This window comes from Candidatus Pelagibacter communis, from assembly GCF_001179985.1.
Classification (GTDB): Bacteria; Pseudomonadota; Alphaproteobacteria; order Pelagibacterales; family Pelagibacteraceae; genus Pelagibacter; species Pelagibacter ubique_J.
Genome location: NZ_CVSI01000073.1, coordinates 1 through 57,671, shown reverse-complemented (window position 1 = coordinate 57,671; position 57,671 = coordinate 1). Strand labels below are relative to the sequence as shown.

Here is a 57,671-nt window from a genome sequence, read left to right as displayed (position 1 = left end):
ATCAGAAGAAGAATACAAAAATACAATTCTTGGAACTGGATTTGAAGTTGTTAAAGTAATGACAGTTGATGAAATTATAACAGACGCAGAAAAAGCAAGAAAATTAATAGATCAATAAAATTTTATGACTGTAGCTGATCTTCAGATTTTAATAGATAAGCTGCAGTCAAAAATAAGCCAATTAGAACTCACAAATAAAGGTGCCCTTAAAGCTACAGAATTTCGACTTGAAGCAATTCTTCAAGCAAATTTAGATACATTTTGGTTATTGATTTGCGCAATTTTGGTTTTCTTAATGCAAGCTGGCTTTATGTGTCTTGAGTCTGGCCTTTCAAGAAATAAAAATAGTATTAATGTTGCATTAAAAAATATTACTGATTTTGGAATAGCTGTTGTTACATTTTGGGCTTTTGGTTTCGCGCTAATGTACGGGACCAGTGTTATGGGTTTGTTTGGTGATAAGTTTTATTTTTTCACAACAAAAGTTGCTGGTTATCAAACATATTTTGTCTTTCAAGCTATGTTTGTGGCAACTGCAGCAACAATTATTTCTGGAGCTGTTGCAGAAAGGCTAAGGTTTTTTTCTTATGTGATTATTACATTTGTCACATCAGGATTTTTATATCCAATTGTAGGGCACTGGGCTTGGGCATTTAATTTTGACGAACCCTCTGAAAAATTTGGATGGTTAGGCAAAATGGGATATTTGGATTTTGCAGGCTCATCTGTGGTTCATTCTGTAGGAGGATGGGTTGCTCTTGCAATCTTATTAATTATCGGGAGTAGAACAGGTAGATTTAGGAAAAACCAAGATAAAAAATTATTTCAAGGTAGCAATACTCCTATAGCAGCACTTGGGGCATTGATTTTGTGGTTTGGCTGGTTTGGATTTAATGGTGGAGCTAATGGAGCTATGGATTTAAAAATTCCATTAATTTTAATAAATACATTTTTGTCTGCCTCTTTTGGCTTAATTTTTTCAAGCATATTAGGAATTTTTGTTATGAAAAAACCTGAGCCATTATTTATGATTACAGGACCTTTAGCTGGATTAGTCTCAATCACAGCAAGTTGTGCTTATGTAAATCCAAGTGAAGCTATTTTTATTGGAAGTATTGGAGGACTACTTTCAGGCTTTGGTATAGTTTTTTTAGAAAAATTAAAAATTGACGATGTTGTGAGCGCGATACCGGTTCATCTTATTGCTGGAGTTTGGGGATCTTTGTCTGTTGCTATATTTGGAGATTTTGAAATGATGGGTTTAGAAATTTCAAGAATGGAACAATTATATATTCAATTAATCGGAGTAACTAGTATAGGAGGCTTTTGTTTTATTTCCGCATTTGTAATATTTAAATCCATAAATTATGTTTTCCCTTTAAGAGTTGGAAAAATTCAGGAAGAATTAGGATTAAATATTTCTGAACATAATGCATCAACAGATACTCATGAATTATTAGAGGTATTAACTAATCAAGCTAAAACTGAAGATTATTCACTAAGAGCACCACAAGATCCTTTTACAGATAGTGGAATAATTGGAACACAATATAATATTTTAATGGATCGATTAGAACAAAGTGAAAAACAAAAAAACAAATGGAAGAAAAGAGTATCTTCAGAAATTAAACTTGCAATGAATGTTCAAAAAAAACTAATGCCAAATAGGGATCTTACAAATTATCCTATTTATGGATTAAATATTCCTGCTAGAGAAATTTCTGGTGATTTTTATGATTTTTATCTTCACGATGACCAGGTTTATTTTACATTGTCTGATGTATCTGGAAAAGGTGTCAATGCTGGCATGGTAATGGCTAAATCAATTACATTATTTAAAATATTTTCAAAGTTAAAATTTAAACCAAATGAAATCTTACTAGAAATGAATAATGACTTAAAAGATACAAATCCAACTGGGACTTTTGTGACTTCAATTGTGGGGTGTTATAATTTAAAAACAGATATTGTAGAAATAGCAAACGCGGGACATCAGCCAGCCTTGTACAGAAAAGAAAAGGATTTTAGAGAATTTCCATCTGAAACACCACCATTAGCTATTGTTAAACAGACTAACTCAAATGTTTATAAATTAGAAAGCTTTAAATTGAATAATGGAAGAATTTATTGTTTCACAGACGGTTTTTCAGAATGTTTAGATGAAAATAATGAAGAATTAGGTATTAATGGAGTTAAAAAATTAATCCTTAAACATGAGAACCAAGTTTTAAAAAAGGAACTAGACAACGCTACGGAGGAAATAAAGCAAAAAAGTCTTAAAAAAGATTATTTAGAGAAAGGCATAAAAGATAATAATGATATACTTGATGATGATTTGACTATAATTGGAATCGGAAAATGATTTTAAAATTTACTAGTTTTTTGATAGGAATAATCTGGTCTTATTCATTAATAAAAACACAATCTGTATTTAGTAAAAAAGCTGGGCTTATATTTAAAATATTTATAACAAAAGTATCTTGGTTCACGTTGATTGCAGCTATTTATTTTGGATATAAAAACTTTTCAATCAAACTTATGTTTATTGGTTTAGTTATTGGAATTTTAACTGTTAATTTAATTTTTTTTCTATTTAAAAAATTTTTGATACAAAAATTTAGTGAAAAGCAATTGATACTTTTTAAAAGTTTTTTTGAGTATACGCTTATATTCTGGATGATTTATTATATTTTCTTTTAAAATTTAAATTATCTATAAATACTCATTGGATCGTAAATACAACCTTTGTTGTCTTGTGTTTCAAAAAATATAGAGCGTAATTCTGAACTATGTAACTCTTGACAAATTCTTTGTGGATTAGTTTCATCTTTGTAACTTTGTTTTGCATTTGAAAACAAGTTAGAGCTACCATAAGAGCTTGTAGCTCGTAACACATTTCCTGATTCAAAAAGTGTATAACTTGGACCAATCATTGAGGTATATTGACCACAGTTTGTTAAAAATATTAAACAAAAAAATATTAAATAAGCCCTTGTATTCTTTACAAATGTTATCAAGTATTTAAATATTCTTCTTACAAACATAATTATTTAATATAAATTTATTTTAAAAATTCAATTAGTTTATTGTTTTTTTCCAATTCCCTAATTTCAACATAGCCACCTATATGTTCATTGTCAAAAAAAATTTGAGGTATAGTTCTTTTGCCATTTGTTTTATTAATCATTTCATTTAAAACCTCTGGACCAGATGAAATATCGATTTCATTAAATTCTAAACTATTTCTTCTAAGCAATCTTTTTGCCGCATCACAATAATTACAAACAGGTCCCGTATAAATTGTAATTTTTTTCATATTTTATATATAATCATTTTTATTAATTTTTCTTCTAATTTCTTTTCTAGTCTCCTCAAATTTTTTTCTGTGTTTTATACTTTGTCCTTTTGCTCTTTTTCTCCAAAGTTTAAAAGAAGATGATTTTAAGGATTTTCTCATTATTCTTATTACATCTCCTTCAGACAATCCTGTTTTTAATTTTATATCTTCAAACGTTATACGGTCTGCCCATGCTGCCCATATAACCCAATCTTGAGTACCCACTTTGGGCTCTGGATTTTTAACCTTTGTCATCGGTCTGCGACTTTTTTTCATAAATTATTAATAAATAAGAAAAAATTGATTAATGCAATTTTTAATACCTATGATATATTATATTTAGATAGTCCTATCTAGCCATCTTTAGCTCCCGGTTTTTTAGGGCTATCCTCTCAATGCTTCCCTTAGATTATTTTCTATTTTTACAGATTATATTTTTTTTATTTATAACACCTGGCACTCCAAGAATTGTTATCATTTCTTATGCAATGAATTATGGTACTAAAAATTGCATTTGGATTGCCTTAGGTGATGTAACCGCAAATTTAATACAAGCTACTCTCGTAATTTTTTTTATAGATTCTTTTATTGCTGATAATGCTGAAACTTTAAATATTTTAAAGTGGTTTGGTGTATTTTATTTATTCTATCTTTCTTATGATATTTATAAATCAAGGCCAAAAAACTTTAGTAACACTTCAATTAAATCAAAAACTTTAATATCGTTTTTTAAAGATGGATTTATTGTAGCAGGTACTAGTCCTAAAGCATGGATATTTTTTCCATTAATTTTTCCGCAGTTTATAAACTTTAATGAAAATTATATTTCTCAATTTATAATTTTAATTAGCACTTATATGATTTTAGATTTTATCTCACTTATTGGTTACGCAATATTAGCTAAAAAACTTTTACACTGGATAAACGCAAATCCAAGAATAATAAGCTCAATTTCGGCGTGTGTATTGATTTTAATTGCTATTTTTATTGGATTTACACAAAATTATTAACAACTATATTAATTTATTATGAAATTAGGTTTTATAGGAACGGGACAAATAACAAAATCAGTTGTAACAGGTGTAATTAAATCTAAATTAAAAATTTCAAAAATATTTGTATCTGAAAGAAATAAAAAAATTTCAAGAATTTTAAAATATAAAAGCAAAAAAATTAAAATAATTAGAAATAATCAAGATATTATTAATAAATCTGACTGGGTCTTTCTTGCGGTAACACCAACCGTAGGAAATAAAATTTTAAATAGTTTAAAATTCAATAAAAATAAGATGATAATTAGTTTCATTTCAACAATTAATTTAACTCAATTAAAAAAAATTACAGGATTAAAATCAAATATTGTTAGAGCAATACCATTACCACCAATTGCGTTATGCAAAGGACCTGTACCGATTTATCCACCAAATAGTAAGGTTAAAAAGTTTTTTGACAAATTAGGATCTACAGTTGAAATCAGCAATGAGAAGTTGTCACTAAATTTTTGGACCACTTCTGCTATGATGGCTCCTTTTTATGAAATCTTATACTCGTTATCAAATTGGTTAATTAAGAGAGGAATAAAAAAAGAAAATGCACAAAAATATATATCATCTCTATTCCTTGCTTTATCAGAGGATGCCTTTAATCATAAAAAAAATCTTAAAAAATTAGTTAGAGAATCACAAACCCCAGGCGGTTTAAATGAGCAAGCTGTTAAAGATTTGCGAAAAGCTGGTTTTTATAGATTACTTGAAAAAACATCCAATAGAATAATAAAAAGGTTAAATAAGTCACAATCTAATTAATATAATTTAGTTTATAATTTAAAAAATGACTAAAAAAAAACAATTAAATAGAAAAATAAAAGTTTCTTTAAAAAGAAAAAGCAAAATATTTAAACGTTCAATTACAAAAAAAAAGGATCTTATATCTAAAAAATTTAACTCTTCCATTAAAGATAAAAAAATTGATATTGGAAAATCAGTAAAAAATTTCTTCGACTGGGTAAAAGGTGCCGAAATTATAGAGTTGCCAAACTGTAATACTACTGAGGATCCGGTACGACCAGAACTAGATAATGAATTTAGAACAAGTTTTGGCCGAAAAATATACGGAGTAAAGTATCAAGATGAGATACACGCAGTAATGTGTTTTGCATTTACAAATAGTATTCCAAAAACTGTAGAAGAATTAGATATGATGAGCAAAGATGCTTATTTACAGAGTATAAATAGAGATTTTAAAGTAGGCCAAATTGCCATTGCATACACTGTTTGGTCAAAAAAAAGAGGTGGTGGAAGATTAATTGTAAAAGAAGTTTTCAAAAAAATAAAAAAAACAAATCATTTAAACAGACTAGTAACACTCTCACCACTTACTGATATGGCTAGGAAATTTCATTTGAGCAATGGAGCTATTGAGATTGGAGTTAATGAAACTTCACAAAATTTTGAGTATAAAATGTGATTATTGGTATTTATTATTTAAATAGTAATCAAAGTAATTTGATAAAAGATTATCTATTTTATAAAAATTTGGTACTAGAAACGGTCTTCTAGCATGCACTCTATCATTTACCCAGTGATTTGACCATTCAGTAGTTGTTTCTACACACTGTTTTGGAAATTCGTTAATGTTATATCTCTCCTTAATCTGAAAACAACCACCTATAAATAAATCGACATATGATTGAACAATTGGATGAGTGTTACTTGGTTTTTTTATTTTTCCAGGATTAGCTGCATAAACCCAAAAGTTTTTATTTTTTGTTTTTATTTTTTTCCCATAGAAACTTAAGTCTTTACCTTCAACTTTTACTCTACAATAACCACTCTCTCTCCTATCTGTCTTATTCAAGTCCTTTATCGAAACCGGGTAATAAACTGCATTAACAGCTGAGTTTTCTTTTTTAATAATTGTTAAAAAAGTAATTTTGTACATCCTCCCTTGAAGGCCCCAAGTTCTTTCAAAGCCTTTAATTAAAATAGGTTTCACTACAAATGCTGATTTATTTGTTCTAATTCTAGACTCTTTATCCATTAAGGATCCATAGCCAATAATATAATTTTTACTCCCTCGTTCTGGATTTAAATTACATTCTTGACCTTGTACTAATTGTGTTGAAAAAATTAATACTATAATGATTAACAACTTTTTCATATTTTATTACTTACGATTATAGGATGTTTGAGAGATTATTTGAATACTTAAAAATATTTCTTAAATTCATCAGTTACTCTTAAAATTTCTAAGTCTACAAGACCGCCAATAATAAGTTGAATTGCAACAATTAAAATAAAAGCTAAACCTACATAAGCAATCCATAAGTGTTTTTGAATATAGTTTGCAAGATATGTTGCTAAAGCACCAGTTAAAATTACTGATAAAACCAAACCAAAAATCATAAAACCAAAATATCCCTTTGATGCACCAACTACACCAATTACATTATCAAAACTAATTGTTATGTCAGCAAACAAAACTTTGTAAACACTCTGTATGTAAGAGGGTTCTTTTGAAATTTTTGTTGGCGATTTCACTTTCTTGATTTCAAACAAATCTTTTCGTAAATCATATACTATCCAAATTAAAAGCAACCCACCTAAAATTTTTATAAAATAAAACTTAAATAAATAAGTTGCAAAAATTGCAAAAATAACTTTAAAAATTAATGCACCTGCTACGCCCCAAAGTATAATTTGCTTTCTATGTTTTGGAACAAAATTAGCAGCAATTAATCCAATTATTATTGCATTATCAGCAGCCAAAATAATATCGATAAATATTATTTGTAAAAGTATTAAAGATTGTTCAATAAATAGTGATTGTTCCATTTAAATTTTTAGATAATAATTTAATATTTAGATTTTTCAATTAATTGATTAAAAGTATTAACTAATATTTTGACTGTTTAGTACCCTCAATTACTTGTTTAAGTTCGTTATACTCTTTACAATTACACTTTTCTAAAACTGCCAATCTTTTTTTTGCTTCATCCATTCTATTCGTTGCAACAAATAATTCTCCCATATATTCATTTATACCTACATGCTTAGGATCAATTTCCAATCCCATTGAGTAGTATATTTCAGCATTTTCATAATCTCCAATTTTTCTATGAGAAAAACCTAAAAGATTTAAAATGTCGGGATCACTTGGATTTTTTGAATTAGCTTCAAGAAGACTTTTTATAGCTTTTTCATAAGCATTTTTTGCTTTAGCTTGTTTTTTTTTCTTCTCAAATTTTTTTCCTTTAGAAATCCATTTTTTTCCAATATCAAATTTGGTAGCAGGCTCGACACCTGTACTGGCGGTGTCTTTAGCATCTTTACTACCCACGCCCGCAGAATATGCCAACGAAGTTTGCAATATTAATATGAATATTAATAAAATTTTTTTCATTTTATTTACTAAATTTTTTTAAATTATTTAAAGGTTTAAGACATATATTATTATCTTCAAGAACTTTTTTAACTTCCCTCGCAGTTTCTAAAGATCCTATATTATCACCATGGATACAAACAGAGTCTATTTCACATCTAATTTTTTTTCCAGACATGCAAATTAGGGATTGGTTTTCAATCATATTAAGAACATGTTTTTTACATCTTTCAGGATTAGTTATAATAGCATCTGCCTTATTTCTGGAGACCAAATTCCCATCATCTTCATAATTTCTGTCTGCAAATATTTCACAAGCTATTTTCATATCAAAATTTCTAGCTGCTTCTTCCATCTTTGATCCGGTTGGTACTAAATAAATTAAATTTTTATCAATATCAAAAATTGTTTTTGCTAATATTTTAGATAAATCTAGATCCTCGCATGCCATATTATTTAAAGCTCCGTGGGGCTTGATATGTGTAACTTTTGTACCAAGTTTTTCAGCAATGCATTCTAATATCTCATATTGGTCTATTATAAGTTTTTTTATTTTATCCTCAGGTAAATAATGTCTTTTTCTCCCAAAGTTTTTACGATCATTAAATGAGGGATGTGCGCCGATACTAACATTATTTTTTTTTGAAATTTCAATTGTATTCTTCATTGATTGCTCATCACCCGCATGAAAACCACAAGCAATATTTGCTGAATTAATAATTTTTAATAAATCTGGATCATGCTTTGTAGAGTGAAGCTCAGATTTTTCACCTAAATCACAATTAATATTAATTTCCATAAAATATTTCATGAAGTATAACATTGTATGATTAAAAATATAGCCAATCTTGGTGACGCAGCGATTTATTGTGATTTTGGAACCGAGGTTAATAAGGAGATAAATTCAAAAGTCATCAAATATTTTATGACCTTAAGAAAAAAAAATTTTAAAGGAATAACAAATTTATCTCCATCATATAACAAACTAGTTATTACTTTTGACATTAATGAAACTTCTTATCATAATTTAAAACAAGAAATATTAGATTTAGATGTTGAAGATAAAATAGAAAGTGAGTTTAAAAAAATCAGAATTCCCACGTGTTTTCATAACGATTTTTCATTAGATATAGATAGGCTTGAAAAAAGATTAAAAAAATCAAAAAGGGAAATAATTGATTTGTTTTTAAAGAGAAAATATTTTTGTTATATGACAGGGTTTGTTGCAGGTATGCCGTTTCTAGGAGATACCGATGATAAGATTCAACTAGAGAGATTAGAAACTCCAAGAGTAAAAGTTCCAAGAGGTTCAGTTGGTTTAACAGAACAATTCTGTAATATATATACCTTTGAAAGTCCGGGAGGTTGGAACATAATTGGAAATACTCCAATAACTATTTTTAATACAACGACACAGAAGACACCAAATTTAATTAGTCCTGGCGATGAGGTTATTTTTTATGAAATTACAAAAAAAGAATATCTAAAAATTTATGAAAAATGATTATTTTCACGTGGCAAGAGGAGGTTTAAATTCAACTTTTCAAGATCTAGGAAGAAAAAACTTATATCATATAGGTTTACCTTTTAGTGGAGCTATGGACAAGAGAAATTATTTAATTGCAAATAAACTAATTGATAATAATAAAAATAATCCAGTTCTTGAATTTGCTTATCAAGGTCCTTCATTAAAATATTTTGGTAAAAAAAGAAATATTGTGGTTACTGGAGATGTTAATTTCAGAATTATAAAAAACAATAATTCTCAAAATAAAGGTGAATGTTACAGAACTATTGAGCTAGATGAAGGGGATACAATAGATATTTGTTCAACAAACAAGTCTGTTTATGGTTATTTTTCTGTAAGCGGAGGTTTTAAGTTGGACAAAGTTTGGGATAGTTTCTCTACTACTATTAGAGCACAGATTGGACCAAACAACGGTAATAAATTAATTGACGGTCAGGATATAAAACTTAACGAGCCAAATCAATTATCAAATAAAAGATTAGATTTTATAAATTCCAAGATAGAATTTATAAGAGTAATTAAAGGAACGAATTTTGATTATTTTTCAGAACAGTCAATTAAGGATTTTTTTTCTAAAGACTTTGAGGTAACAAAATTTACAGATAGAATGGGCATGAGATTAGAAGGTACTAAATTAAAAAATATCAAAAAAACAAATATTAAATCCGAGGGTTTAGTTAAAGGAACTATTCAAATACCACCTGATGGAAAACCAATCATAATGCTATCAGATCACGGTACACTTGGTGGTTATCCTAAGCTAGGTGTGGTTATAAGCGCAGATTATGACAAACTTGTTCAAATAACTCCAGGTTCAAAAATAAAATTTAAAGAGATTAACTTAAAGGATGCTGAAAATTTATATAAATTATATAATATCGAGACTAACAATATTCTTAGTAAAATATTATGAACGCTAAAATTAAAAAAATTTTATTAAAAAAAAATAAAACAAAAATTATTTGTTTAACTTCTTATTCAAAAAATTTTGCTGAAATTTTAGATGAATATACAGACATAATTTTAGTGGGTGATTCATTGGGTTCAGTTTTATATTCTTTTGACACAACAAAGAAAGTAAATCTTGACATGATGATTGAGCACTCAAAAAGTGTAAGAAGAGGTGTTAAAAAAAGTTTGATGGTAGTAGATATGCCATACAACACTTACAGAAATAAAAAAGAGGCCTTAAAGAATGCAAAAAAAATAATTAAATATACAAAAGCAGATGCGGTCAAACTAGAGGGAGGAAAAAAAATAATTAATATTATTGAATATTTAAGGAAAAATAGAATAAATGTTATGGGTCATTTAGGAATTTTGCCCCAAACTCAGAAAGGAAAATTTAGATATAAAGGAAAAACAAGTTTTGAGAAAAAAAATCTATTAACAGATTCTCAATTACTTCAAAGAAGTGGTGTTTTTTCAATTGTATTAGAGTGTATTGAAACAAAATTAGCAAAAAAAATTACTCAAAACTTAAAAATCCCAACCATTGGAATTGGCTCCTCCGTTAATTGCGATGGACAAGTTTTAGTAACAGACGACTTAATTGGGTTAAATTTAACAACAATAAAATTTGTAAAAAGTTACCAAAATATTAGAAAACATATTAAGTTAGCCATTAAAAATTTTAGTAGAGATGTAAAAAAAAATAAATATCCTTCAAAAAAATATAGTTATTAAATTTATCTGAGTTTTTTGCTTTTTAATTTTCCTTTTTTTAAATCAACTTCTACAAATGAGCCAAAAGTATCACCAAACTTATCAAATTCTACATTTGTGGCTCCTTCATAATTAATTGATTTACCATCACGAAGTATCCTTATTGCTTTATTGATCTCACCCGGATAAATCTTAACACCTGGTTTGTTTGCTACAGAGTAAATAGCGTTGTTTATAGAATTATAATTTGAAAATAATTTTGCAAAATTTGATAATATTATAATTGCTGCAGCATCATAAGACTCACCTGTATATGGACTAGATGGATCAACCCCAGATTTTTGTGCTAAATTAATAAATTTTTCAGAACCCAAATTTGATAGTCCTTGAACATACCCAAAAGATTTTTTTAAATCTTTTTTTTTAAAATCATCAATCAAATTTTGTTCTATCATGCTCTCATTTAAGATAAATATCTCGAACATGCCCGTATCCAATATAGATTTTATAATTTGATCTCCTCCTAAATTTAAATCACTTATCACCGCTAATGCATCACCTCCAGCAGCACTTAAAGCAGAAATATGTTTTGAATAATCGTTAGTATTCTTATCATGTGGCAACATAATTGTGGTCTTTATATTATTTTTATCTAACGTATTTCTGTAAAACTCAGCAAAATTTTTATAATCCTTATCACCGCTATAAGAAATAGCTAACTTTCTAATTCCTCTATCTTTTGTAATATCAGCTAATATTTGACTTCCTCTAATTTTAGGAGGTGTCGTTCTAAAAATAAAACCATTGTCTTCTAATTGAATTAACTCATTTGATGTATCGGCTGGAGAAATCATCAATATTTTCTCTGGTATTGATAACTCTTTTGCAATATCAATTGTCATATTAGGACATGCTGCACCTATTATTGCACTAGCACCATCATCAATAATTTTTTTAGCAGCATTTTTTGCTAATTTTATATTGTTACAAGTTGTGTCTGCTCTTATTACTTTAAAAGTAATTTCATTGAACTTATCTTTATTATTGACTACTTCATTAAAAGCTAATTCTGCTGAGTCTGCCATAGAAGGTGTTAAACTTTCAACTGCACCAGTAAAACCTAGCAAGATACCTACTTTAATCTCTATATTTTTTTTACCAAATGAATTTGGTATCATAAAAAAAATATAAACTACCAAAAATAACAAAGTTTTATTGAGTGAGGTATTAGTTTTATCTATTAACATAACCGTAAACTTGATATCTATATGTCTATAATACAACTTATTAATATGGATTCAAAAAAAAATTAAACCCCAATTTATAAAAAAAAATAATCCAAGAGTGGGTCTCATTGTGCTAGCAACTGACGTAATGATAGAAAAAGATTTTTTAAAAGTTTTTAATGAGGTACCAGCTGATATTTTTGTTAATAGAATAACCAATTATAATCCGGTTACAGCTGACAATCTAAAAAAAATGACAGAGAATATTACATCTGTAACAGAAAATATTCTTCCTGGAGAAGAGGTTGATTGTGTTGTTTATGGATGTACATCAGGAACAATTGTTTCTGGCTATGACAATATTAAAAAAAAAATCAATTTGGCAAAACCAAATACCTTGGTAACCACTCCTAGTACAGCGGCTTTAAATGCATTAAAAAAAAAAAATATCAAGAAGATATCTATCGTAACACCATATATTAAAAGCGTGAATGATGATGTAGTAATTTTTTTTAAAGATAATAATTTTGAGATTACCTCAAATACATATTTTGATATTGAATCTGATATTGATATTGGAAGAGTAGATCAAGATAAACTATTTGAAATTTTATCTAAAATTGATCACAAAGATGCTGAAGCTTTATTTGTATCTTGCACGTCATTACCAGTATTAAATATAATAGAAAAGTTAGAAAAGAAATTGGGTATAACTGTTTTATCTAGTAATCAAGCTTTAATTTGGGAGACTTTAGAATATATAAATATAAATAACTCTATAAAAGGTTATGGAAGTTTATTTTCTTAATATTAAAATATGAGCTTTTCCAAAAATGAATATAAAGATCGACTTAAAAAAGTTCAATTATCAATGCAAAAAAAAGGTATTGAGCTTTTAATATCCCAAGACACTGCAAATATAAATTATTTAACTGGTTATGATGCATGGTCATTTTATTATGCTCAATGTGTAATTGTTCATATTAATTCCGATGAACCTATTTGTTTTATTAGAGCCCAAGATGCAGGTGGGGCGTTTATAAAAACATATCTTAAAAAAGAAAACATAGTAATTTACGATGAAAAGTATATTCATACTTGGCCTTCTCACCCATACGATGCATTAGTAGATTTATTAAAAAAAAATAAATGGGATAAACTACAAACTGGTGTAGAAATGGATGCGCATTATTTTACAGCATACTGTTATGAAAAGCTTAAACAGGGATTGCCCAACGCTACAATAAAAGACTCGGAAAGATTAGTAAATTGGGTAAGAGTAGTTAAATCGGAAGCTGAAATAGGCTTTATGAAAAAGGCTGCAATTATCTCAGAAAATGCAATGAAGACTGCGATGGATATAATTAACCCAGGTGTAAGACAATGTGATGCTGTTGCCGAAATTCAAAAAACATTATTTAAAGGAACAAATGATTTTGGAGGTGAATATGCAAGTATCGCGACTCTTTTGCCTACTGGCAAAGGCACGTCCGCATCTCATCTCACAGCAAGTGATGAAAAGTTTGTTACTGGAGAGGCCACTGTTGTAGAATTATCTGGCACTTATAAAAGATATCATGCTCCAATGGCAAGAACTGTTAATCTAGGAAAACCAGAACAAAAGAAAATTGATGCCATGAATGCTACAAATGAGGCTTTAGAAGCTGGAATTAATGCAAGCAAACCTGGAAACACTGCAAATGATGTTGCTGAAAAATTTTGGGCAATATTAGATAAATACAAAATTAAAAAAGAATCTAGAACCGGTTATTCAATTGGAATAGGATATCCACCAGACTGGGGAGAACATACTCTTAATATTTCTAAAGGTGATATGACAATTTTAAAACCGAATGTTTGTTATCATATGATAGCTGTAATGCAATTTGGTGATTGGGGAGTTGAAGCTTCCGAGTCTATAAGGATTACTGAAGGTGGAAATGAGTTATTATGCAACTTTTCAAGAGATTTACACGTAAAATAAAAACTTGAATTATTAGCCTACAAATGTTTTAAACCTTATCCAATGTCAAAGAACCAAGAATTTGTAAAATTTGATAAAGTAGACAAAAGTTATGACGGTAAGGTCCTTGTTGTAAAGGATTTAAATCTTGATATTGCTGAAGGAGAATTTATCACGATGCTTGGACCATCTGGTTCAGGTAAAACTACTTGTTTAATGATGTTAGCCGGTTTTGAAACACCGACAAACGGTGAAATTTTTTTAGATAAAAATCCTATATCAAACATACCACCCCATAAAAGAGGTATTGGAATGGTTTTTCAAAATTATGCATTGTTTCCACACATGACAGTTTATGAAAACTTGGCCTTTCCTCTTAAGGTAAGAAAAATAAATAAAGATGATATAGATAAGAAAGTTGATAAGGCATTATCAATGGTGTCATTATCTGGATTTGAAAACAGAATGCCGGGACAACTATCAGGCGGTCAACAACAACGTGTTGCTGTCGCAAGAGCTTTAGTGTTTGATCCTCAAGTAGTTTTAATGGACGAACCTCTAGGTGCTTTAGACAAAAATCTGAGAGAAAGTATGCAATATGAAATTAAACATATCCATGAAAGCATAGGTGTTACTGTTGTATATGTTACGCACGATCAAAGCGAAGCTCTTACAATGTCAAATAGGATTGCTGTATTTAATGACGGAAAAGTTCAACAACTGTCTTCTCCAGACAAATTGTACGAAGAGCCCGTTAATTCTTTTGTAGCAGAGTTTATTGGAGAAAATAATACTTTTGCGGGCGAGGTAACAAATTTTCAAAAGGATCAATGTAAAGTAAAATTATCTAATGGTTCAGAGATAATTGCAAATCCAATATCTGTAAGTTCAAATGGTGACAAAACTACTGTGTCGCTAAGACCTGAAAGAGCTCTTATAAACACAAAAAATAAGATGGATAATAATTTTAAAGGTAAAATTGAAGAAGTTATTTACCATGGAGATCACACTAGGGTAAGAATAGACTTGCTTGGAAACAAAGAATTCATTTTAAAAGTCCCAAATAGTTCTGCTAACATGGATATTAAAATGGGAAATGAAATTAATGTTAGTTGGAATAGTCATGATGCGAGAGCGTTAGACCCAAAATAAACCATAGGTTTAATAAAATTTATCTAATTAAATTAGGCATATTTTAATGAAATGCGCTGTTGACTCCTTACTCATATATTGCTGTAATTAGCTTTTAAAAAACGTTTAAACGGAGGAATAATGAAAAAACTAAGTAAATTGTTACTAGTTCTATCTTTTGCACTTTCTATAAGCTCATCAGCATATGCAGTTACTGTTGCATCTTGGGGTGGGGCATATACAGAGTCACAAAAGTTAGGATATGGTGACCCTACTGCTAAAAAACTTGGTGTACCGATCAATTGGGTCGACTACTCAGGTGGATTATCAGAGATTAAAGCACAAAAAGAGGCAGGGAAAATTACGTGGGATATTATCGACGTATTTGCTATGGACACTATCACTGGATGTGACGAGGGTTTATTTGTAGAATTTGATTTCGACAAAGACTTTCCACCAGCACCAGATGGTACTGTAGCGAGTAAAGATTTCTTTGCTCCGATGCCAAGTAAATGTGCTGTAGGAAACATTTTATATTCTTGGAACTATGCTTACAATACGAACAATGTTAAAGGCACTCCAAAGACTATAAAAGATTTCTTTAACACAAAAAAATTCCCTGGAAAAAGAGCTATCTACAAAAGCGCTCTAACTAACTTAGAGATCGCTTTAGCAGCAGATGGTATTAGGCCAGGAAAAGGTGGAGCAAAAATCTACAAAGCTCTTGAAACTGAAAAAGGTGTAAACAGAGCAATGAACAAGATCAAAGAACTTTGCACAGACCCTAACGGTGGATGTGTATTTTGGTCAGCAGGTGCTCAACCACCAGAACTATTAGTATCTGGTGAAGTTGTTATGGCAACTGGTTGGAATGGTAGATTCTTCAACGCAGAAATCGGTGAAGGCGCTCCAATCAAACAAGTTTGGGATGGTCAAGGACTTGACTACGAATATTTCGTACTAGTTAAGGGTGGACCAAACGAAGCCGATGCTAAAAAAGCACTAGCAATGATGACAAGTACAGAAGGTTTAGCAGGAAGTGCAAAATATATTGCATATGCACCTTGGAGAAAATCATCACTTAAAGTTATGGCAGCAGGTGAGCCATGGTATAAAGATGGTAAGACTAACATGGTACCACAAATGCCAACTGCACCAGCAAACACTAAAAATTACTTCTTAGTAGATCCAATATTCTGGGCTGATAACGGTACAGAGCTTGGTGAAAAATGGGAAGCAATGAAGTCTGGTCTATAATTTTAAGTTTTAAAGACTAAAATTATATATTATATTAAGGGCGGTTATTTATAGCCGCCCTTTTTTATTTTATGAGCAGCGAAACTGGAAAAATTTTAACAACAGACGGAATACCTCTCGAGGTAAGTTTAAAAAAAGCTGAAAGAAAAAATAAAATTAAAGCATTTCTTTTAGTTGCACCTTTATTATTATTTTTACTAATCACTTATATCTTTCCAATCGGCGACATGCTCATGAGAAGTGTCGATGATAAAATGGTTACTGAAATGTTACCAAAAACATTTAAATCGATGGAAAAGTGGGATGGAAATGAAATACCACCTGAGGAAGTATTCGAAGCTTTCTATATAGATTTCCAAAAATTAGTAGAAGAAAAACGTGATGGAAAACTTTCTACTCAATTAAATTACACCAAGAATGGTTTTAAAAGTATTTTAAAAAAATTACGAAGAAAGGCCAAAAACTTCGAGGAAGGAAATTATAAAGAGCAAATAATGTCTGTTCACAAAAGATGGGCAGACGTTGAATATTGGAGAGCTATTAAAAGACGGGCACCTGCATTTACAAGTGCAAAATATCTGAAGGGCATGGACATGTATAAAAATGAAGAAGGTGAAATTGTAAGTGTAGAGGAAGATCGTAGAATACATAGAGTGCTTTGGCTTAGAACTTTAGAGATTGCTTTCTTTGTAACTTTATTATGTTTCTTAATGGCTTATCCAATTGCACATTTACTTGCGACATTACCAATGAAGTACAGCAACCTTTTAATGATTTGTGTACTACTTCCATTTTGGACATCCCTTTTAGTTAGAACCGCAAGTTGGATGATACTTCTCCAACAGCAAGGAGTGGTTAATGACTTCTTTGTCATGATTGGCTTAGTAGCTGACGATAACCGGCCAGAGATGATGTACAATAAAACTGGAACTTATGTTGCAATGACACAAATTTTATTACCTTTTATGGTTTTACCTTTATATAGTGTAATGAAAACCATATCCCCAAGCTTAATGAGAGCTGGAAAATCACTTGGAGGAACACCATTTATCACTTTTTGGAAGGTATATTTTCCTTTAACTATTCCAGGTATTGGTGCAGGTTGCTTGCTAGTTTTTATACTTGCTATTGGATACTACATTACACCAGCGCTAGTAGGCGGTGCATCAGGTACCTTGATCAGTAACCAAATTGCATTTCATATGAAGAGTACACTAGATTGGAGTTTCGCATCAGCAATGGGACTGATGTTATTAGCTGGAGTGCTTGCAATATATTGGGTTTATAACAAATTAGTAGGAATTGATAATATAAAACTAGGATAATTATGGCGTTACCAAAATATACAGAACCACATTACAGAATTTGGCATTACGTATATATTTTTATTTGCACATGCGTATTTTTCTTTTTGATTGCACCTCTTTTCGTAATTTTTCCTTTGTCATTTAATGCAGAGGAATTTCTCAGTTTTTCTGAAGGGATGAAAAACCTTGATCCAGATGCATTTTCTTTAAGATGGTATAAGGATATGATTTATGGAACAAAAAATCCTTGGGGTCTAGCAGCTAAAAATAGTTTTATAATTGCTATCTTTGCAACATTAGGTTCGGTTCTTTTAGGAACTGTTGCAGCATTAGGGTTAAGTAGCAGACACATGCCTTATAAAGGATTGATTATGGCAACACTAATTTCTCCAATGATCGTTCCTTTAATTATCTCTGGTGTAGCTATCTTCTTCTTTATGGCAAAAGCTGGTTTAGCGGCTACACATACTGGTATAGTTCTAGCACATATAATTTTGGGGACACCGTTTGTTGTAATAACAGTGACAGCTACTTTATCTGGCTTTGATCACAGTGTAACTAGAGCTGCATCAAGTCTTGGAAGTGATCCAGTTAATACTTTCATGAAAATCACATTACCTTTAATTTTACCGGGTGTAATCTCAGGTGGCTTATTTGCTTTTGTAACCTCTTTTGATGAAGTTGTTGTCGTATTATTTTTAGCTGGTTTAGAGAACACAACTATTCCAATTCAAATGTGGACTGGTTTAAGAGAACAGCTAAGTCCAACAATTCTTGCAGTTGCGACATGTTTGATTATTTTATCTACACTTATTCTTGTTACAGCTGAGTTGTTAAGAAGAAGATCTGAAAGACTCAGAGGAATTAATAGATAAAAAATAAATGCAAATTAAAAGTGTTGTCATCATTGGATCTGGTACTATGGGTAGTGGAATAGCTGCACATCTATGTAATGCCAATGTTCCCGTTACTCTTTTAGATCTATCAACAGATATTAGCACAAAGGCTAAAGAAAGAATTTTTAAATCTAGACCGCCACTTTTAATCGACAAAAAAAAAATTGATAATATTAAAGTTGGCAACATCGAGGATGATTTTGATGTAGTTAAAGAAGCTGATTGGATTGTGGAAGCTGTTGTTGAAAGAATAGATATAAAACACAAAATATATGATAAAATATTTAAAAATAGAAAATCAGGTGCAATTGTATCTTCTAATACATCCTCAATTCCTATAAAAATTTTATCAGAACACTTAACTGATGATGAAAAAAAAGATTTTTGTATAACACACTTCTTTAATCCTGTTAGATACATGGGACTTTTAGAGATTGTCAAAAACGAAAATAACGATTTAAAAAAAATAGATTCTTTAAAAAGATTTTGTGAAAATGAATTAGGCAAAGGTGCAATCGTCTGTAATGATACACCTGGTTTTCTTGGAAATAGAATAGGTGTTTATGCAATGCAAGTAGCTATGACTGAAGCATTCAAAATGAAATTATCAATTGAAGAAGCTGATGCTGTTTTTGGAAGACCAATGGGTATTCCAAAAACAGGTGTTTTTGGTTTATATGATCTAATCGGAATAGACCTTATGGCCGATGTATTAAAAAGTTTTATAAAAGAGCTTCCTGAGCAAGATCCATTTCAAGAAGTTGCTAAAGAAATACCTTTAGTAAAAAAATTAATTGAGACTGGGTATACAGGAAGGAAAGGCAAGGGCGGTTTCTATCGAATGAATAAAGAAAATAATCAAAAAATATTAGAGGCTATAAATTTAGAATCAGGCGATTATTCTCCATCTAAAAAAATAGACATGGGGATTGATACTGTAAATCTAAAAGAACTAATTAATAGAAAAGACAAATACGGCGAATATTCTTGGTCAGTCATATCAAAAATAATCAAATATGCATCATCATTAGTTCCAGGTATTACAGATAAATTCAATGACATTGATGAAGCAATGAGACTAGGATTTAATTGGGCTATTGGTCCTTTCGAGATGCTTAAATCTATTGGAGTTAATGAATTTTTTAATCGAATAGACGACTTCAAAAATAACGCCTTTCTAGAAAATTTATCAAAAACAAAAGATGAGAATTTTTATGGTTCTAGACAATTATATACTGATATTGAAACTTTAGGAAAAGTAAAACCCAAGGCAATAAAAACGGATAAAAATAAGTCAGCTGAAATATATAGATTTAAAGACTTCAATATTGTTGAATTTACTACAAAGGCTTGCGCATTAGATTACGACTCTATGGATGCACTTAAAAAAGCAACTGATAAACCATTAATAGTAATTAATGAAAGTATGCAATTTTCTGCAGGTGTAAATCTTAGTTACACTATGAACTTTGCAGAAAAAAATGATTATAAATCAATAGAAAAATTTATTAAATATTTTCAAGATACCTGCAAGGAATTAAAATATTCAAAATATCCAGTGGTATCAGCTCCATCTGGTCTTACTTTGGGTGGAGGATTTGAAGTTTTAGTACAAAGTAATTTTGTTGCATCCCATACAAATATAGTAGTTGGATTAGTTGAAACCATGGTCGGACTTGTTCCAGCTGGAGGTGGATGTAAAGAAATGTTATGGAGATGGTCACAAACTTCTGAGGCAAAAAGTGATCCTGACTTTGCACCGTTAAAAGTTTTTGATATTATTGGTTATGGGAAAACTGCCACCTCCCCAATTGAAGCCGAGCCTTTGAAATATCTAAAACCCGAAGATAAAAAAATAATGAATAGAAATAGTCTTTTTTCCGAGTCAAAAAAAATAATAGATCAAAATCAAAATTTTGAATCTCCAACTGAATGTACATTTAAATTATCAGGAAAACCATTAAAAGAGAAAATGATTAAGGTGCTGGAAAAACTTTATAATGAAAAAGTAATATTAGATCATGGCATGAAAGTAGGAACAGAACTTGCAAATGTCTTGAGCGGTGGAGATACTACTTCAGATAGATTATTAACTGAGGATAACTTATACCAGTTAGAGCTTGCATCATTCATGAACTTAATTGAAACAGATAAGACCAAAGATAGAATAAGACATACCTTAGCTACTGGAAAGCCACTAGTTAATTGATATCAGAAAACATTTTTAGAGAATTAATAAAATCTGGTCTTAAAACATATTCAGATTGATCATTAAATTTAATCTTTTCTAAAGCAGAAATACCATTAACAACTCTTCCTAAAGGAGTGTATTCACCCTCAAACAAAAAGGCGTCAGCCAAAAGGATAAAAAATTCACTATCTTCTGCATTCCCACTTTTACTTTTTGCAAAAGCTACTGTACCTCTTTTAAATTTAAATGGTTTATTTGTTTCTGGTTTAATTAAACCGTATTTCGATCTTCCACTACCTATATAAGTATAATTTATATTATCTTTTTTACCAAATTCGAGATCTCCTGCTTGCACTAAAAAATTTTCAACAACTCTGTGAAATGCAACATTGTCATATTCTTTTTTTTTAACTAGCTTTTTAAATCTTTCGACTGAATTTGGTGAAATATTTGGAAAAAGTTCGATTACAACATTGCCACATGGAACATTTAATATAACGATATTTTCAGGATTATTAAAATTTAGTTTTGTGAGGTTTACTTTCTCAACAAACAAACATTTATTTTTAATTAAAGTAAAAGAAATTAAGGAAAACATTGCAAGTAAAATTAAAAAAATTAGTAATAATTTTTCAGATTTTGTTTGTTTAATTTTCTTTAACATTTTTAAAATTGATGTTTAACATCTATTTTTTTAACTATATTTTTAATTGTTTTTACTTTCTTATTAAGTATCTCATCTTTACTAATCATATCCTGAATTATTTTATTGTCTGACATCATAAAAGAAAAAGTTTCAGCCATATCCTCGGACATTGTTGATTTTGCGTATTCAGATACAAATCCTTTACTATTGTTAATTTTTTCTAAGCTATAGTTATTAGAACATGTCGAACAAGCTGAATATTTAAATTCTTTTGAATTTAATTCACTCCAAGAAATATTTAAAAAATATTCATTAAAGTTATGTTCAATTATATGAAAAACCTCATGATGTAATACTCTTTCAAAATTTGAATTGTTGGTATTTATATTTAAAACAAGTGTTTTCATTTCAGGGTTAGCAAATCCAAGTGAGGGTATTCCTGCTATTTCTAATTCACTACATAGAACAATATATTTTAATTCAATTTTTCTAAAAAAATCATCGTTATATTTATTGAAACTTTTTTGAGCCTCTAAATACTTTCCATTAAAATTCTGAGATTGATTTTTTTTACAACTTACATTCTCAGAACTTGAACCAACAAAAAAATCTTTTGTAGGCTTTAAGAATGCTAATGAGTTTTTATTTTCCAATTTATGTAAAGTTAAATTAGGTATCTTTATTAGTTCAAAAATTTGGTCAGCTTTAACTACAAATGATAATAATAATAGCAAAATTATGTAAAAGTTTAACTTCATTGGAAAATTATGATTATACTTTAATCAAATATTATATGTTAGATTAAATAAATGAAGAAAAAAAATAAAGATACAATTCAACCGGTAAGCGGGACAATTGTACCAAGGTTTGCAGGACCAAGTACATTTGCAAGATTGCCAGAACTTAGAGATGTGGAAGGTTGCGATGTAGCAATTGTAGGAATTCCTTTTGATGCAGGAACAAGTTATAGACCTGGTGCAAGATTTGGACCACAAAGTATTAGACAAGCATCTAGACATTTAAGAACAAATTACCACCCAGATTATGATGTTGAACCATTTAAAGTTCAACAAGTTGCAGATGCAGGAGATATAACCTGTAATCCATTCAATATAAAAGAGGCTATACATCAAATAGAAAACGGAGCTCTCGATCTTTTAAAACAAACAGGTGGCATTATTAGCATGGGAGGTGATCATACAATTGCATTTCCACTCCTTAGAGCAGTAAATAAAATTAATGAGGGGCCTGTAGCTTTAGTACACTTTGATGCTCACCTTGATACCTGGGATACTTATATGGGTGCACCATTTACTCATGGGACTCCTTTTAGAAGGGCAAGAGAAGAAGGTTTATTTCTTGATGATGCATCCATGCACGTTGGAATTAGAGGTCCTTTATACAGCAGAGACGATTTAAAAAACGACGAAAGTTTTGGTTTTAAAATTATTCATTGTGATGAGTTTCAAACTGAGGGAATTGATAAAATAGTAAGTAGAATAAGAAAAAGAGTGGGTAATAATCCATTGTATCTCTCGATTGATATAGATGTATTAGATCCTGCTTTTGCTCCAGGCACAGGGACACCTGAGATAGCTGGTATGTCCACAAGAGAAATGGTTAATGTTATTAGAGGATTATCAGGATTAAAATTAATATCAGCAGACGTTGTTGAAGTATCACCGGCATATGATCATGCAGAGGTTACATCTTTGGCTGCAGCGACTATAATTTACGAGCTGACTAATTTATTTGCAAAAGTTAAAGGATAAGTTAATTTCTTTTCATGTTAGATAAAAAAAAATTCTATATCAATGGAGAGTGGGTTAATCCTAAAAGTAGCCAAACAATTGATATAATAAATCCCGCAACAGAGGATGTTTGTGCAAAGATATCTTTAGGAAATAAAGATGATGTTAATGAAGCCGTTCTATCTGCTAAAACAGCTTTTAGAACTTGGGCGTTCTCAACAAAAGAGGAAAGACTAGCTCCATTAGAGAAATTATATGAGCTTTATAAAAAAAGATGGGCAGATATTGCGGAGGCAATCACATTGGAAATGGGTGCACCAAAAGATTTTGCAACTAAACTTCAGGCTGGTACTGGAGCTGCACATATAAAAACATTTATAAGATATTTGAAAGAATTTAACTTTGAAAAACCTTTAGGTGAACATGCAAAAAATCAAAGAATAATTTACGAACCTAAAGGAGTGTGTGCTTTGATTACTCCTTGGAACTGGCCCATGAATCAAACCTGTTTGAAAGTTATGCCAGCAATAGCATCTGGCTGCACAATGGTTCTTAAGCCATCGGAGGTGGCACCCCTATCAGCAATGATACTTGCTGAATTAATTCATGAAGCTAAATTTCCAAAAGGCGTTTTTAATTTAGTCAATGGAGATGGAGCAAGCACAGGTGATGCGCTTACAAGTCACCCAGACATAAATATGATTTCTTTTACCGGGTCAACTAGGGCTGGTGCATTAATATCACAAAATGCTGCAAAAGATTTTAAAAGGGTTAGTCTCGAACTAGGTGGGAAAGGTGCTAATATAATATTTAAAGATGCAGATCCTAAAGCAATTGAAAGAGGAGCTCTCAGATGTTTTAGAAATTCTGGTCAATCGTGTAATGCACCAACAAGAATGTTAGTCGAAAAAAGTATGTATGCACAAGCAGTCGAGAGAGTGAAACAATTTGCAAACGAAATGAAAGTTGGTGATCCTACTAAAGAGGGAGAGCACATTGGTCCAGTTGTTTCAGAAATTCAATATAAAAAAATTCAATCATTAATTCAAAAAGGAATTGATGAAGGCGCTAAACTCATCGCTGGTGGCACTGGAAAACCGGATGGTATTGAAAAAGGATATTTTGTAAAACCTACAGCTTTTGCTGATGTCAATAATAATATGGAAATAGCAAGAACAGAAATTTTTGGACCTGTTTTGTCAATTATACCTTTCGAAAATGAAGAGGAGGCAATTGAGATAGCTAATGATACTGATTATGGACTTACAAATTATATCCAAACTCAAGATAAAGAAAAAGCAAATCGAGTAGCAAGAAAATTAAGATCTGGAATGGTTGATGTTAACGGCGCTGGTATAGCAGTGGATGCTCCTTTTGGAGGATTTAAACATTCAGGAATTGGAAGAGAAGCAGGTAAGGAAGGTTTATTAGAATTTTTAGAAGTTAAATCTGTTGGCGGTTGGAATTAATTTGCTTTAGATTTAATACCTTCTAAAAATTTTAAGCATTTCTTTAACTCATTTAATTCAATAAATTCATCAACTTTATGAGCTTGCTCAATTGATCCAGGACCACACACTACAGTACTAATTCCTATTTCTTGAAATAAACCCGCTTCAGTTCCAAACGATACAACATTTCTTGAATTATCACCTGTAATACTCGAAACAAGTTCACATGCATCAGATTTTTCCTCTCTATCAAAACCAACTATTTCTCCGATAATTTCTTTTTCAATTTTGGAACCAGAATAAGTTTTTTTCATTTCAGGTAACAATTTCTTATTAATAAATTTATCAATTTCACTATTTACAAATTCACCATCTTTTTTTACAACAGGTCTTAGTTCCCAATCAACTTTACATTTATCTGCAATCACATTCCTTGCTATACCTCCTGATATGCCACCAATTTGAAGAGTTGTATGAGGTGGATTAAAAATAGAATTTTTTGGTGGGTTATTTTTTAAATGTTCTCTAATCTCTAAAAGTTTTTGTATAAACTTAGAAGCATACTCAACAGCATTTACCCCTTTATCAGGTTGAGAACCGTGTCCTGCTAATCCATAAAAATGAGTTGTGTATTCGTAACAGCCCTTGTGAGCATCTATAATTTTCATATTTGTAGGTTCGCCAACTACACAAATTGCATCTTTAATATTTCTTTTTTTTAATTCTTTAATTAATAACGGCGCACCTTGACAAGCTGTCTCCTCATCAAATGTGAATGAAAAGTGAAGATCTCTATCCATATTTGAATTTGAGAAAATTGGGGCGTAGGCAAGTAAGCAAGCAAGAAATCCCTTCATGTCACACGAGCCTCGTCCATATAATTTTTCATCTTTTATAGTAGCTATAAAAGGATCTGATGACCAACCTTTCGAAACTGGGACGACATCTGTATGACCAGATAAAATTATAGGTTTTTTACCATTTTTATTTTTTGATTTTAGGGTAGCAAAAAGATTTACCCTTTTTTTATCAGTATCATAAATTTTAAATGACTCTGCTCCTAAGTCATTAAAAATTTTTTCACAATAATTTATTATAGTATTATTATCTTCCCCAGAAATTGATTTAAAAGCTATAAGGTCAGAGAGTATTTTTACTGAACTATTGAATGTTTTATCTAAATTATTTTCTGTACTCATATATAAAATTAATTATATATTAAATTCATGAAAGAACAAATAACGTATGATATTTTTGATAAAGTAGATATCAGAATTGGTACAGTGATTTCAGTTAAAAAAAATGAAAAAGCTAGAAAACCCTCGCTTGTGGTTGAAGTAGACTTTGGAAAAGATATTGGGATTAAACAATCTTCTGCCCAAATTACTCATTATTATAATGAGGAAAATTTAATGAATAAGCAAGTAATAGGTGTTTGTAATTTTGCTGAAAAAAATATTGCTGGCGTAGTGTCACAAGTTTTAATACTTGGAGCAATCGACTCAGATGGTAAAGTAGTTTTATTACATCCATCCCAAAAAACTGAAAATGGATTAACGATTGCTTAATTATTAAGTAACTTTGCGACAAATGATAGTTTTATTAAATTGCTTAATTGTGTTAAATCGAACCGATTTAAACACATATAAATATGAAACCAGGTAATAAAAATTCTTTTAAGTCTTTAACAACAATAAATATTAATAGTAAAGAATACTGTTATTATTCTTTAAAATTAGCTGAAAAGAATGGATTAAATGGAATATCTAAATTACCCAAATCTTTAAAGGTACTGTTAGAAAACTTATTAAGATATGAAGACAATAAATCAGTAACAAAATCTCAGATTCTAGCACTAGAATTGTGGCTTAAAAATAAAAAATCAGATACTGAAATAGCCTACAGACCTGCAAGAGTTTTACTACAAGACTATACTGGTATACCAGCAGTAGCTGACTTAGCAGCCATGAGAGAAGCGGTCAAAGAGAAAAATAAAGATCCAAATAAAATAAATCCGTTATCATCAGTAGATCTTGTAATAGATCACTCAGTTCAGGTTGATAAATACTCAACGTTAAATTCTCTAAAAGAAAATGTAGAAATTGAGTTCCAGAGAAACGCTGAAAGATATTCATTTCTAAAATGGGGTCAGCAAGCATTTAATAATTTTAGAATTGTTCCTCCAGGAACAGGCATTTGTCATCAGGTAAACCTAGAATATTTGTCAAAAGTTGTTTGGATGGAAAAATTTAATGATCAGGAATACATATTTCCTGATACTCTTGTTGGAACTGATAGTCACACAACAATGGTAAATGGTTTATCAGTTTTAGGATGGGGTGTTGGTGGTATTGAGGCAGAGGCAGGTATGCTTGGCCAACCTATTTCTATGTTAATACCTGAAGTAGTTGGATTCGAAGTTAAAAATAAACTTCCAGAGGGTACTACAGCCACAGATTTAGTTCTTACAGTTGTAAAAATGTTAAGAGATAAAGGAGTAGTTGGTAAATTTGTTGAATTTTATGGAGAAGGTTTAAAAAATTTAACTTTAGCAGATAGAGCGACTATAGCTAATATGGCACCTGAGTATGGAGCAACTTGTGGATTTTTTCCAATTGATGAGGAAACTCTAAAATATTTAGAATTCTCAGGAAGAGATAAAACTCAAGTAGAAATAGTAAAGAAATATGCAATTGAACAGGGTCTTTGGGCTAGTAGTGACATAGAATTTAGTGATACTTTATCTTTAGATATGTCAACTGTAGTTCCAACCATATCTGGACCTAAAAGACCTCAGGATAAAGTTTTACTCACAGATGCTTCAAAGAATTTTATAGAAAATTTTAAAAAATACACGAATAGAGAAGTTTTTTTAAAAACAAAAGTTAATAACTCAGATTTTGAAATCCAAGATGGCTCAATTTTAATTGCTGCAATAACATCCTGCACAAATACTTCTAATCCTAACGTACTTATAGGTGCAGGCCTTTTAGCAAAAAAAGCATGTGAACTAGGTTTAAATTCCAAACCTTGGGTTAAAACCTCGTTAGCACCAGGCTCTCAAGTGGTAACTGACTATTTAGAAAAAGCTGGTCTAAATACATATTTAGATAAATTAGGTTTTAATTTAGTCGGTTATGGTTGTACAACTTGCATTGGCAATTCTGGACCTTTAGCAGAAAATATTTCTGAAGCTGTAAGTAAAAACAATTTATATGCTGTCTCAGTGCTTTCAGGAAACAGAAATTTTGAGGGTAGAATATCTCCATTAGTTAAGGCAAACTATTTAGCATCACCACCTTTAGTAGTAGCTTACGCGATTGCTGGAAATATGCATATAGATTTGTATAAAGATCCTTTAGGAAAATCAAAAGAAGGAAAAAACGTTTTTTTAAAAGATATTTGGCCAACTAATCAAGAGATAGAGGATGTTTTAAAAGAATCTCTCAACGCATCTATGTTTATAAAAAGATATTCTGATGTTTCAAAAGGTCCTGACCAGTGGCAAAAAATTCAGACTAAAGCATCAAGCATTTATAATTGGGACGAAAATTCTACTTATGTAAAAAAACCGCCGTTTTTTGAAAATTTAAAAGATGAACCTGAAAAATTTGAAAATATTGAAAATGCAAGACCATTATTAATTTTAGGTGATATGGTAACAACTGATCATATTTCACCCGCTGGAACAATTCAAAAAGACAGTCCAACTGGTGAGTACTTTATGAAAAACCAAGTTCTTCAAAAAGATTTCAATTCGTATGGCTCAAGAAGAGGCAATCACGAGGTTATGACCAGAGGAACATTTGCAAATATAAGAATAAGAAATGAGATGGCTCCAGGAACAGAGGGTGGTTTTACAAAACTGCATCCCGAAGAAAAAATTATGCCTGTATATGATGCAGTTGTGGAATATAAAAAAAGAGGAACAGACTTAGTTGTGATAGGTGGCAAAGAATACGGAACAGGATCATCAAGAGACTGGGCAGCAAAAGGCACAAAGTTACTTGGAATTAAATCTGTTTTAGCTGAGAGTTTTGAAAGAATACATAGATCAAATCTGATTGGCATGGGTATTATCCCACTACAGTTTATTAATGGATTAAATAGAAAAAAACTTGACTTAAACGGGTCAGAATTGATTTCTATTAAAGGAATTAAGGAAGGTTTAAAACCTGGGGACAAAGTATCAGTAGAATTTAAATATAAAAATGGAGACACGAAAAAAATTGAAATGCTTTGCAGAATAGACACTAATAATGAACTTGAATATTATAAACATGGTGGAATTCTACAATATGTTCTTAGAAATATGATCTAAAATGGATGAGGATATTGCAATAGTAAATCAAAACACAAGGGTTTCTTTATTAAAAGATTTCTTTAAGAAAAATTCAAAAAAAATAATTATATCATTATCAATAATTTTTATAGCGCTATTAATTTTTTTTGTTTTTGACGAATTGAAGAAAAGAAAAAAAGAAAAGTTAGCTCAGCTGTATAATGGTATTATCTTCAACACTAATCAATATGAACAGAATGATATAAAAAATAAAATGATAAAAATTGTAAATGAAAAAGTTGATACCTATTCAGCATTAGCATTATATTATTTAATAGACAATAAATTAGTAGATGACCAAAATAAAATAAGCGAGTATTTCGATCAGGTTATATCAATTAGCGATGATAAAGAGCTCAAGAATTTAATTATTTTTAAAAAAGCATTATATTTTTCTGACAAATATACTGAAATTAAGTTATTGGAAATATTAAATCCATTAATTAATTCTGACAGTATATGGAAACAGCATGGTTTGCTACTTATGGGCGACTTTTACTATCAAAAAAAGGAATTTAATAAATCGAAAGAATTTTTCGAAAAAATTACTGAATTAAGTAATATAAATCCCAAAATAAAAACCGACGTAGAAAGAAGATTAAACAGAGATTTTAATGAATAAATTTTCATTTTTTTTTCTAATTTTAATTTTAGGATGTTCTTTGAACTCTGACTCAGCCTTTTGGACTAAGACAAAGAAAGCCGAAACTGATAAAGCTATAGAAAAAATATTATTTAAAGATGTTAAACCAAATGAGAATGAATTTAACCCTAAATTGAAAGTTAATTTACCAAAAAGTAAAATTAAGAGCATTAGTCATAACTTAAATAATGATGGATTTACCAATGAGAAAATTATTAGCAATAATATTTCTAAATTTAAATTTTCTAAAATTGAAAATTTTTCAGGTTATGAACCAGAAATATTAATTGATAACAAGAATGTATTTTTTTTCGATAATAAAGGATCTGTAATTAAATTTAGTAAAGGATCAAAAATTGAGTGGAAAAAAAACTATTATTCAAAATCAGATAAGAAAAATAATCCAATTTTATTTTTAGCATCTGAAGGTAATAATTTATTTGTAGCTGACAATAACGCAAATTATTATTTATTAAATAAAGAAAATGGTAATTTAAAATGGAAAAAAAAACATACCTCATCTTTTAATTCACAAATTAAAATTAAGGATAATAGAATTTTTGTAGTCGATATGGAAAATACTTTACGATGTTTCTCTATAAAAAATGGGGATATTTTATGGTCTGTCCCTACAGAATTTACTGTAGTCAGCTCACAAAAGAAACAGTCAATAATTATTGTTGGTAACTTAGTGATATTTTCAAACTCTATTGGAGATTTAACTGCTGTTGATTATAAGAGTGGTGAAATAATTTGGCAAACTCCAACTCAAATTCTTAAGTTTGCAAATAATATTACTTTAAGAAACTCAGATATAGTTTCTGACGGAAATCTTGTTTTTCTGTCTAGTAACAAAAATCAATTTATTGCTTTAGATATAAAAACTGGAATAATTAAATGGAAACAAGAAATTAACTCTGAAATAAGACCAGTCGTTATATCAAATTATATTGTTACAATATCAAATGAAGGCTTATTGGTGCTATTAAATAAAAATGATGGAAACATATTAAGAATTAATAATATTTTAAAAAACATTAAGAAAAAAAAACGTGAAAAATACCATCCAGTAGGATTTATAATTAGTGATGGTAAAGTATATATTTCAACAAAAAACGGTAGGCTATTTATAATTAACTTTTCTAATAGTGAGTTACAAAAAATACTTAAGCTAGACAAGGAGACATTACAAAGACCCGTTTATTTTCAAAGAGAACTTTACATTGCAAAAGACAATTCAATTATTAAAATAAATTAATGTTTTTAAAATTTTTAGAAAAAATAGGAAGAAAAAAAGTCGTTTTAGATAGAGGGCCATCACATCCAAAATATAATGAGGCAAAACCATGGATGAACAGATACTATTTAATTTTTAGACATAGACCAAGATGGTTTCCGTTTAATATATTAATACACGAGATGCTTGCCGATGATCATGGTGAAGGAGTACATAATCATCTATTTCCATTTATAACAATTATTTTGAGGGATGGATATTGGGAAACACTTAAAAGTGGAAGACATTGGAGGCCACCAGGTTATATAGGTTTTAGATCAGCAAATACCCATCATAGAGTAGATTTAAAACCTGGAACTAAACCTTTAACACTTTTTATTTCAGGACCATTTGGATTAAGAAAAGGACCAAGATCAGAGTATGGAATTGACTTTAACACTAAAATTAAGTGATACAAAAATTTTTTAATTTAGTGGTTAATACATCTGGTCAAAGATTATATGAGATTACAGATAAAACAATAGAATGGATAGAAAAAAATAATTTTACAAATGGAATGTTGAATATGAGTATTCAACATACTAGTGCATCACTAATTGTACAAGAAAACGCAGATCCAGACGTTCAAACAGACTTAATAAATTATTTTGATAAACTAGTTCCTATGGATAAAAAACTTTACATTCACTCATCTGAAGGTAAAGACGACATGCCAGCACATATAAAGTCTGCACTTACTAACAACCAAATTTCATTAAGTATAAAAGAGTCAAAATTAATCCTAGGAACTTGGCAAGGTATTTATTTATTTGAACACAGATTAGATAGTCATAAAAGAACTATCGTTCATCATTACATCGGTGACTAATTTTTTTTTATACTTTGAAATGCCTTTAAAGCTTCAGCTCTTGCTTGTTCGTGTATAACTATCGGTTTAGGATAATCTTTTCCTATAACAGTATTTATGGCTTTTTGATATTCATCCTCCATTTCCCAAGGTTTATGAACATATTTTGATGGAACTTTACTGAGTTCAGGAACCCATTTCTTAACATACGTTCCCTCTTTATCAAACTTTTCACCTTGTAATATAGGATTAAAAATTCGAAAGTATGGTGCTGCATCTGCACCACATCCAGCTACCCACTGCCATTGTGCTACGTTATTTGCCTCGTTAAAATCTAATAAACAATTTCTGAAATGTTTTTCACCTTCAACCCAATTTATCCTCAAATGTTTTACTAAAAATGAACCTACAACCATTCTTATTCTATTATGCATCCAACCTGTTTCATATAGCTGTCTCATTCCAGCATCAACGATAGGATAACCAGTCATACCTTGCTTCCATGCATTCAAAAATTCTTTATTCTTTACCCAAGGGAATCTGTCGAATTCTTTTCTTAGGTTCCCTTTAAGCATCTCTGGAAAATAGTTTATTAAACTATGTGAAAATTCACGCCACCCAATTTCATTAACATATTTTTTTATACCAATATTTTTTGGTTTTATTTCGTTACATTTTCTCCAAATTAAACTTACATGTATCTGACCACTTCTTATATATGGAGATAGTCTAGATGTTCCATTGATACTTGGATAGTCCCTTAATGTACCATAATCTTTTACTTTTTTATTAATAAAATTTTGTAGTAATTTACCAGCGTCATTTTCTGAGGGAGTCCAATATTTTTCAAATTTTTTATACCAATTTTTATTGGGTAGTATTTTTTCAGGTTTCACTTTATTTTTAAATAAGTTTTTAATTTTTTTTAATTTTTTTAAAGATTTGTTTTTTAGCGGAACACTCTCAATATAATAATTTTCGGCATTCCTCCAGAAAGGACTGTAAACCTTAAATGGAGTACCATCATTCTTCGTAATTTCATTATATTCATTTAGAACATTTCCTTTGAAAAATTTGTAATTTATTTTATTTTTTTCCAATTCAGCAATTATTTCTTTATCTTTTTTTAGTTCTTGTGGTTCATAAATTTTGTTCCAATAAACCGCGATATCATTTGATTTAAATTTTTTGAAAAAGTTTATTTGATTATCTTCAACAATTTCCAAATTTATATTATTTTTAACTAAATCCTCATTTAAACTTTTTAAAGACTTAGATATCCACCACTTTTGAGCTTCTCTAATATTATCAAATTCCTTTTTATCATAAATATAAATTGCAGAAACAAATTCATGATTGTTTGTTGCAAAGGATAGCGCGGAATTATCCTGTAATCTAAAATCATCTCTTATCCAAACTATAGAATTTTTAATCATATTTTTTTAATTTCTTATTACCTATTTTATACAATTTATTATATAAATTTTTGTCTGTATCACCTTCACAACCAATTATTAAAATATTAGATTCTTCATTTATTTCTAATTTTTTTTTCACAAGTTGATCATTACAACAAGAGATTACGCTTATTACACCAGGAGTAGAACATTCCCCTGCAATTATTTTTGTATTGCTAAATTTTTTTTTTGCTAACATTGTTAAAGTTTGAGGCACATATTTATCTGATACACTCACACAATTATTTATAGCATTTTTTAAAATTCGCCATGGGACCAAAGATACCTCAGCACAAGACATTCCACCCATAATACTTTGTTTTTGAATATTAACTTTTTTTTGATATCCATATTTAATACTTTTCATTACACAATTTGCATTCTCTGGTTCAATAACAATTATTTTTGGAATTCTTTTAAAATATTTAGCAATCCCACTTATAATTCCTGCTGCCATACCACCAACCCCAGCTTGAAGAAAAACATGTGTAATGTAATGTTTTGTTTGATTAGAAATTTCTTTGATCATTACGGAATATCCAGCCATTGTTAATTTAGGAACATTTTCATAATTCTGCCAGGCAACATCTTGAACAATTTTCCACCCTTTCTTTTTTGATATCTCTTTGCAAACTTTTAGAGATTTTTCATAATTTCCTTTCACCCTAATTACATCAGCTCCAAGTTTTTTCATCTCAATAGCTCTAGCATTACTCACATTTTCACTTATAAAAATTTTACATCTTGCTCCTATTTTTTTTGCTCCCCAGGATACAGATTTCCCATGATTTCCGGCTGTTGCAGTTGATACTGTTACTTTTTTTTTGTTTTTAACAATTTTTTCTACTGCATAAGCCCCACCTAATGCTTTAAAAGATTTCAAGCCAAATCTCTTAGATTCATCTTTGTAAAAAATGTTATTTGTGTGCAATTTTTTAGACAATATTCTTAGATTAATTAGAGGGGTTTTTTTATATCCTTTCCATTTTGAAATTACTTTATAAGCATCTATTAGATGCTTTTCTGGTAGTACTTTGAGTATCTTTTTCCTGTTAAAATTAAAATTTTTATTAGTAGTAAATTCAGAAAATTTAAAATTTAAATATTTTTTTACCATTTATTTTTTTAAGTTATTTTAAAAATTTTTAAACGTATAGGTGTATTTTATTATAATATTTATGAAATAATTATTTAATTTTATACTTATTAATGCTAGCCTATCATTTTCAAAGAACTAATTACGGAGGAAATATGAAACACTGTGAAGAAGCCGATGGTTTAATGGCTCCAGATAAAGACACTGATGGATTTGTTTTTAACCATCTAATGCTAAGAATAAAAGATCCCAAAAAAACATTAAATTTCTACTCAAAATTAATGGGAATGAGACTAATTAAAAAATTTGACTTTCCTACAATGAAGTTTTCTCTATATTTTTTAGGCAATCTTACAGATGAAGAAATTGCAAATGTTCCAAAAGATAATTTTGATAGGTCTGCATGGACTTTCACCCAAAAAGGAATGCTCGAGTTTACGCATAATTGGGGATCAGAAAATGATGATAAAGTAAAATTCCATGATGGGAATGCAGAGCCAAAAGGTTTTGGACACATATGTTTTTCAGTTCCTGATATATACGCAGCTTGTAAAAAATTCGAAGAAAACGGAGTTGAATTTGTTAAAAAACCAGACGATGGATCTATGAAAGGTTTAGCTTTTATAAAAGATCCAGATGGATATTGGATTGAAATTGTTCAATCAAAAAAAGTTGCAAATATCGTTAAAGAGATGGGAAAAATTTAGCTAGATTTTACAATCTGAAGTTGATTAAAATAATTTTTTTCGTTGCGAATTATTATCAATATAATTGACTTCTTTTTTTAGATCATGTTAAATTTAAGTTATAAAATTTATCATTAGGTAAATTTAACGTTAAATTTTGAGAGTGCACTTGAAGCCCTCAAGTTTCCCGCTCTCAACAATTGGAGGAAGAATAGATGAAAATAACTAGACGAGAACTTCTTATTAGTGCTGGATCTTTACTTGCTTACTCACAGTTGGGTTCACTAGCTAATGCTGAAGTTAATATCGCTGCACAGCCAGGTGATCAAGAAATGATCGCTTCTATGTGCAAAGCTCTATATCCGCATGATAGATTCCCGATGAGTATCTACATGGATGTAGCTGCTGGAGCTATCAAAAAAGGAAATGCAGATACAGGCGCAAAAATTTCCTTTAGAGCTGGTTTAGATGGCTTGAAAATTAATAAGTTCGACAAGATGAACTTTAAAAAACAAACTAAATACCTAAAATCAATAGAGAACACTCCGTTCTTTGGCTTAGTAAGAGGTCATACGGTAGTAGCACTTTATGATCACAAAGAAGTTCACAAAATCTTTGGATACCAAGGTGCAAGCTTTGATAAAGGTGGTTACAAAGACGGTGAATATAATGACCTATCATGGTTACCGGAGCCAAGAATAGAAGAGCACCCAGATTTAACTGCTTTTCTAGACGACAGCTCGCCGAAAAAATATGCGTCTTTGAAAATTAAAAAAACATTTTAACTAGGGGAGATATATAAATGAAAATAGACAAAAAAGAAAAAGCTGTTGTCGTTATAGGATCTGGTCCTGGTGGCGCACAAGTAGCTTATCAATTAACTAAACAGGGTATTCCTGTTGTTCTTTTAGAAGCTGGAAGACGTATTATGAAAGAAGAGTACGTAAACGAAGAATGGCCAGCTTTCAGCCAAATGGCTTGGTTAGACAAAAGAACTATGTCAGGTAATGCTAGAATAGTTAAAGACTTTAACGGTTTACCAACATGGTTAGTAAAAGCTGTGGGTGGAACTGCTACACACTGGGCAGGTGCTACTCCACGTTTTCTTGACTATGAGTGGAAAACTAAATCAACATACGGAAGCGTTGACGGTGCAACTCTAATGGACTGGCCGATCGATGGAAAAGAGATGAAGCCTTACTACGTAAAGGCTGAAGATGCTATCGGATCAACACATAGAGGTGGACGTCCTCCATTACCAGCAAACAACAACTATAAAGTTTTTGCTGAAGGAGCAAAAAGAGTCGGTTACAAGTTCTATGCAACAGGACCTTACGGTACTAATGCAGCTCCATATGATGGAAGACCAGCATCAATTCAAGATGGTTTTAATTTCCAAGGTGATAAAAATGGTTCAAAATGGAATCCTAACGTAAGTGAAATTCCAAAAGCCCTTGCAACTGGAAAATTAGAACTAAGAACAAACTCTCAAGCTGTTCAGATAACTACTGACAGTTCAGGAAAAGCTGATGGTGTTTTATACATGGACACAAAAACTAAAGCTTTACACAGACAAGAAGCTAAAGTTATTTGTGTTGCTGGTAACTCAATTGAGACACCAAGATTGTTCTTAATGAGTGCTTCATCAAGATTTCCAAATGGTTTAGCTAACAGCTCTGATCAAGTTGGAAGAAACTACATGAGACACTTAACAGGTTCAGTTTATGCTACATTTGATAAGCCAGTTAACTTCTTTAGAGGAGAGACTATGGCTGGGTTCTTAGCAGATGAAGTAAAACACAATCCTAAAAGAGGTTTCGTAGGTGGATACTATCTTGAGACATTAGCTTTAGGACCATCATTCTTAGGAGCTTTCTTAGATCCAGGTAAATGGGGCAAGAAATTTGCTGACATGATGGATGGATATCAAAATATGGCTGGTATGTGGATTGTAGGTGAAGATATGCCTCAAGCCAACAACAGAATAACTTTAGGATCTGCAAAAGACGCTTTTGGTCTTCCTGCTCCTAACGTTCACTTTGATGATCACCCGAATGATACTGCAATGAGAAATCATGCGTATGAAAAAGGTGAAGCAATATACAAAGCTGTTGGTGCAACACAAACATACAGAGTTACACCATATCCACACACACATAACCTTGGCTCTATGAGAATGAGCGCTAAGGCAAAAGATGGTGTTGTAGATAAATGGGGCAGATGTCATGATGTGAAAAATCTTTTCGTATCAGATGGTTCTGTCATGACTACAGGTGCAGCATGTAACCCAACATTAACGATTACTGCATTAGCTATCAGACAAGGTGAATATCTTGCTGATCAACTAAAAAAAGGTAACGTTTAATTAACTAATTTAAAGAGGCCCCATATTCATATATGGGGCCTTTTTTTTATACTTCATTTAAAATTAATCGCTAAACAACTAATAAAAATTTTATATCAATTTATAAAACTAAGTATTAATTTGATTGTAATAAATTTTATATCATGAAAAATATTTTAATTATTGGTGCAGGAGCAATGGGTTCAGCTTTTTCGGTACCTTGTGTTGAAAATAATAATAATGTATCTCTTATAGGGACCCACCTCGAAGATAGTTTGATTGAAACGATTAAATCTAAAAATAATTTTCATCCAAAATTAAATGTAAGTTTGTCTTCAAAATTAAAAGTAGAAAAAATTGAAAAACTTGATGATTTGATGAAGAAAATACCAGATGTGTTGGTTGTTGGAGTAAGTTCTATCGGAATTGACTGGTTTGTAGATAAAATTGCAGACAAAATTGATAACAAAACCTCTTTGGTAATACTCACTAAAGGTCTCTCAATTGTTAATAAAAAACTCAGCACTATTTCAGATAAGATAAAAAACATGTTAAGTGAAAAAGGAATTGAATATACAAATATATCTGCAATCAAAGGCCCTTGCTTAGCAGCTGGTCTAGCTAACAAAATTAGAACAAGCACATTAATTGCAAGCCCTAATATTGATGAAGCCAAAAAATTACAAAAAATAATTTCAACAGATTATTATTCAACAGAAATTTCAGAGGATCTTAATGGAGTTGAATTATCTGGAGCAATTAAAAATATTTATTCTATGATTATCGGAGCCTCAGAGGGATTGAGTAGTTCATCTGCAAAAAGCGAGGTTAAATCTAAATATTTTCATAATACATCCGCTTCATTAATACATAAATCAATTTCTGAAATGGCAAAATTTGTAAAACACTACGGAGGTAAATCAGATACTGTTTATGGATTAGCTGGACTTGGAGATTTGTATGTAAGCGCAATTGGCGGAAGAAATAGTCAAATGGGAAAATACTTAGGTGAGGGATTTTTATACAAAGAAGCTAAAAAGAAATTTATGGACGAAGTTACTGTTGAGGGAGCTGAACTTGCAACTGAAGTGGGAAAAAAATTAAAAGAAGACTTAAATGAAAAAGATTTTCCGCTTATGTTTAGTGTTATTGAATGTATTTGTGAAAATAAAAAATTAGAAATCAGTTGGTGATATTTTAATTAATCTTTAATCATGACAATTAAATTATTAATAGTCGAAGGAAACTTACAAGAGGAAAATCAAAATTTTAAAAACGCTGGTATTCAAACACATACAGAAAGTTTAAAAGAAAGTCTTGCTTACATTACTAAAGATCTCGATATAGATGTTGTTAATCCATCTGCTGATCCTAAAATTTTTGAAAATATTGGAAATTTAGAAAAATATGATGGGACAGTTTGGGGTGGTAGTAGTTTAAATATTTACAATAATACTGATGAAATTAAGAGACAAATAATGTTTATGAAAGAATGTCAAAAAAAAATAAAAAAGATTTTAGCAATTTGTTGGGGCATGCAAGTTGCTGTAGTGGCAGCAGGGGGAGAGGTCAAAAAATCATCTAATGGATCTCATATAGGTATTGCTTTTGATATTGAATTAAACCCTAATGGTCAAAAACATCCTATCTACAAAGGTAAAAAAAATAAATTTTGTTCACCAGCTTTTAATTTTGATGAGGTGGTTACTTTACCAAAAGATGCAACTCTATTAGCTTCAAATAATATTAATAAAATTTCTAGTATATCTTTTAATCATGAAAAAAGTGAAGTATGGGGAATTCAGTATCATCCAGAGATTAAATATGAAAAAATGATAGAATTAATTAAATTTAGAAAAGATAGATTAATAAATCAAAGAAAAGCTTTTAAATCGTATGATGAGATCGATCATCATATAAGTTTGATAAAAAATGAATTATCAAAATCTGAAATAAATCATAGAATGATAGAATTAAAGAACTGGCTAGGTAGTATAAATGGAAATTAAATCTAAAAATGACATCATAGATTATTTTGCATCAGGCATTAAGCAAGATGAATTAATAGGTGTTGAGAATGAGCAGTTTTTATTCAACATTAAAACGAACAAAAGAGCTGAATACGAAAATATTAAAAAATTATTACAAATTTTTATAACAAAATTTGGCTGGCAAGAAATTAAAGAAAATGAAAATTTAATAGGGCTAAAATTTAATGGTAAATCAATATCGCTAGAGCCAGGAAATCAAATTGAGTTATCAGGAGACAAATTAAAAAATATTCATGAGGTTTGTGTAGAGTTACACAATTTTCAAAAAGAATTAGACTCAGCTTGTTTTGATACTAATTTAACAAACATGGCAACAGGGTATGATCCTGTGACTAAATTAAAGGATGCACCCAATAATCCTAAAGAAAGATATAAAATAATGACAAATGAAATGCCAAAAGGTGGCGAGCTAAGTTTGAATATGATGTACCAAACATCTGGAACGCAAGTAAATATGGACTATAGCTCTGAGGAAGATTTTAAAAAAAAATTTAAGTTGATGTGTTACTTAACACCTTTAGCCATTGGCATATTTGCTAATTCAGCTGTATATGAAAACAGAGCAAGTGGTTATTTATCTTATCGTGCAAAAGTCTGGCAAAATACTGCAAGAGCAGGTCTACCGAAAATATTTTTAGAAAACATGGATTTTGAAAAATACGCAGAATTCATTATTAAATTTCCTTTATTATTTATTGAAAAAAATAACTCTTACCATTATGGGGGCGACCAAACATTTAAAGACTTTATGGAGGGAAATTTACAATCTAACAAATCTATACCGACTGATAGAGATCTTGGACTGCATTTAAGTACAATATTTACCGAGGTGAGGTTAAAAAAATATTTAGAGGTTAGGTCAATAGATGAGTGCGAATGGGATTGTCATTGTGCAGGACCCGCATTTTATACCGGTTTAATTTACGGGAATTTAGAGGAATCTTTAGATGTAATAAAAAAATGGGACCAAAGTGAAATTCTAAATGCATATTATGACTCACCTAAAAAAGGTTTAAACACACTGATAAATAATAAAACCATTTTAGAATGGGGTAAGATTTTCCTAGATATTTCAAAAGATGGTCTAAAAAAAAGAAAATATATAAATAGCAATAATCAAGATGAGACAGTTTTTTTAAAAAATGTTGAAAATATATTAAATGAAAAAAAAACTAGAGCCGAAAAGGTATTGGAAAAATTATAAATATGGCCGAAAAAATATTAGCAATACAAGGTAACTCTTTTAAAAATCTCAACATTATCACAGACACAACATATCTTTTAGCTCTAGAGGCACAAAGAAGAAATTATAAGATTTACTGGTATGAGACAAAAGATATAAATTTTATAAATTCAAAATTGATTGCTGAGGTTTGTCATATTAAATTTTTAGAAAATAATAAAACTTACTTTAAAATTATATCAAAAAAGAATTTTGAATTAAAAAAATCAAAAGTTATTTTTATAAGGCAAAATCCACCTTTCAATATGGATTACGTAACTTCTACATTATTCTTAGATACTATAAAAAATAGCGTAAAGATAGTTAATGACCCAACCTCTATCAGAAATATATCTGAAAAATTATTTTCAATAAATTTTAAAAAACTTATGCCACCGACAATTTTCACTAAAAATTTAGATGAGATTAAAAAATTTATAAAAATTAACAAAAAAATTGTATTAAAACCTATTCATGGATATGCAGGAAAAGACATAATTTATATTAACGGCATTTCAAATATAAAAAGAATTAGAAAATATTTAAAAAAAATTGGTCATGTTATGGCCCAAAAATATTTACCAGGAATTAAATATGGTGACAAAAGAGTTTTTATAATTAACGGCAAGGTTAAAGGTGCAATAAGCCGCGTACCTTCTTCAAATTCAATTTTATCAAATTTATCCCAAGGGGGGAAAGCTGTAAAAACCACTCTTAGTCATAAAGAGATTAACGTCTCAAATCAAGTAGCCAAAGTCTTAAAAAAAAATGGAATATTTTTTGCAGGTATAGATCTAGTTTCTGGTTATCTAATTGGTGATATAAATGTAACATCACCAACAGGGCTTCCTCAATTTAAAGAATTAACTGGAATAAATCTTGCAAAAAATTATTGGGACGAGCTAGAAAAATTAAAATAAACCTTCTACTTGACCCTTTTTATTTAATTTAATTTTGTCTGCAGCAGGAATTTTCGGCAACCCTGGCATAGTCATAATTGATCCACATATCACAACAATAAATTCTGCCCCAGAAGATAATCTTACGTCTCTAATTGGTATTTCATGATTTGTTGGCGCACCTTTTAATTTTGGATCAGTAGAAAAACTATATTGAGTTTTTGCTACACAAACTGGAAAATTTTTAAACCCATTATTTTCAAAAGTCTTTAATTTTTGTTTAATGTCCTCTGTTGCTGTAATTTTATCAGCTCTATATATTTCTTTTGCAATAATCTCAATTTTTTCCCATAAACTTTTACTATCTTTATACAAGAATTTAAATTTTTGTTTTTTTGAATTATTACAAACTCGTACAACTTTTTTTGCTAAATCAACTGTTCCTGCTCCACCTTCTGCCCAGTGTTTACAATTACTAACTTCAACATTTAAGTTCTTACAAAAATTTATTATTGTTTGTATTTCTTTTTTAGTATCTAAAACAAAATGATTAATCGCAACTATTGGTTCTATGCCAAATTTTTTAATATTATTTATATGTCTGTCTAAATTTGATAATCCTTCTTTTAGAGCATCAATATTCTCGGTTTTTAAATTTCCTTTTTCCACACCACCATGCATTTTTAAAGCACGAACTGTGGCAACTATAACAACACAACTTGGTTTTATATTTGCTTTTCTACATTTAATATCCAAAAATTTTTCAGCACCAAGGTCAGCACCAAAACCTGCCTCTGTTACTACGTATTTAGATAACTTTAAAGCTGACTTAGTTGCAATTACTGAATTACATCCGTGAGCAATGTTAGCGAATGGTCCTCCATGAATTATAGCCGGGTTATGCTCTAGACTTTGAGTAACATTTGGCCTAATTGCTTCTTTCAGAAGGACTGTCATTGGACCTTGAGCATTTAAGTCTTTTGCATAGACTGGCTTATTATTTTTATCATAAGCAATTGTAATGTTTCCAATTCTTTTTTCTAAATCATTCAAATCATTAGATAAACAGAAAATTGCCATCACCTCAGATGCCACAGTAATATCAAAACCATCTTCTCTGGCAAAATCCTTTGCTACCCCTTTAGTATTTATATCTATAAATCTTAAAGCCCGATCATTCATATCCACAACTCTTTTCCAAACAATTTTTTTTTCATCAATGTTAAGTTTATTTCCCCAATAAATATGATTATCGATTAAAGCTGACAAAAGATTATGAGCTGATGTAATAGCATGAAAGTCACCAGTGAAGTGAAGATTTATTTGTTCCATAGGAACTACCTGCGCATTACCGCCTCCAGCTGCACCTCCCTTCATTCCGAAAGAAGGGCCAAGACTTGGCTCTCTCAAACAAACAATAGATTTTTTTCCAATTTTATTTAATCCATCATTTAGACCTACTGATGTTGTTGTTTTACCTTCTCCAGCTGGTGTTGGTGTGATTGCTGTTACAAGAATAAGATGACCATCTTTTTTATTTTTAAGTTTATCCAAGAATTCAAAATTTATTTTAGCTATGTGTCTCCCCATTGGACTAAAAGCTTTTGGGTTATCTGGAACATTTATTTTTTTTAAAATTTTTGAGATTGGTTTTAGTTTACAACTTCTTGCAATCTCTATATCAGATTTAAATTTTTTCATTACTCGGGTTTTTTATGGGTGTTTATACTTTATTTATCTACTTTAAAAGAAATATTTATAATGGACATTTAATTACATAATACATATCTTATGTGATGAAAAAAAATTTCCGTTTTTTCGATAATAGACAAAAATATCTACTTTTTGTTACCACCACTAACGAAAAAAATAAAATTGCTGATGCCTTAAAGCCAATTGTTCAAAATTTAAAACCTAAAAATCCTGCATTAAAAGTTTTTGATGCTGGTATGGGAGATGGGTCTTTACTTATGAACGTTATGAGACAATGTCATCAAAAAATGCCCAACATTCCTTTGTTGGTTTCAACAAAAGAAATTAGCATGGAAGATGTTAGACTTGGTTTAGAAAAACTTCCAGACAGATTTGCTGAACATAAAAATACTGTTTTTGTGATATCAAATTTAAATTATGTTGAATCTACTTCCTTAAAATCAAGAAATATCAAAAAACAAAAAAAAATGAATTGGAAAGTTGTAAAACTTAGAGGAAATTCATCTTTAGATTTTTCTAATCAATTAAGAAAACTTAATCAAGAATTCCTAGCAAAAAAATGGCAAGTCGAAACAAACCCTAAAACCGGTACATCAACTTACAAAGAACCATCAGTAATAGTAATCTACAGAAAAGATCAAGAATTTGTTCTTAAAAATGTAATTCCACAAAAAAATAATGGCAAAACTGATTATGATCTAATTATAGCATCACAACCTTATCGATCTAGAGTTTCTGCTGAAAAAAAAGTAAAGTATGTGATCGATCCAATGTTAAAATCTTTAGCTAAAAAAGGAAAATTAGTTGTAATACACGCATGTGGCGGAGATCCAGGCAATAAGATAATTAAAAAGTTGTGGCCGAAAGAAAATCCATTCCCATATCTATATTCCTCAATTGAAAAATATATAAAATCTAATACAGAAAAATCATTTTTGAAAACTTTGAAATTTCATAAAGTAAAAAAAATTAGTTATGTTTTAAGAGCTCTTCCAAATGAAATAAAAGGGGGTATTGCCACTTCTTTGGTTTTTTCAGCTTGGAATGCTGCAGTATATGTTAATCAAATGACAGATGAACAAATTTTTAAAGTGCAAAGATCAAAAAATTATCAAAAAATAGTTCAACAAGTGGTTAATAAATATAAAGGCCTATATTTTAAAAATGAATTATTCGTCATAGAAAAAAAATAATCAATTAACTTTTAAATTTTTAGGGACATGTAACATGAGTTTGGGTCGTCTACGTAATGGCTGAAAGGTTTACATTCTGCAAAACCTGAATTTTTAAATAATTTACGAGCTGGTAGAAAAAAATCGCCTGACCCTGTTTCGACACTAATTTTTTGAATATTTAATTTTCGAGATTTATCAATAAGAACTTTAATAATTTTATTTCCATAACCTTTTTTTCTAAAAGAATCAGAAACACGAATTGATTTGAATTCACCATGCTGAGGATCTAAAAATTTTAAAGCTCCACACCCGATTAACTCATCGTTTTCATATATACTCCAAAACTTAATACTTTTGTCTTGCAAACCTTCGATGTCTAGTACGTGAGTACTTCCCTTAGGTGAAACTGATCTTAATTCGATAAAATGTTTTTTTAAAAGTTGATTAACTTCTGGATTATCAAAATTACCCTCAATAGTTTTCATATTAATAGAATATCTATATTGAATATTTGATTTATCAAATAAAAACTAATCTAATATTTCTTGCAGAGGTCTTATTTCTCCAATTTTAAAAATAATGGCATCTTTTTTTTGAAAACCATAATTTTCTGCATTATTTTTAAAACGAACAGGAGGTTCCATAATAGGTTCTAAAGAAAGTACAAAAGTACCCCAATGAGTTCCTATTACTTTTTTGCTTTCAAGATCTTTTGCAACTTGTAAAGCCTCTTCTGGATTTGTGTGGTAAATAGATTTTTCAAACATCGGTCTAAAGTCGTATGCACCTATATTAATCATTGTAAGATCGACTGGACCAAATTTTTCACCAAGTTTTTTATATATTTGTCCATACCCAGTATCACATGCGAATAGTATTTTTTTATTTTTATATTCTATTAAAAAATTTCCCCAAAGTGTTTTATTAGTATCTGTCAAACTTCTTTTTGACCAATGAACAGCTGGCAACAATGTTATTTTTAAATCATTTACTTCAATTGTTTGATACCAATCGAGTTCATTAACTTTTTTATAATTATATTTGGTAAAATACTTACCCAACTTAAGAGGCACAATAACATCTGCATCTTTATAAGGAAACTTTCTGATTGTTGCTGTATCTTGATGATCATAGTGGTTATGCGTAAGTAAAAATAAATCCACTTTAGGAATTTCTTTTAAACTTAAAGCTGGATCAACATATCTTTTTGGGCCAAATATTAATGGTCCTGCATTTTTAGAAAAAACTGGATCAGTAATAATAGTTGTGTTTCCGAGTTTTATTAAAAAAGTAGCATGACCAATCCACCCAATGTAATCTTTATCTTTATATAGTTCTAAATTTTTTAAAACCTCATTTTTATCTAAAACATGGCTTTTTGGCACTGTCATATCTAATTTTTTTTTCTCTTTATTAAACGTACTCCAAGACCATTTTATTTTTCCAGAACGTTCTGGTGAGCCCTCAGGATTTTTGAACGTACCGTTAGACTGATGATGTGAAGGTTTATTTTCCATTGCAATACTGGTTGTATTAATAATTAAAAATAAAATAAATAAAATTTTTTTCATTTATTTTCAATTATAGTTAAGTGTCCCATTTTCCTTTTAGGTTTAATTTCTTTTTTTAAATAATCAAAAAAAAACTCTTTTTCAGTATATTTTTTATTTCTGTAATTATTTATTTCATCACCAATAATATTTATCATTTTTGCATTACATATTTTTTCTAGTTTTATTTTTTCTAATCCACAAACAGCCCTGATATGATTTTCAAATTGACTAATATTATATGCATTTATAGTTAAATGACCTGAATTATGAACCCTTGGTGCAATTTCGTTTACGTATAAATTTTGATCTTTATCTATAAAAAATTCAACACATAAAGTTCCAACATACTGAAGTTCTTCAGAAATAAGTTTAGCCCATTCTTGAGATTTTTTAAAATGAGACAAATTAATTTTGGCTGGAATTGTTGAATATTTTAAAATTTGTTCTTCGTGTAAATTTTCTATTGGTTCATAAATTTCATAATTATCTTTTGAAAATCTTGTAATTACTACAGAAATTTCTTTTTCTAAATTTACTAATTTTTCTAGTACAAATTCTCTATCAAAGTTAATTTTATGATTATCTAAATCTTCCAAATTATTTAATTTATATTGGCCCTTACCATCGTACCCAAGTGTAGAAGTTTTTAGTATTCCAGGTAATAAATTTTTATTTTTTTTTATATCACTTTCATTAACGATTTTTTCAAAATCTGTAGTTTTAATGTTTTTTTTTATAAGAAAATTTTTTTCTGAGTATCTGTGTTGAACAATTTTGTTAACTTCTGGATTAGGATCTACTTTTTTAACTTTGTTTAATTTTGACAATACATCATAAGGAATATTTTCAAATTCATAAGTTATTTTATCTACCATTGAAGTAAACTTTGTCAAATTTTCCTCATTATCATATTTAGAATAAATAAAATGATCTGCAAAATGTTTGGCTGGCGAGTCTTCATCATCACTAATCACTACTGTATTTATGTTTATATTTTTTCCTGCCGCGCAAAGTAAAGATCCAAGTTGGCCTCCACCAATTATACCTAAAGAAATTTTAGTCATTCTACTTAGGTTTTTTTTTTACTGATTTTGATTGTTTCAATCTAAACTTTAATAATGAATTTTTAACTTTTTTATTTTGAAGTCCAATAATTGATGCAGCATAAAGTCCAGCATTTATTGCACCATCTTTACCGATAGCAACTGTGCCAACTGGGATACCTTTTGGCATCTGTACTATTGATAAAAGACTGTCCATACCTTTTAATTTTTTTGACTCAATTGGAACTCCAATAACTGGAATGCTAGTCAAAGATGCAACCATACCAGGAAGATGTGCGGAACCACCAGCTCCTGCAATTATCACAGAGTAATTATTTCTTTCGGCATTTTTAGCAAATTCAAACATTCTTTTTGGAGTTCTGTGCGCTGAAACTATTTTCACATCACATTTTATGCTAAAGCTCTGAAGAACTTTTTTTGAATACTTCATAGTAGAATAATCAGATTGACTACCCATTATGATTGCTACTTTATTTAATTTTTTACTACTCATTTATCTTTTAATATCAAAAAATTATCTACTAATATATAACTATTGTTATGAATTTCAAAATTGACAATTTACAATACTGCAAATGGGAAAGATCTGTTTTTGAGATTAATAGAGAAGCTAATTTAGATGCAGTACATGTGACAGTTGTTTATCATGAAGATTTTGATGAATTTAAAAAGAGACTTTTAGAGTGGAAAAAAAATTTTGAGGAAAACAAAGATTTAATTTTTTTAGGTAAAAACTTCAAAGATATTGAAAAAGCAAAAAATGAAAATAAAACAGCTATTTTTTTTGGTTTTCAAAACTGTTCACCAATAGAGGATGATATAAATTTAATTGAAAAGATTTATGAGCACGGGTGCAGATTTATGCAGCTCACTTATAACAATCAGTCTTTATTAGCCTCAGGATGTTATGAAAAAAATGATGGAGGTGTTACTAATTTTGGAAGAGAGGCAATAAAAGAAATGAATAGATTAGGAATTGTTGTTGATATGTCTCATTCAGGAGAAAAAAGTACTTACGATGCAATTGACTTAAGCCAAAAACCTATTGCTATTACTCACGCTAATCCATCTTTTTGGCATCAAACTAAAAGAAGTAAGTCAGATGACCTTCTTAAAACATTATCACAAAGTGGGGGTATGCTAGGTTTATCACTTTATCCACACCATTTAAAAGATGGAACAAATTGTTCATTAGATAGTTTTTGCGAAATGGTAGCAAGATTAGTTGATGTCATGGGGATTAAAAATATTGGTATTGGTTCAGATCTTTGCTTAAATCAACCTGATAGTGTTGTCGAGTGGATGAGAAATGGAACATGGACAAAGTCAAAAAATTTAGGAGAGGGGTCAAAAACCAATCAAGGATTTCCTGATCAACCTGAATGGTTTAAAGACGCGAGAGGTTTCAATAATATTGAAAATGGACTTAAAAAAGTTGGTTTTGACAATAATGATATTAGTGCAATACTAGGTAATAATTGGTTTAATTTTTATAAAGAAATATAAAATGCAAATAGAATTAAGAGATCCAAAAAAAATTATGAAACTCTCAAGATTGGGTTCATTTCATCAATCGAAATTATCATTTTTAAGATCTTTTCTAAGAGAATTTAAAGACTGGGATTACAAAAGAGACATGTTTAATTTAGATGAAAATGGACATGGTGTTGCTGTTTATTCATTTAAAAAAAAAACTAGAAATTATTCATTAATTTGTTTTTCAAATAAAATTGGTGATCATGAAAGATCAGACAGAGTTATCGCTACTAAATGGGATGCGAGCTTCACACTCTTTGATGGTGTGCCCACCAAAAAAGATATTGATAGATTAAAAAAAAATGTCCCAAAACAAGAAATTGGTAGAATGACTTATAAAGAATTGACACTTTCAAGAGCCAATAAATCGTTAAGAGCTTTTAATTATGTAGTCGACTGTTTATGTAATGGAAAACAACCAGATAAAAGTATTATAGGCAAAATTGGATATCTTTATAGGACCACAGCAGTATATGGCTCAGGAAAATTTGGTTTAGCAGATAGATTTAGAATTAAAAATAGACCAGAAATAGTTGGTCCTTTTAGACTAGAAATGATGTTAGTTTATTTTGTAAGACAGTTTACGTTTGATCAAGTTAATCATATTGCAAAATCTAAAAACCCTAGATCTGCGGTCGAATTGGATAAAAATATTTGTAGAAGTTTGGGCATAGGTAATTCAACAGGATTAGGTATGGCACCATTTATAATAAATCATCCAACTTTATTAAATAATTGGATAATTGCCAGGGAAGTTGCATTAAAAAAAATTAGAGAATTAAAAATAATTAGTAGTAATGATTACAATTATTTTTTAGATTGTTTAAAAAAGTCTCTCAAGAATATTTTTTCTTGGGAAACAGATAGTGATTATCAAAAAAGAAAGATACAAAATTTAAAAAAAGATTTAGAAAAAGTAACAGATTTCTTAGATACAAATTATTCTGAAAAAAAGGATTATTTTTTTAATGAGTTTTATTTATGGGCTGAGAATAATTTAAGCGAAGAGGGTATTGAATACATAGTTTCAATGTTAATGGAACCTTTTGATAATATAACCGAACCATTGATTTCAACGATGAGCTCAAATGAGGATAAATATTTTAATATACCAACTCATAAAACTATCAGAGATTTAGTAAATATTATAGAAAAATATTATGGAAATTTAATCAAGATCGATTTTAATAAAAATGAAAATAACCAAAATTTTTGGTTTATTTCTCAAAATAAAGAGGAACCAAGGATCGCAAATAGATTTAAAGAACAAGGATCTGAATTAGAGCAACCGCTTGCAATAGCAAGAGATATTAATCAATTATATTTTAGAGCTACGAATTTTAAGCAGAGTTTGCCGGTAAGTAGATTTTTAGTAGATAATAATGATTTAAGACATGTTGTTAGGAGAGCTTTCCTAATTGAAAAATTCCCGTATTCAGAAATACAAGATAATACAATTGGACACAAATTAATCCCGATTGACATGCTAAGACTTAAATTGTCTTTCTTTGGTGCTTGTAAATTTGACCCAAGATCAGACAAGTGGTTAAGGATTTGTATGTTTCAAGGAGCTCCTTTGCCAGAAGAACTTAATAACTTTAAAGATAATTGGATTTATAATTCTTTAAACTAATGAGATCATTAAGCGAAATTGATACATTATCTAAAAGGGCTTCCAAAGGTATAGGTTTTTCATGGGGAGTCTCTGAAGAAATTGGAAAATCTATAAAACTGATGGAGATGTTTGGATTACCAGGGTTAAAGAATCTTAACAACTATTTTAAGGTTATCAAAAAAAATCAGTTTCAGAATATCAGCTTAATAACAGACATAAATATTTCTAACAAAATTCCTTACTGTCCTCTAATAACGGGTATAAATTTTATGGATCAAATCCATACTCTAGAAAAATACAATAAAATAACTTTTAATAATATGGCTTATCCTATTTTACTGATACCATTTATTTCGAGATCGTCAGAAATAATCGGAAAAAGGTTGAGCCTTAAAGTTGAGAATGAAACTTTTTTACTGAATTTTAACCAGTCTATACATTTAAAAAGTAACTTAAGTAATTTAAAAGATAAAGCTGAAGTATTAGAAATAGAATTTTTAAAAAACAAAAATACCTTTGATGAAAAAGATTGGGAAGAGTTATATAAACTATCAGAAGAAACTTTTGTAAAAGAAAATGAAAGTTTAAAAAATACTGCTGCTGGTGCGGGCTTAACGGACAATGACTAAAGAAAATAATAATAATCATATTGATGAATCATTAAACGAATTATGTGAAGAATGTAAAAAAAGTGACGAAAGTGTCATTCACAACTTAATACTTACTGGATTTAAAATTTGTAAATCTTGCAGGGTATCTAAAACAATATTTCCAATTTAAGTCACATTGCTTATCGGCAAAGTTTCCATTCTACTCATAACGAAAGATGCCGATAATATAGCTAAAATTAAAAAGGACAAAAATATAATTCCAAATGACTTAAAATTAGATTTTAGTTGCAATACTTCTCTTGTGCAAATTATAAGAGAAGCAAAAATCCATAATTGTGTAAAAAAAATTATTGGCATCACCATTGTTGGTGTGATAGCAAAAAATCTTAGTAGACCTGGCGCATGAGCAAAACCTACAGCTATTAATATTTTTTTAAATGGAATTTTGCTGTCTTTATCTGGAAAAAGTTTGACTCCAATTACAAATATAAACATAGCCCAAATGAACCATGTTAATATTGAAGTAATTGCTGATAAACCTATGGATGTTTTAAAAAAAGTATTTGCAGCTATAGCACCTGCCACACCGTCAAGGACTATGATTAGTGCTGCAAAATAAATACCAGCTTCATTAAAGCTTTTGCTTTCTCTGTAAAGATTCTTATCGAGTTTTATCGATCTAAATACTATGCTTAAAAATTGTGCAAACATTATTTTTTATTATTTTTTTTTTCAATTAATGAAACTATTAAAGGAAATATTAACAAAATAATAGCAATAATAATACTTGCAATTATTATGACAGTTTTTGTCATTCAAAAATTGATACTTATAACAATCTAATTTGCAACTTCCCTAGTATTTGGATTATAAGACTCTGTAAAAGGAATATCTACAACAACTGCATCAACGGGATTACTTCCTTTTTCACAATATTTTTTAGGTAAGTGAACTTTAAATTTATCACCTACATTTCCTTTAGGAAATCCATTTTTATTAATTGTTCCGTCAAATGGAACATAACCCATTGCAATATTTGTTCCTTTTTCTGGATGATACCAAGGTGATGTAACAAAACCGATAGGGTTTTTTCCATCTTTTGATATTAACCAAAAATCCGGAGCATATTCCTCAATTGGTTTTCCACCTAGTTCCATACCTACTAATTGGAGTTTGTAAGGTTTTTGTCCATTTAATAATTCTTTTTTCATGTTTTCTAGTGCTTCTTTACCAATGTAATCTCCTTTTTTAGCCCATTCACCTTTTCCAGATAATGAAACTTGATAGCCTAGATTACATTGAAATGGATTATGCTCGTTGTCCATATCTTGACCCCAAGATAAAATTCCAGCTTGAATTCTTCTGTGATGCGCAGGAGCGATTACCATTAACTTATGTTTTTTACCTGCTTTTAAAACTGCATTCCACATATCCTCAGCATAAAGTGTTGCGTTTCTTAAATATATTTCATAACCCGCTTCACCAGAAAAACCAGATTGAGAAATTACACAACTTCTTCCACCAACTTTCGCTTCAGCTAATCCATAATAAGGCATATTATCTAAATCAACTTGCTTACCAATTAAGTCGTTCATCAAAGCTTTTGATTTTGGACCTTGAATTTGTACAGGACATGCATCTATTTCATCTATCTCAACATTAAATCTTTTATCTGCGTTTACTCCTTGAAGATACAATCCTATGTCACTGTCTGATAAACTAAACCAAAATTCATCTTTTGAAATTCTTAATAAAATTGGATCATTAAGAACACCACCTTTATAATTACAAAGAATTACATATCTAGCTCTCATTGGAGAAATCTTTGTTGCATCTCTAGTGATCACATAATCTGTAAATCTCTCTGCATCAGGACCTTTTACTCTTATTTGTCTTTCTACTGCTACATTCCACATTGTAACGTGATTTTTGATTGCTTTATATTCAACCATCGCTCCGCCCTTTTCAGGTCTTACGTATCCACGCGGATGATAAATTCTATTATAAACAGTTGCTCTCCAACATCCTGCTTTCATTGATAGATGCCAATATGGAGATTTTCTAACCCTTGTTGACATTAGTAATTCTACTTTTGTTGGTCCACTTTGCCTTAAGTTATATGGAACATGTCTATCTGATTGATCTACTTTTGTTGTGTGAGAAACTTTAGAATAATCAACTTTCTCTATAATTCTGCTTGGTGATAATTTTCCGTTGGACTTTTTTGCTTTTTTTCTTTTTTTAGGCATAGTTATTTTCCTTTAGCCAGTTGTTGGTTTCCTTAAGCCCACCAAACGTATAGATGTGAAAATATTTTGTATGCTCTTTAATTTTATCTACAAGATCATTTGGGTCTTTTGGTTTTAATAAATCAATTGCCCTACTAAAATTAGATTTAATAAAATTTATAGAATTTTTTGCTCCTACAATATTAGCAAACTTAATTAAGCTTGATATTTTCATAGGTCCAGTAATTCCAACATGAACTGGGACAGACTGTTTAGAAATAAAATCAATAATTGGTTCTGACTGCATTAACCATTGAGTTACAATGTAATCAGCATAGGGCTTTTTATCAATCATTGCTTTTTCTAACACTTCGTCGGATATATCAGGACTCCCCTCTGGATGTCCAGCAATTCCTATCTTCAATTTCTCAAAATAACCAGTCTCTAAAAGCTGGAAAGAACTATCAAATTTTCCCATGGGCTCTCTGCCACCACCAATTACAAGAGCTTGCTTTACCCCACCGTCTTTACACATTGTTACATATTCTTTAAGTTGTGCCTCGTTAGCCATAGATCTTGCTGGAAAATGAGGAACTGGATTAAAACCCTTTTTGACTAAGTTGATTGCTTGTTGAGCTGTTTCCTTAAAATCACCACCAGGTAGCATTGTAATGTAAACATCTTTAAGAGCCGGCAAGGTATCCAAGTTAGTTTTTGGTCCAATTTCTATAGAAAAATTCATTCGGCGATCATTATTTATTTTCAATTATCTGTCTATAAAAATATTGGCACTAAATAAGGCTGGCAAATATGGACCTATTTGGATCTATAAATATCTTCTTTTATCTAATATATAAAAATAAAATTAATTATGAAAATTATATTAATAATGGGGCTACCCGGCGCAGGCAAAACAACTCTAGCAGATGAGCTTGCACCAATGTTGAATGCTAAAAGACTAAATGCAGACGAAGTGCGTAAAGCCGCAAACGACTGGGATTTTTCACCGGAGGGAAGAACTAGACAAGCAAAAAGAATGGCCGATTTTGCAACAAAGCTAAAAGAGGAAGGTAATTTTGTAATTGCAGATTTTATTTGTCCCACCCCAAAAGCTAGAGATTTATTTCCAGCAGATTATGTAGTTTGGGTTGATACTATTCAAAAAGGTAGATTTGAAGACACTAACCAAATGTTTATAAAGCCTGAAAAATATGACTTTCATGTAACCTCCCAGGATGCCAAAAATTGGGCACCTAAGATATTTAAAGATTTAAAAAAATAAACTAAAAATACTTATATTATATAATTTAATGAATATTTAATAATGTTGGTCACAAAAAATAAAGTTTTAAGGTTTAATATTGTTTTTATAAAAATTTTATTTTTATTTTTTTGTTATTCCTATGTAAGCGCAGATAGTAATACTATTCAAGATGGCGGAACTGAAACTGATCAACAAAATATTGATGGTGAGGGAGAATTTTTAACTGTAAAAAATAGCTCAACTTTGGCTACAGGTGCAACTACTAAAGCAGCAAATGTAACTGGAGATAGTGTAACAGTTACGGTCGAGTCTGGATCAACTATTAGTGCTAATACCGTAGCTGTTTTTGGAGACACTACATCTGATTTGACAGTGACCAACTCAGGAACAATTACAGCTAGCGGCACAACTGCCATCGATGCAAAAGCTACAACTAATGCAACAATTACAAATAATTCTGGAGGAACAATTTCATCAAATAGAAATACCATTAGAGTTAGCAAAACAGGTGGCACAAATACTACTGGAATGACAATTACTAACTCAGGAACAATTACAGCCACAAATGGCTCTGCTATTTTTGGAACTGCTGCTGGTAATACAGTGACAATTACTAATAAAGTGGGTGGAGAAATTACTAACTCTGATGCTGACAATGCAACTATAAGAGTGGGTGTCAACTCAAGTGTAGCAAATAGTGGAACAATAAAGAATGATGTTGATTACGACTCGATTAAATTATACGGAAACAATTCAACGATTACTTTAAAAGATCAAGGAATTGTAGTTGGTAAAATTGCCCATGGAGCAGGCATAACAGGTAGCACATTAAAAATTAATCATGGAGTTGGTCAAAGTTATTATTATGAAACAGATGGAGATTTTTCACTCGAGGATTTAGATGGAAACCAAATTGTCAACGGATCAGCAAGCTCCGTCGGCCAAGGTGGTAGCGAAATACTTGATGAATTATTAAGCACAAAGTCTTTAGATATTAGACAGTCTCTAACCAAATATAAAAAAGCAGAAAAAGATTTAGATGATAGAAATGGTTGGGGTGAAATTAATTTTTCAACATTTAAAAGAAAACAAAACAATCAAGATCTTACATTAGGTTTCAATCTTACTGGGGTTACACTAAATTTGATAAACCCTTATAAAGGTAAAGATTTTATTCTGTCTTTAGGTAGTGGTAATCAGCAATTTACTAAAGATCACGACATAAAAAGGTACTCTTTACATTCTGGATTATATTTTAAAGATCAAACAATATTAACAAAATTTCTAGATGAAAATTTTATTTTAGCAGGAATTAATATACACGATAGTGAAAGAGAAATTTTGACTAATACAAGATCATCAGGCAAACTTAGTATTGAAGATATTTATGAATCGTATGATCTTATTGCAGGATCTAAGATGAATAACGAGTCTTTGATACCTAATTTTGGAACAACAATTGGTTTATCATATACCCCTAGTCATAGTGAAAGCCATCTATACAGATGGAACGGCAAAGGTGTAGGAAATTTATCTGTTTACGTTGATGATGAATATGAAATGAATTTAGGCAAAGACTATAATCTTAATCTTGGATGGATATTAGATGTAAGAAATACTTTTTTTGGAAAAGACCAAGATTATTCAATTAATGGCACTAAAGCAACTTATTCACAAAAAAATGACCAAATTCGAGAAGTTACTTTAGCTACAAATTTTGGTTTTGAAAAAAATGTATCTAACGATCATTTTCTTAAATTTTCACTAGATAGCAGAATAAGCACTCAAGAACTGATAAGTTTTTCAGGAAATTTAGCCTATAAACTTGCTTTTTAATCTGTAACCAAATTTTGGTATATTTAAAGATGAATTAAATTATAATTTATATAAAAAACCTTAATGTCTTCAATAAAAAAAATCATAATCATACTGTTTTTATCATTTCCGATTTCTAATTCTTTTGCATCAGTGGTAACTCTTGTTGATCGACAGATCTTTGACGATGGTGGACAGGCATTTCAAAATGGAATAGTTTTTAATCCTGACGGAACAAAAATGTTTGTTTCTACTTCAGCCTCAACAGGAAATGCTAACATTGATTTTATTTATGAATATAATCTTTCAACACCTTTTGATATTTCTACAAAAACTTATGCAGGTGATGATGAAAGGTGTGATTTAGATGTTGGATCAGGTCAATATGGTTTAAACCCATCAAATGTCGGTGATATGGCATTTAGTAGTGATGGACTTAAGATCTTCATCTTGAGTAGGGGAACCAATAACAGCAATAATGATCGTTTATACAGATATGACTTAACAATAGCTTATGATGTTTCAACATGTGCATTTGTTAAAGACATTGATCCTGATACTGATGCTCTTGCAGGTACAAGTTTTGGAGGTAGGTCCGATAAAAAAAAATACCATGTTCAGGGTATAGAGATTAATCCAGATGGTACGAAAATATTTTTAGTTTTTAATGATGTCAATGATAACGGTGATGGTGTTAAGGAATATAATCTTTCAACTCCATATGATATTGCAACTATGTCTCTAGTAACAAGTGGTGGTATCCATCTATCTGAGGGTGCGGCTGGATTTAACCCTGACGCAATTTTTATTGGTTTAAGTGGAAAAAGGTTATTTGTAACAGATCATGACAAATATACTGTCACACAGTTCACTCTAAATAATCCATACGATACGTCATCATTCACAAAAGATGGTTCAGTAAGCATACAAAATTTAACTTCTGACAATAACAGACAAACTAGAGCACTTGGATTTAGCAAAAATGGATTTAAAATGTTTGTATCAGATGATGAAGGTGATGATGAAATATTTGAGTTTAGTCTTGCATGTCCTTTTAATATTATTTCTGGAAAATGTACTTCAACTACAGAAAATAAAGATAGAACTGGAATTGCATTAGGTCAAATAGAAATTGCTAAAAGAACTATTGATCATTCAGTAGATACTGCATTAAACCGATTAAAGTGGATAAGAAGAAATAAAGACAAACAAAATTTATCAAACCTAAATATTGATTTTAATTTTACCAATCAAAGATTGGCTTCCTTGACAGAGCTTGTTAAAAAAACTGCAATTAAAAAGAAAACAAATAATGATAAGGACCAGAATGTATTTTATTGGAGCGAGGGAAGTATTTCCTTAGGTAAAATTGGAGATACAAGCATTTCTTCCACAAGAAAAATTGATACTAATGCTATCACATTTGGATCCGATAGATTTACTAAAAATAATGGAATAAAAGGTCTAGCATTTAGATTCGGCAAAAACGATGTGGATGTTGGAAACGCTGGAAGCAATTTAGATACTGATACTTATAATATTAC

At 30.0% G+C, this 57,671-nt stretch carries 58 protein-coding genes and 1 pseudogene (1 of these 59 running past the window's edge); 38 read left to right on the top strand and 21 right to left on the bottom strand.

Features of this window, described 5'->3' with window-relative positions:
- The 3 genes in view from AMN80_RS05200 to AMN80_RS05190 are tightly spaced (at most 6 nt apart) and all read left to right on the top strand, a layout consistent with a single transcriptional unit that may run on beyond the window.
- A protein-coding gene (locus AMN80_RS05200; protein ID WP_075520913.1) for a heavy-metal-associated domain-containing protein crosses the window boundary here: on the top strand, positions 1 to 118 show its 3' end. 215 nt of this gene lie to the left of the window's left edge; 118 of the gene's 333 nt are visible here — the last part of the coding sequence; the start codon falls outside the window, past its left edge; it ends in the stop codon at positions 116 to 118.
- A gap of 6 nt (positions 119 to 124) precedes the next feature.
- Positions 125 to 2,362, top strand: coding sequence for an ammonium transporter (gene amt / locus AMN80_RS05195; RefSeq protein WP_075520912.1), 2,238 nt, complete (start codon positions 125 to 127; stop codon positions 2,360 to 2,362).
- The gene (locus AMN80_RS05190; RefSeq protein WP_075520911.1) at positions 2,359 to 2,700 is read left to right on the top strand and encodes a hypothetical protein; all 342 of its coding nucleotides are present in this window, start codon (positions 2,359 to 2,361) and stop codon (positions 2,698 to 2,700) included. The genes amt and AMN80_RS05190 overlap by 4 nt, the downstream gene beginning before the upstream one ends.
- A gap of 8 nt (positions 2,701 to 2,708) precedes the next feature.
- On the opposite strand, the gene AMN80_RS05185 is transcribed toward AMN80_RS05190, so the two are convergent.
- From AMN80_RS05185 to AMN80_RS05175, 3 genes are read right to left on the bottom strand one after another with little or no spacing between them, the layout of a single operon-like run.
- Positions 2,709 to 3,044, bottom strand: a complete 336-nt coding sequence (locus AMN80_RS05185) for a hypothetical protein (RefSeq protein WP_075520910.1) — start codon at positions 3,042 to 3,044, stop codon at positions 2,709 to 2,711.
- 17 nt (positions 3,045 to 3,061) lie between these two features.
- Positions 3,062 to 3,316 (bottom strand): glutaredoxin 3, encoded by a 255-nt coding sequence (grxC, locus tag AMN80_RS05180; RefSeq protein WP_075520909.1) that lies wholly within the window; start codon positions 3,314 to 3,316, stop codon positions 3,062 to 3,064.
- Between the two features lie 3 nt (positions 3,317 to 3,319).
- On the bottom strand, positions 3,320 to 3,613 hold the full coding sequence (locus AMN80_RS05175; protein ID WP_075520908.1) for a TIGR03643 family protein: 294 nt from the start codon (positions 3,611 to 3,613) through the stop codon (positions 3,320 to 3,322).
- 119 nt (positions 3,614 to 3,732) lie between these two features.
- Here AMN80_RS05175 and AMN80_RS05170 point away from each other — a divergent pair, with 119 nt between their 5' ends.
- The 3 genes from AMN80_RS05170 to AMN80_RS05160 are packed head-to-tail and all read left to right on the top strand — an operon-like array spanning position 3,733 to position 5,803.
- A complete protein-coding gene (locus tag AMN80_RS05170; RefSeq protein WP_075520907.1) occupies positions 3,733 to 4,347 on the top strand; it encodes a LysE family translocator in 615 nt (204 codons plus the stop codon).
- An 18-nt stretch (positions 4,348 to 4,365) separates the two neighbouring features.
- Positions 4,366 to 5,142 carry a pyrroline-5-carboxylate reductase gene (locus AMN80_RS05165; RefSeq protein WP_075520906.1) on the top strand — a complete coding sequence of 259 codons (777 nt, stop codon included), beginning with the start codon at positions 4,366 to 4,368 and terminating at the stop codon, positions 5,140 to 5,142.
- A 25-nt stretch (positions 5,143 to 5,167) separates the two neighbouring features.
- Positions 5,168 to 5,803: a hypothetical protein gene (locus AMN80_RS05160; protein ID WP_075520905.1), complete on the top strand. Its 636-nt coding sequence runs from the start codon at positions 5,168 to 5,170 to the stop codon at positions 5,801 to 5,803.
- Here AMN80_RS05160 and AMN80_RS05155 read toward each other — a convergent pair whose 3' ends face one another.
- The 4 genes from AMN80_RS05155 to AMN80_RS05140 form a co-directional block, all read right to left on the bottom strand.
- Complete coding sequence (locus tag AMN80_RS05155) at positions 5,804 to 6,496, bottom strand: gamma-glutamylcyclotransferase family protein (protein ID WP_075520904.1); 693 nt, start codon at positions 6,494 to 6,496, stop codon at positions 5,804 to 5,806. It abuts the gene before it with no gap.
- Between the two features lie 47 nt (positions 6,497 to 6,543).
- The gene (locus AMN80_RS05150) at positions 6,544 to 7,170 is read right to left on the bottom strand and encodes a YjbE family putative metal transport protein (RefSeq protein ID WP_075520903.1); all 627 of its coding nucleotides are present in this window, start codon (positions 7,168 to 7,170) and stop codon (positions 6,544 to 6,546) included.
- Between the two features lie 61 nt (positions 7,171 to 7,231).
- A complete protein-coding gene (locus tag AMN80_RS05145; protein ID WP_075520902.1) occupies positions 7,232 to 7,738 on the bottom strand; it encodes a tetratricopeptide repeat protein in 507 nt (168 codons plus the stop codon).
- 1 nt (position 7,739) lies between these two features.
- A complete protein-coding gene (locus AMN80_RS05140) occupies positions 7,740 to 8,516 on the bottom strand; it encodes a 5-oxoprolinase subunit PxpA (RefSeq protein ID WP_102133627.1) in 777 nt (258 codons plus the stop codon).
- A gap of 27 nt (positions 8,517 to 8,543) precedes the next feature.
- On the opposite strand from AMN80_RS05140, the gene AMN80_RS05135 reads away from it, so the two are divergent.
- From AMN80_RS05135 to panB, 3 genes are read left to right on the top strand one after another with little or no spacing between them, the layout of a single operon-like run.
- Positions 8,544 to 9,221, top strand: a complete 678-nt coding sequence (locus AMN80_RS05135) for a 5-oxoprolinase subunit B family protein (protein ID WP_075520900.1) — start codon at positions 8,544 to 8,546, stop codon at positions 9,219 to 9,221.
- Positions 9,211 to 10,158, top strand: a complete 948-nt coding sequence (locus AMN80_RS05130; RefSeq protein WP_075520899.1) for a 5-oxoprolinase subunit C family protein — start codon at positions 9,211 to 9,213, stop codon at positions 10,156 to 10,158. The genes AMN80_RS05135 and AMN80_RS05130 overlap by 11 nt, the downstream gene beginning before the upstream one ends.
- Positions 10,155 to 10,931 (top strand): 3-methyl-2-oxobutanoate hydroxymethyltransferase, encoded by a 777-nt coding sequence (panB, locus tag AMN80_RS05125; protein ID WP_075520898.1) that lies wholly within the window; start codon positions 10,155 to 10,157, stop codon positions 10,929 to 10,931. The genes AMN80_RS05130 and panB overlap by 4 nt, the downstream gene beginning before the upstream one ends.
- Positions 10,932 to 10,933: 2 nt before the next feature.
- On the opposite strand, the gene AMN80_RS05120 is transcribed toward panB, so the two are convergent.
- Positions 10,934 to 12,088, bottom strand: a complete 1,155-nt coding sequence (locus AMN80_RS05120; RefSeq protein ID WP_075520948.1) for an ABC transporter substrate-binding protein — start codon at positions 12,086 to 12,088, stop codon at positions 10,934 to 10,936.
- A 196-nt stretch (positions 12,089 to 12,284) separates the two neighbouring features.
- Here AMN80_RS05120 and AMN80_RS05115 point away from each other — a divergent pair, with 196 nt between their 5' ends.
- The 7 genes from AMN80_RS05115 to AMN80_RS05085 all read left to right on the top strand — a co-directional run bounded on the left by AMN80_RS05115 (position 12,285) and on the right by AMN80_RS05085 (position 20,899).
- Positions 12,285 to 12,944, top strand: a complete 660-nt coding sequence (locus AMN80_RS05115; protein WP_082256577.1) for a maleate cis-trans isomerase family protein — start codon at positions 12,285 to 12,287, stop codon at positions 12,942 to 12,944.
- Positions 12,945 to 12,953: 9 nt separating this feature from the next.
- On the top strand, positions 12,954 to 14,120 hold the full coding sequence (locus AMN80_RS05110) for a M24 family metallopeptidase (protein ID WP_075520896.1): 1,167 nt from the start codon (positions 12,954 to 12,956) through the stop codon (positions 14,118 to 14,120).
- Between the two features lie 42 nt (positions 14,121 to 14,162).
- Positions 14,163 to 15,251: an ABC transporter ATP-binding protein gene (locus AMN80_RS05105; RefSeq protein WP_075520895.1), complete on the top strand. Its 1,089-nt coding sequence runs from the start codon at positions 14,163 to 14,165 to the stop codon at positions 15,249 to 15,251.
- Positions 15,252 to 15,371: 120 nt separating this feature from the next.
- Entirely contained in the window at positions 15,372 to 16,487 is a 1,116-nt protein-coding gene (locus AMN80_RS05100; RefSeq protein WP_075520894.1) for an extracellular solute-binding protein, read from the top strand.
- Positions 16,488 to 16,558: 71 nt separating this feature from the next.
- The gene (locus tag AMN80_RS05095) at positions 16,559 to 17,812 is read left to right on the top strand and encodes an ABC transporter permease (protein WP_075520893.1); all 1,254 of its coding nucleotides are present in this window, start codon (positions 16,559 to 16,561) and stop codon (positions 17,810 to 17,812) included.
- 2 nt (positions 17,813 to 17,814) lie between these two features.
- Positions 17,815 to 18,669, top strand: a complete 855-nt coding sequence (locus AMN80_RS05090) for an ABC transporter permease (RefSeq protein ID WP_075520892.1) — start codon at positions 17,815 to 17,817, stop codon at positions 18,667 to 18,669.
- 7 nt (positions 18,670 to 18,676) lie between these two features.
- Positions 18,677 to 20,899: a 3-hydroxyacyl-CoA dehydrogenase/enoyl-CoA hydratase family protein gene (locus tag AMN80_RS05085; RefSeq protein WP_075520891.1), complete on the top strand. Its 2,223-nt coding sequence runs from the start codon at positions 18,677 to 18,679 to the stop codon at positions 20,897 to 20,899.
- Here AMN80_RS05085 and AMN80_RS05080 read toward each other — a convergent pair.
- Both AMN80_RS05080 and AMN80_RS05075 read right to left on the bottom strand, forming a co-directional pair.
- Positions 20,892 to 21,545, bottom strand: a complete 654-nt coding sequence (locus AMN80_RS05080; protein ID WP_075520890.1) for a peptidylprolyl isomerase — start codon at positions 21,543 to 21,545, stop codon at positions 20,892 to 20,894. The genes AMN80_RS05085 and AMN80_RS05080 overlap by 8 nt on opposite strands.
- 2 nt (positions 21,546 to 21,547) lie before the next feature.
- A complete protein-coding gene (locus AMN80_RS05075) occupies positions 21,548 to 22,285 on the bottom strand; it encodes a putative zinc-binding metallopeptidase (protein ID WP_075520889.1) in 738 nt (245 codons plus the stop codon).
- Positions 22,286 to 22,336: 51 nt separating this feature from the next.
- Here AMN80_RS05075 and speB point away from each other — a divergent pair, with 51 nt between their 5' ends.
- Both speB and AMN80_RS05065 read left to right on the top strand, forming a co-directional pair.
- The gene (speB, locus tag AMN80_RS05070) at positions 22,337 to 23,299 is read left to right on the top strand and encodes an agmatinase (RefSeq protein WP_075520888.1); all 963 of its coding nucleotides are present in this window, start codon (positions 22,337 to 22,339) and stop codon (positions 23,297 to 23,299) included.
- A gap of 14 nt (positions 23,300 to 23,313) precedes the next feature.
- Complete coding sequence (locus tag AMN80_RS05065) at positions 23,314 to 24,747, top strand: aldehyde dehydrogenase family protein (protein ID WP_075520887.1); 1,434 nt, start codon at positions 23,314 to 23,316, stop codon at positions 24,745 to 24,747.
- Here AMN80_RS05065 and argE read toward each other — a convergent pair.
- The gene (gene argE, locus AMN80_RS05060; RefSeq protein WP_075520886.1) at positions 24,744 to 25,928 is read right to left on the bottom strand and encodes an acetylornithine deacetylase; all 1,185 of its coding nucleotides are present in this window, start codon (positions 25,926 to 25,928) and stop codon (positions 24,744 to 24,746) included. The genes AMN80_RS05065 and argE overlap by 4 nt on opposite strands.
- Before the next feature lie 27 nt (positions 25,929 to 25,955).
- Between argE and AMN80_RS05055 the strand changes: the two genes are divergently transcribed.
- The 6 genes from AMN80_RS05055 to AMN80_RS05030 all read left to right on the top strand — a co-directional run bounded on the left by AMN80_RS05055 (position 25,956) and on the right by AMN80_RS05030 (position 31,819).
- A complete protein-coding gene (locus tag AMN80_RS05055; protein WP_075520885.1) occupies positions 25,956 to 26,297 on the top strand; it encodes a tRNA-binding protein in 342 nt (113 codons plus the stop codon).
- An 83-nt stretch (positions 26,298 to 26,380) separates the two neighbouring features.
- The gene (acnA, locus tag AMN80_RS05050; protein WP_075520884.1) at positions 26,381 to 29,050 is read left to right on the top strand and encodes an aconitate hydratase AcnA; all 2,670 of its coding nucleotides are present in this window, start codon (positions 26,381 to 26,383) and stop codon (positions 29,048 to 29,050) included.
- Position 29,051: 1 nt separating this feature from the next.
- On the top strand, positions 29,052 to 29,693 hold the full coding sequence (locus tag AMN80_RS05045) for a tetratricopeptide repeat protein (RefSeq protein WP_075520883.1): 642 nt from the start codon (positions 29,052 to 29,054) through the stop codon (positions 29,691 to 29,693).
- Positions 29,686 to 30,972, top strand: coding sequence for a PQQ-binding-like beta-propeller repeat protein (locus tag AMN80_RS05040; RefSeq protein WP_075520882.1), 1,287 nt, complete (start codon positions 29,686 to 29,688; stop codon positions 30,970 to 30,972). The genes AMN80_RS05045 and AMN80_RS05040 overlap by 8 nt, the downstream gene beginning before the upstream one ends.
- The gene (locus tag AMN80_RS05035) at positions 30,972 to 31,403 is read left to right on the top strand and encodes a hypothetical protein (protein ID WP_075520881.1); all 432 of its coding nucleotides are present in this window, start codon (positions 30,972 to 30,974) and stop codon (positions 31,401 to 31,403) included. The genes AMN80_RS05040 and AMN80_RS05035 overlap by 1 nt, the downstream gene beginning before the upstream one ends.
- A complete protein-coding gene (locus AMN80_RS05030) occupies positions 31,400 to 31,819 on the top strand; it encodes a secondary thiamine-phosphate synthase enzyme YjbQ (protein WP_075520880.1) in 420 nt (139 codons plus the stop codon). Before AMN80_RS05035 ends, AMN80_RS05030 begins: the two co-directional genes overlap by 4 nt.
- On the opposite strand, the gene AMN80_RS05025 is transcribed toward AMN80_RS05030, so the two are convergent.
- Complete coding sequence (locus AMN80_RS05025) at positions 31,816 to 33,234, bottom strand: cryptochrome/photolyase family protein (RefSeq protein WP_075520879.1); 1,419 nt, start codon at positions 33,232 to 33,234, stop codon at positions 31,816 to 31,818. The genes AMN80_RS05030 and AMN80_RS05025 overlap by 4 nt on opposite strands.
- Entirely contained in the window at positions 33,227 to 34,372 is a 1,146-nt protein-coding gene (locus tag AMN80_RS05020) for a diaminopropionate ammonia-lyase (RefSeq protein WP_075520878.1), read from the bottom strand. The genes AMN80_RS05025 and AMN80_RS05020 overlap by 8 nt, the downstream gene beginning before the upstream one ends.
- Before the next feature lie 92 nt (positions 34,373 to 34,464).
- Here AMN80_RS05020 and gloA point away from each other — a divergent pair, with 92 nt between their 5' ends.
- From gloA to gshB, 7 genes are all read left to right on the top strand, one after another.
- Positions 34,465 to 35,058 (top strand): lactoylglutathione lyase, encoded by a 594-nt coding sequence (gloA, locus tag AMN80_RS05015; RefSeq protein WP_256998002.1) that lies wholly within the window; start codon positions 34,465 to 34,467, stop codon positions 35,056 to 35,058.
- A gap of 194 nt (positions 35,059 to 35,252) precedes the next feature.
- Positions 35,253 to 35,822, top strand: coding sequence for a hypothetical protein (locus AMN80_RS05010; protein ID WP_075520877.1), 570 nt, complete (start codon positions 35,253 to 35,255; stop codon positions 35,820 to 35,822).
- A 17-nt stretch (positions 35,823 to 35,839) separates the two neighbouring features.
- On the top strand, positions 35,840 to 37,402 hold the full coding sequence (locus AMN80_RS05005) for a GMC family oxidoreductase (RefSeq protein WP_075520876.1): 1,563 nt from the start codon (positions 35,840 to 35,842) through the stop codon (positions 37,400 to 37,402).
- A 143-nt stretch (positions 37,403 to 37,545) separates the two neighbouring features.
- Entirely contained in the window at positions 37,546 to 38,574 is a 1,029-nt protein-coding gene (locus AMN80_RS05000) for a glycerol-3-phosphate dehydrogenase (protein WP_075520875.1), read from the top strand.
- 21 nt (positions 38,575 to 38,595) lie between these two features.
- Positions 38,596 to 39,390 (top strand): glutamine amidotransferase-related protein, encoded by a 795-nt coding sequence (locus AMN80_RS04995; RefSeq protein WP_075520874.1) that lies wholly within the window; start codon positions 38,596 to 38,598, stop codon positions 39,388 to 39,390.
- The gene (locus AMN80_RS04990) at positions 39,380 to 40,636 is read left to right on the top strand and encodes a glutamate--cysteine ligase (RefSeq protein ID WP_075520873.1); all 1,257 of its coding nucleotides are present in this window, start codon (positions 39,380 to 39,382) and stop codon (positions 40,634 to 40,636) included. Before AMN80_RS04995 ends, AMN80_RS04990 begins: the two co-directional genes overlap by 11 nt.
- 2 nt (positions 40,637 to 40,638) lie before the next feature.
- Positions 40,639 to 41,574 carry a glutathione synthase gene (gene gshB / locus AMN80_RS04985; protein ID WP_075520872.1) on the top strand — a complete coding sequence of 312 codons (936 nt, stop codon included), beginning with the start codon at positions 40,639 to 40,641 and terminating at the stop codon, positions 41,572 to 41,574.
- Here gshB and AMN80_RS04980 read toward each other — a convergent pair.
- Positions 41,566 to 43,254, bottom strand: coding sequence for a formate--tetrahydrofolate ligase (locus AMN80_RS04980; RefSeq protein ID WP_075520871.1), 1,689 nt, complete (start codon positions 43,252 to 43,254; stop codon positions 41,566 to 41,568). The two genes, gshB and AMN80_RS04980, sit on opposite strands and share 9 nt — an antisense overlap.
- Positions 43,255 to 43,349: 95 nt before the next feature.
- Here AMN80_RS04980 and AMN80_RS04975 point away from each other — a divergent pair, with 95 nt between their 5' ends.
- A complete protein-coding gene (locus tag AMN80_RS04975; RefSeq protein WP_075520870.1) occupies positions 43,350 to 44,459 on the top strand; it encodes a hypothetical protein in 1,110 nt (369 codons plus the stop codon).
- 11 nt (positions 44,460 to 44,470) lie between these two features.
- On the opposite strand, the gene AMN80_RS04970 is transcribed toward AMN80_RS04975, so the two are convergent.
- The 4 genes from AMN80_RS04970 to purE are packed head-to-tail and all read right to left on the bottom strand — an operon-like array spanning position 44,471 to position 47,551.
- Positions 44,471 to 44,926, bottom strand: a complete 456-nt coding sequence (locus AMN80_RS04970; protein ID WP_075520869.1) for a GNAT family N-acetyltransferase — start codon at positions 44,924 to 44,926, stop codon at positions 44,471 to 44,473.
- Positions 44,927 to 44,971: 45 nt separating this feature from the next.
- Positions 44,972 to 46,012 carry an MBL fold metallo-hydrolase gene (locus AMN80_RS04965; RefSeq protein ID WP_082256576.1) on the bottom strand — a complete coding sequence of 347 codons (1,041 nt, stop codon included), beginning with the start codon at positions 46,010 to 46,012 and terminating at the stop codon, positions 44,972 to 44,974.
- Positions 46,009 to 47,058 (bottom strand): 5-(carboxyamino)imidazole ribonucleotide synthase, encoded by a 1,050-nt coding sequence (locus AMN80_RS04960; protein ID WP_075520868.1) that lies wholly within the window; start codon positions 47,056 to 47,058, stop codon positions 46,009 to 46,011. Before AMN80_RS04960 ends, AMN80_RS04965 begins: the two co-directional genes overlap by 4 nt.
- 1 nt (position 47,059) lies before the next feature.
- The gene (gene purE, locus AMN80_RS04955; protein WP_075520867.1) at positions 47,060 to 47,551 is read right to left on the bottom strand and encodes a 5-(carboxyamino)imidazole ribonucleotide mutase; all 492 of its coding nucleotides are present in this window, start codon (positions 47,549 to 47,551) and stop codon (positions 47,060 to 47,062) included.
- A gap of 47 nt (positions 47,552 to 47,598) precedes the next feature.
- Between purE and AMN80_RS04950 the strand changes: the two genes are divergently transcribed.
- Genes AMN80_RS04950 through AMN80_RS04940 form a run of 3 tightly spaced genes read left to right on the top strand, consistent with a single transcriptional unit; the run spans position 47,599 to position 50,838 of the window.
- A complete protein-coding gene (locus AMN80_RS04950) occupies positions 47,599 to 48,564 on the top strand; it encodes a membrane dipeptidase (protein WP_075520866.1) in 966 nt (321 codons plus the stop codon).
- A gap of 1 nt (position 48,565) precedes the next feature.
- A complete protein-coding gene (locus AMN80_RS04945; protein ID WP_075520865.1) occupies positions 48,566 to 50,227 on the top strand; it encodes a hypothetical protein in 1,662 nt (553 codons plus the stop codon).
- Positions 50,227 to 50,838, top strand: coding sequence for a DUF3726 domain-containing protein (locus AMN80_RS04940; RefSeq protein WP_075520864.1), 612 nt, complete (start codon positions 50,227 to 50,229; stop codon positions 50,836 to 50,838). The genes AMN80_RS04945 and AMN80_RS04940 overlap by 1 nt, the downstream gene beginning before the upstream one ends.
- 147 nt (positions 50,839 to 50,985) lie before the next feature.
- Here AMN80_RS04940 and AMN80_RS04935 read toward each other — a convergent pair whose 3' ends face one another.
- The 3 genes from AMN80_RS04935 to AMN80_RS04925 all read right to left on the bottom strand — a co-directional run bounded on the left by AMN80_RS04935 (position 50,986) and on the right by AMN80_RS04925 (position 53,790).
- A complete protein-coding gene (locus tag AMN80_RS04935) occupies positions 50,986 to 51,531 on the bottom strand; it encodes a hypothetical protein (RefSeq protein WP_075520863.1) in 546 nt (181 codons plus the stop codon).
- Positions 51,532 to 51,659: 128 nt separating this feature from the next.
- Positions 51,660 to 53,069, bottom strand: a complete 1,410-nt coding sequence (locus AMN80_RS04930; protein WP_082256575.1) for an aminomethyltransferase family protein — start codon at positions 53,067 to 53,069, stop codon at positions 51,660 to 51,662.
- Positions 53,062 to 53,790, bottom strand: a complete 729-nt coding sequence (locus tag AMN80_RS04925; protein ID WP_075520862.1) for a methylenetetrahydrofolate reductase — start codon at positions 53,788 to 53,790, stop codon at positions 53,062 to 53,064. The genes AMN80_RS04930 and AMN80_RS04925 overlap by 8 nt, the downstream gene beginning before the upstream one ends.
- 129 nt (positions 53,791 to 53,919) lie before the next feature.
- Between AMN80_RS04925 and AMN80_RS04920 the strand changes: the two genes are divergently transcribed.
- The 3 genes and pseudogenes from AMN80_RS04920 to AMN80_RS04910 form a co-directional block, all read left to right on the top strand.
- Positions 53,920 to 54,330, top strand: coding sequence for a P-loop nucleotide/nucleoside kinase family protein (locus AMN80_RS04920; RefSeq protein ID WP_075520861.1), 411 nt, complete (start codon positions 53,920 to 53,922; stop codon positions 54,328 to 54,330).
- 42 nt (positions 54,331 to 54,372) lie between these two features.
- Positions 54,373 to 56,148, top strand: coding sequence for an autotransporter outer membrane beta-barrel domain-containing protein (locus AMN80_RS04915; RefSeq protein WP_075520860.1), 1,776 nt, complete (start codon positions 54,373 to 54,375; stop codon positions 56,146 to 56,148).
- 63 nt (positions 56,149 to 56,211) lie between these two features.
- Positions 56,212 to 57,671, top strand: a pseudogene (locus AMN80_RS04910) (secretion protein); the annotation flags it as partial.

Excerpts from the sequence above, each read along its gene's own strand:
- amt (WP_075520912.1), top strand. The coding sequence starts at position 125 with ATGACTGTAGCTGATCTTCAGATTTTAATAGATAAGCTGCAGTCAAAA.
- AMN80_RS05190 (WP_075520911.1), top strand. The coding sequence starts at position 2,359 with ATGATTTTAAAATTTACTAGTTTTTTGATAGGAATAATCTGGTCTTAT.
- AMN80_RS05185 (WP_075520910.1), bottom strand. The coding sequence starts at position 3,044 with ATGTTTGTAAGAAGAATATTTAAATACTTGATAACATTTGTAAAGAAT.
- grxC (WP_075520909.1), bottom strand. The coding sequence starts at position 3,316 with ATGAAAAAAATTACAATTTATACGGGACCTGTTTGTAATTATTGTGAT.
- AMN80_RS05175 (WP_075520908.1), bottom strand. The coding sequence starts at position 3,613 with ATGAAAAAAAGTCGCAGACCGATGACAAAGGTTAAAAATCCAGAGCCC.
- AMN80_RS05170 (WP_075520907.1), top strand. The coding sequence starts at position 3,733 with ATGCTTCCCTTAGATTATTTTCTATTTTTACAGATTATATTTTTTTTA.
- AMN80_RS05165 (WP_075520906.1), top strand. The coding sequence starts at position 4,366 with ATGAAATTAGGTTTTATAGGAACGGGACAAATAACAAAATCAGTTGTA.
- AMN80_RS05160 (WP_075520905.1), top strand. The coding sequence starts at position 5,168 with ATGACTAAAAAAAAACAATTAAATAGAAAAATAAAAGTTTCTTTAAAA.
- AMN80_RS05155 (WP_075520904.1), bottom strand. The coding sequence starts at position 6,496 with ATGAAAAAGTTGTTAATCATTATAGTATTAATTTTTTCAACACAATTA.
- AMN80_RS05150 (WP_075520903.1), bottom strand. The coding sequence starts at position 7,170 with ATGGAACAATCACTATTTATTGAACAATCTTTAATACTTTTACAAATA.
- AMN80_RS05145 (WP_075520902.1), bottom strand. The coding sequence starts at position 7,738 with ATGAAAAAAATTTTATTAATATTCATATTAATATTGCAAACTTCGTTG.
- AMN80_RS05140 (WP_102133627.1), bottom strand. The coding sequence starts at position 8,516 with ATGGAAATTAATATTAATTGTGATTTAGGTGAAAAATCTGAGCTTCAC.
- AMN80_RS05135 (WP_075520900.1), top strand. The coding sequence starts at position 8,544 with ATGATTAAAAATATAGCCAATCTTGGTGACGCAGCGATTTATTGTGAT.
- AMN80_RS05130 (WP_075520899.1), top strand. The coding sequence starts at position 9,211 with ATGAAAAATGATTATTTTCACGTGGCAAGAGGAGGTTTAAATTCAACT.
- panB (WP_075520898.1), top strand. The coding sequence starts at position 10,155 with ATGAACGCTAAAATTAAAAAAATTTTATTAAAAAAAAATAAAACAAAA.
- AMN80_RS05120 (WP_075520948.1), bottom strand. The coding sequence starts at position 12,088 with ATGATACCAAATTCATTTGGTAAAAAAAATATAGAGATTAAAGTAGGT.
- AMN80_RS05115 (WP_082256577.1), top strand. The coding sequence starts at position 12,285 with ATGATAGAAAAAGATTTTTTAAAAGTTTTTAATGAGGTACCAGCTGAT.
- AMN80_RS05110 (WP_075520896.1), top strand. The coding sequence starts at position 12,954 with ATGAGCTTTTCCAAAAATGAATATAAAGATCGACTTAAAAAAGTTCAA.
- AMN80_RS05105 (WP_075520895.1), top strand. The coding sequence starts at position 14,163 with ATGTCAAAGAACCAAGAATTTGTAAAATTTGATAAAGTAGACAAAAGT.
- AMN80_RS05100 (WP_075520894.1), top strand. The coding sequence starts at position 15,372 with ATGAAAAAACTAAGTAAATTGTTACTAGTTCTATCTTTTGCACTTTCT.
- AMN80_RS05095 (WP_075520893.1), top strand. The coding sequence starts at position 16,559 with ATGAGCAGCGAAACTGGAAAAATTTTAACAACAGACGGAATACCTCTC.
- AMN80_RS05090 (WP_075520892.1), top strand. The coding sequence starts at position 17,815 with ATGGCGTTACCAAAATATACAGAACCACATTACAGAATTTGGCATTAC.
- AMN80_RS05085 (WP_075520891.1), top strand. The coding sequence starts at position 18,677 with ATGCAAATTAAAAGTGTTGTCATCATTGGATCTGGTACTATGGGTAGT.
- AMN80_RS05080 (WP_075520890.1), bottom strand. The coding sequence starts at position 21,545 with ATGTTAAAGAAAATTAAACAAACAAAATCTGAAAAATTATTACTAATT.
- AMN80_RS05075 (WP_075520889.1), bottom strand. The coding sequence starts at position 22,285 with ATGAAGTTAAACTTTTACATAATTTTGCTATTATTATTATCATTTGTA.
- speB (WP_075520888.1), top strand. The coding sequence starts at position 22,337 with ATGAAGAAAAAAAATAAAGATACAATTCAACCGGTAAGCGGGACAATT.
- AMN80_RS05065 (WP_075520887.1), top strand. The coding sequence starts at position 23,314 with ATGTTAGATAAAAAAAAATTCTATATCAATGGAGAGTGGGTTAATCCT.
- argE (WP_075520886.1), bottom strand. The coding sequence starts at position 25,928 with ATGAGTACAGAAAATAATTTAGATAAAACATTCAATAGTTCAGTAAAA.
- AMN80_RS05055 (WP_075520885.1), top strand. The coding sequence starts at position 25,956 with ATGAAAGAACAAATAACGTATGATATTTTTGATAAAGTAGATATCAGA.
- acnA (WP_075520884.1), top strand. The coding sequence starts at position 26,381 with ATGAAACCAGGTAATAAAAATTCTTTTAAGTCTTTAACAACAATAAAT.
- AMN80_RS05045 (WP_075520883.1), top strand. The coding sequence starts at position 29,052 with ATGGATGAGGATATTGCAATAGTAAATCAAAACACAAGGGTTTCTTTA.
- AMN80_RS05040 (WP_075520882.1), top strand. The coding sequence starts at position 29,686 with ATGAATAAATTTTCATTTTTTTTTCTAATTTTAATTTTAGGATGTTCT.
- AMN80_RS05035 (WP_075520881.1), top strand. The coding sequence starts at position 30,972 with ATGTTTTTAAAATTTTTAGAAAAAATAGGAAGAAAAAAAGTCGTTTTA.
- AMN80_RS05025 (WP_075520879.1), bottom strand. The coding sequence starts at position 33,234 with ATGATTAAAAATTCTATAGTTTGGATAAGAGATGATTTTAGATTACAG.
- AMN80_RS05020 (WP_075520878.1), bottom strand. The coding sequence starts at position 34,372 with ATGGTAAAAAAATATTTAAATTTTAAATTTTCTGAATTTACTACTAAT.
- gloA (WP_256998002.1), top strand. The coding sequence starts at position 34,465 with ATGCTAGCCTATCATTTTCAAAGAACTAATTACGGAGGAAATATGAAA.
- AMN80_RS05010 (WP_075520877.1), top strand. The coding sequence starts at position 35,253 with ATGAAAATAACTAGACGAGAACTTCTTATTAGTGCTGGATCTTTACTT.
- AMN80_RS05005 (WP_075520876.1), top strand. The coding sequence starts at position 35,840 with ATGAAAATAGACAAAAAAGAAAAAGCTGTTGTCGTTATAGGATCTGGT.
- AMN80_RS05000 (WP_075520875.1), top strand. The coding sequence starts at position 37,546 with ATGAAAAATATTTTAATTATTGGTGCAGGAGCAATGGGTTCAGCTTTT.
- AMN80_RS04995 (WP_075520874.1), top strand. The coding sequence starts at position 38,596 with ATGACAATTAAATTATTAATAGTCGAAGGAAACTTACAAGAGGAAAAT.
- AMN80_RS04990 (WP_075520873.1), top strand. The coding sequence starts at position 39,380 with ATGGAAATTAAATCTAAAAATGACATCATAGATTATTTTGCATCAGGC.
- gshB (WP_075520872.1), top strand. The coding sequence starts at position 40,639 with ATGGCCGAAAAAATATTAGCAATACAAGGTAACTCTTTTAAAAATCTC.
- AMN80_RS04980 (WP_075520871.1), bottom strand. The coding sequence starts at position 43,254 with ATGAAAAAATTTAAATCTGATATAGAGATTGCAAGAAGTTGTAAACTA.
- AMN80_RS04975 (WP_075520870.1), top strand. The coding sequence starts at position 43,350 with ATGAAAAAAAATTTCCGTTTTTTCGATAATAGACAAAAATATCTACTT.
- AMN80_RS04970 (WP_075520869.1), bottom strand. The coding sequence starts at position 44,926 with ATGAAAACTATTGAGGGTAATTTTGATAATCCAGAAGTTAATCAACTT.
- AMN80_RS04965 (WP_082256576.1), bottom strand. The coding sequence starts at position 46,012 with ATGAAAAAAATTTTATTTATTTTATTTTTAATTATTAATACAACCAGT.
- AMN80_RS04960 (WP_075520868.1), bottom strand. The coding sequence starts at position 47,058 with ATGACTAAAATTTCTTTAGGTATAATTGGTGGAGGCCAACTTGGATCT.
- purE (WP_075520867.1), bottom strand. The coding sequence starts at position 47,551 with ATGAGTAGTAAAAAATTAAATAAAGTAGCAATCATAATGGGTAGTCAA.
- AMN80_RS04950 (WP_075520866.1), top strand. The coding sequence starts at position 47,599 with ATGAATTTCAAAATTGACAATTTACAATACTGCAAATGGGAAAGATCT.
- AMN80_RS04945 (WP_075520865.1), top strand. The coding sequence starts at position 48,566 with ATGCAAATAGAATTAAGAGATCCAAAAAAAATTATGAAACTCTCAAGA.
- AMN80_RS04940 (WP_075520864.1), top strand. The coding sequence starts at position 50,227 with ATGAGATCATTAAGCGAAATTGATACATTATCTAAAAGGGCTTCCAAA.
- AMN80_RS04935 (WP_075520863.1), bottom strand. The coding sequence starts at position 51,531 with ATGTTTGCACAATTTTTAAGCATAGTATTTAGATCGATAAAACTCGAT.
- AMN80_RS04930 (WP_082256575.1), bottom strand. The coding sequence starts at position 53,069 with ATGCCTAAAAAAAGAAAAAAAGCAAAAAAGTCCAACGGAAAATTATCA.
- AMN80_RS04925 (WP_075520862.1), bottom strand. The coding sequence starts at position 53,790 with ATGAATTTTTCTATAGAAATTGGACCAAAAACTAACTTGGATACCTTG.
- AMN80_RS04920 (WP_075520861.1), top strand. The coding sequence starts at position 53,920 with ATGAAAATTATATTAATAATGGGGCTACCCGGCGCAGGCAAAACAACT.
- AMN80_RS04915 (WP_075520860.1), top strand. The coding sequence starts at position 54,373 with ATGTTGGTCACAAAAAATAAAGTTTTAAGGTTTAATATTGTTTTTATA.